This is a genomic window from Paenibacillus sp. Marseille-Q4541 (genome assembly GCF_018310695.1).
GTDB lineage: Bacteria > Bacillota > Bacilli > Paenibacillales > Paenibacillaceae > Paenibacillus.
The window spans coordinates 1-57,671 of record NZ_JAGXCY010000016.1 but is presented as its reverse complement, the minus strand read 5'-3'; the positions used below and the strand labels follow the sequence as shown (position 1 = coordinate 57,671).

At 41.8% G+C, this 57,671-nt stretch carries 51 protein-coding genes (1 of these 51 running past the window's edge); 45 read left to right on the top strand and 6 right to left on the bottom strand.

The window, feature by feature from the left end; translation table 11 throughout:
* The 17 genes from KFT32_RS16275 to KFT32_RS16195 all read left to right on the top strand — a co-directional run.
* A protein-coding gene (locus KFT32_RS16275) for a type III polyketide synthase (RefSeq protein ID WP_211748286.1) crosses the window boundary here: on the top strand, positions 1 to 941 show its 3' portion. Its footprint begins 217 nt before the window's first position; only the last 941 of its 1,158 coding nucleotides appear in the window; its start codon lies beyond the left edge, outside the window; the stop codon is at positions 939 to 941.
* A complete protein-coding gene (locus KFT32_RS16270; RefSeq protein WP_211748285.1) occupies positions 928 to 1,644 on the top strand; it encodes a methyltransferase domain-containing protein in 717 nt (238 codons plus the stop codon). Before KFT32_RS16275 ends, KFT32_RS16270 begins: the two co-directional genes overlap by 14 nt.
* Before the next feature lie 25 nt (positions 1,645 to 1,669).
* On the top strand, positions 1,670 to 2,836 hold the full coding sequence (locus KFT32_RS16265) for an NAD(P)/FAD-dependent oxidoreductase (protein ID WP_211748284.1): 1,167 nt from the start codon (positions 1,670 to 1,672) through the stop codon (positions 2,834 to 2,836).
* A gap of 318 nt (positions 2,837 to 3,154) precedes the next feature.
* Positions 3,155 to 5,392, top strand: coding sequence for a helix-turn-helix domain-containing protein (locus KFT32_RS16260; protein ID WP_211748283.1), 2,238 nt, complete (start codon positions 3,155 to 3,157; stop codon positions 5,390 to 5,392).
* Positions 5,393 to 5,617: 225 nt separating this feature from the next.
* The gene (locus KFT32_RS16255; protein WP_211748282.1) at positions 5,618 to 6,589 is read left to right on the top strand and encodes an ABC transporter permease subunit; all 972 of its coding nucleotides are present in this window, start codon (positions 5,618 to 5,620) and stop codon (positions 6,587 to 6,589) included.
* Between the two features lie 12 nt (positions 6,590 to 6,601).
* Positions 6,602 to 7,495, top strand: coding sequence for a carbohydrate ABC transporter permease (locus KFT32_RS16250; RefSeq protein ID WP_211748281.1), 894 nt, complete (start codon positions 6,602 to 6,604; stop codon positions 7,493 to 7,495).
* A gap of 91 nt (positions 7,496 to 7,586) precedes the next feature.
* Positions 7,587 to 9,215 (top strand): ABC transporter substrate-binding protein, encoded by a 1,629-nt coding sequence (locus KFT32_RS16245; RefSeq protein WP_211748280.1) that lies wholly within the window; start codon positions 7,587 to 7,589, stop codon positions 9,213 to 9,215.
* 43 nt (positions 9,216 to 9,258) lie between these two features.
* A complete protein-coding gene (locus KFT32_RS16240; protein WP_211748279.1) occupies positions 9,259 to 10,674 on the top strand; it encodes an alpha-L-fucosidase in 1,416 nt (471 codons plus the stop codon).
* Positions 10,675 to 11,325: 651 nt separating this feature from the next.
* The gene (locus KFT32_RS16235; RefSeq protein ID WP_211748278.1) at positions 11,326 to 11,658 is read left to right on the top strand and encodes a hypothetical protein; all 333 of its coding nucleotides are present in this window, start codon (positions 11,326 to 11,328) and stop codon (positions 11,656 to 11,658) included.
* Positions 11,659 to 11,732: 74 nt separating this feature from the next.
* On the top strand, positions 11,733 to 12,230 hold the full coding sequence (locus KFT32_RS16230; RefSeq protein WP_211748277.1) for an LURP-one-related family protein: 498 nt from the start codon (positions 11,733 to 11,735) through the stop codon (positions 12,228 to 12,230).
* A gap of 154 nt (positions 12,231 to 12,384) precedes the next feature.
* Positions 12,385 to 12,891, top strand: coding sequence for a tetratricopeptide repeat protein (locus KFT32_RS16225; protein ID WP_211748276.1), 507 nt, complete (start codon positions 12,385 to 12,387; stop codon positions 12,889 to 12,891).
* A gap of 23 nt (positions 12,892 to 12,914) precedes the next feature.
* Entirely contained in the window at positions 12,915 to 13,817 is a 903-nt protein-coding gene (locus tag KFT32_RS16220) for a GNAT family N-acetyltransferase (protein ID WP_211748275.1), read from the top strand.
* Positions 13,818 to 14,449: 632 nt separating this feature from the next.
* The gene (locus KFT32_RS27475) at positions 14,450 to 18,400 is read left to right on the top strand and encodes a S8 family serine peptidase (protein WP_211748274.1); all 3,951 of its coding nucleotides are present in this window, start codon (positions 14,450 to 14,452) and stop codon (positions 18,398 to 18,400) included.
* 128 nt (positions 18,401 to 18,528) lie between these two features.
* Complete coding sequence (locus KFT32_RS16210; protein WP_211748273.1) at positions 18,529 to 19,764, top strand: S-layer homology domain-containing protein; 1,236 nt, start codon at positions 18,529 to 18,531, stop codon at positions 19,762 to 19,764.
* A gap of 155 nt (positions 19,765 to 19,919) precedes the next feature.
* A complete protein-coding gene (locus KFT32_RS16205) occupies positions 19,920 to 20,957 on the top strand; it encodes a serine hydrolase domain-containing protein (RefSeq protein WP_211748272.1) in 1,038 nt (345 codons plus the stop codon).
* A 196-nt stretch (positions 20,958 to 21,153) separates the two neighbouring features.
* A complete protein-coding gene (locus tag KFT32_RS16200) occupies positions 21,154 to 21,423 on the top strand; it encodes an HPr family phosphocarrier protein (protein WP_211748271.1) in 270 nt (89 codons plus the stop codon).
* A gap of 131 nt (positions 21,424 to 21,554) precedes the next feature.
* Positions 21,555 to 22,367 (top strand): class I SAM-dependent methyltransferase, encoded by an 813-nt coding sequence (locus KFT32_RS16195; RefSeq protein WP_211748270.1) that lies wholly within the window; start codon positions 21,555 to 21,557, stop codon positions 22,365 to 22,367.
* Positions 22,368 to 22,458: 91 nt separating this feature from the next.
* On the opposite strand, the gene KFT32_RS16190 is transcribed toward KFT32_RS16195, so the two are convergent.
* Both KFT32_RS16190 and KFT32_RS16185 read right to left on the bottom strand, forming a co-directional pair.
* Positions 22,459 to 23,316, bottom strand: a complete 858-nt coding sequence (locus tag KFT32_RS16190; RefSeq protein ID WP_249435928.1) for a DMT family transporter — start codon at positions 23,314 to 23,316, stop codon at positions 22,459 to 22,461.
* A 36-nt stretch (positions 23,317 to 23,352) separates the two neighbouring features.
* On the bottom strand, positions 23,353 to 24,312 hold the full coding sequence (locus KFT32_RS16185) for a metallophosphoesterase family protein (protein ID WP_211748269.1): 960 nt from the start codon (positions 24,310 to 24,312) through the stop codon (positions 23,353 to 23,355).
* Positions 24,313 to 24,581: 269 nt separating this feature from the next.
* Between KFT32_RS16185 and KFT32_RS16180 the strand changes: the two genes are divergently transcribed.
* The 5 genes from KFT32_RS16180 (at position 24,582) to KFT32_RS16160 (ending at position 31,209) form a co-directional block, all read left to right on the top strand.
* Positions 24,582 to 25,358, top strand: a complete 777-nt coding sequence (locus KFT32_RS16180; protein WP_211748268.1) for a DeoR/GlpR family DNA-binding transcription regulator — start codon at positions 24,582 to 24,584, stop codon at positions 25,356 to 25,358.
* Between the two features lie 246 nt (positions 25,359 to 25,604).
* A complete protein-coding gene (treC, locus tag KFT32_RS16175; protein ID WP_211748267.1) occupies positions 25,605 to 27,338 on the top strand; it encodes an alpha,alpha-phosphotrehalase in 1,734 nt (577 codons plus the stop codon).
* A 13-nt stretch (positions 27,339 to 27,351) separates the two neighbouring features.
* Positions 27,352 to 29,367 (top strand): PTS system trehalose-specific EIIBC component, encoded by a 2,016-nt coding sequence (gene treP / locus KFT32_RS16170; RefSeq protein WP_211748266.1) that lies wholly within the window; start codon positions 27,352 to 27,354, stop codon positions 29,365 to 29,367.
* A gap of 72 nt (positions 29,368 to 29,439) precedes the next feature.
* Positions 29,440 to 30,168 carry a trehalose operon repressor gene (gene treR / locus KFT32_RS16165; RefSeq protein ID WP_211748265.1) on the top strand — a complete coding sequence of 243 codons (729 nt, stop codon included), beginning with the start codon at positions 29,440 to 29,442 and terminating at the stop codon, positions 30,166 to 30,168.
* A gap of 159 nt (positions 30,169 to 30,327) precedes the next feature.
* A complete protein-coding gene (locus KFT32_RS16160; RefSeq protein ID WP_249435927.1) occupies positions 30,328 to 31,209 on the top strand; it encodes a serine/threonine protein kinase in 882 nt (293 codons plus the stop codon).
* Positions 31,210 to 31,215: 6 nt separating this feature from the next.
* Here KFT32_RS16160 and KFT32_RS16155 read toward each other — a convergent pair whose 3' ends face one another.
* Positions 31,216 to 31,425 (bottom strand): hypothetical protein, encoded by a 210-nt coding sequence (locus KFT32_RS16155; RefSeq protein WP_211748264.1) that lies wholly within the window; start codon positions 31,423 to 31,425, stop codon positions 31,216 to 31,218.
* A gap of 150 nt (positions 31,426 to 31,575) precedes the next feature.
* Between KFT32_RS16155 and KFT32_RS16150 the strand changes: the two genes are divergently transcribed.
* Together KFT32_RS16150 and KFT32_RS16145 are read left to right on the top strand one after the other, a co-directional pair.
* Positions 31,576 to 32,502, top strand: coding sequence for an AEC family transporter (locus tag KFT32_RS16150; RefSeq protein ID WP_211748263.1), 927 nt, complete (start codon positions 31,576 to 31,578; stop codon positions 32,500 to 32,502).
* A 197-nt stretch (positions 32,503 to 32,699) separates the two neighbouring features.
* Positions 32,700 to 33,560, top strand: coding sequence for a chemotaxis protein (locus KFT32_RS16145; RefSeq protein WP_211748262.1), 861 nt, complete (start codon positions 32,700 to 32,702; stop codon positions 33,558 to 33,560).
* A gap of 56 nt (positions 33,561 to 33,616) precedes the next feature.
* Here the strand turns inward: KFT32_RS16145 and KFT32_RS16140 are convergent, their stop codons facing one another.
* The gene (locus KFT32_RS16140) at positions 33,617 to 34,936 is read right to left on the bottom strand and encodes an MFS transporter (RefSeq protein WP_211748261.1); all 1,320 of its coding nucleotides are present in this window, start codon (positions 34,934 to 34,936) and stop codon (positions 33,617 to 33,619) included.
* Positions 34,937 to 34,998: 62 nt separating this feature from the next.
* Positions 34,999 to 36,180: a cytochrome P450 gene (locus tag KFT32_RS16135; protein ID WP_211748260.1), complete on the bottom strand. Its 1,182-nt coding sequence runs from the start codon at positions 36,178 to 36,180 to the stop codon at positions 34,999 to 35,001.
* 372 nt (positions 36,181 to 36,552) lie between these two features.
* Between KFT32_RS16135 and KFT32_RS16130 the strand changes: the two genes are divergently transcribed.
* The 21 genes from KFT32_RS16130 (at position 36,553) to KFT32_RS16030 (ending at position 56,632) form a co-directional block, all read left to right on the top strand.
* Positions 36,553 to 36,915: a DUF3870 domain-containing protein gene (locus KFT32_RS16130; protein WP_211748259.1), complete on the top strand. Its 363-nt coding sequence runs from the start codon at positions 36,553 to 36,555 to the stop codon at positions 36,913 to 36,915.
* A 154-nt stretch (positions 36,916 to 37,069) separates the two neighbouring features.
* Positions 37,070 to 37,894 carry a M55 family metallopeptidase gene (locus KFT32_RS16125; RefSeq protein WP_211748258.1) on the top strand — a complete coding sequence of 275 codons (825 nt, stop codon included), beginning with the start codon at positions 37,070 to 37,072 and terminating at the stop codon, positions 37,892 to 37,894.
* Positions 37,895 to 37,912: 18 nt separating this feature from the next.
* Positions 37,913 to 38,845, top strand: a complete 933-nt coding sequence (locus tag KFT32_RS16120) for an ABC transporter permease (RefSeq protein ID WP_211748257.1) — start codon at positions 37,913 to 37,915, stop codon at positions 38,843 to 38,845.
* A 3-nt stretch (positions 38,846 to 38,848) separates the two neighbouring features.
* Positions 38,849 to 39,793 carry an ABC transporter permease gene (locus KFT32_RS16115; RefSeq protein WP_211748256.1) on the top strand — a complete coding sequence of 315 codons (945 nt, stop codon included), beginning with the start codon at positions 38,849 to 38,851 and terminating at the stop codon, positions 39,791 to 39,793.
* A 6-nt stretch (positions 39,794 to 39,799) separates the two neighbouring features.
* Positions 39,800 to 40,861: an ABC transporter ATP-binding protein gene (locus tag KFT32_RS16110; RefSeq protein WP_211748255.1), complete on the top strand. Its 1,062-nt coding sequence runs from the start codon at positions 39,800 to 39,802 to the stop codon at positions 40,859 to 40,861.
* Between the two features lie 47 nt (positions 40,862 to 40,908).
* Positions 40,909 to 42,531, top strand: a complete 1,623-nt coding sequence (locus KFT32_RS16105; RefSeq protein WP_211748254.1) for a peptide ABC transporter substrate-binding protein — start codon at positions 40,909 to 40,911, stop codon at positions 42,529 to 42,531.
* A 75-nt stretch (positions 42,532 to 42,606) separates the two neighbouring features.
* Entirely contained in the window at positions 42,607 to 43,533 is a 927-nt protein-coding gene (locus KFT32_RS16100; RefSeq protein WP_211748253.1) for a S66 peptidase family protein, read from the top strand.
* A 16-nt stretch (positions 43,534 to 43,549) separates the two neighbouring features.
* Complete coding sequence (locus tag KFT32_RS16095; RefSeq protein WP_349304918.1) at positions 43,550 to 44,650, top strand: dipeptide epimerase; 1,101 nt, start codon at positions 43,550 to 43,552, stop codon at positions 44,648 to 44,650.
* Complete coding sequence (locus KFT32_RS16090) at positions 44,650 to 45,606, top strand: C40 family peptidase (protein ID WP_249435926.1); 957 nt, start codon at positions 44,650 to 44,652, stop codon at positions 45,604 to 45,606. Before KFT32_RS16095 ends, KFT32_RS16090 begins: the two co-directional genes overlap by 1 nt.
* 60 nt (positions 45,607 to 45,666) lie before the next feature.
* Positions 45,667 to 46,713 carry a DUF1835 domain-containing protein gene (locus KFT32_RS16085; RefSeq protein WP_211748252.1) on the top strand — a complete coding sequence of 349 codons (1,047 nt, stop codon included), beginning with the start codon at positions 45,667 to 45,669 and terminating at the stop codon, positions 46,711 to 46,713.
* Positions 46,714 to 46,790: 77 nt separating this feature from the next.
* Complete coding sequence (locus KFT32_RS16080; protein ID WP_211748251.1) at positions 46,791 to 47,660, top strand: DUF1835 domain-containing protein; 870 nt, start codon at positions 46,791 to 46,793, stop codon at positions 47,658 to 47,660.
* Between the two features lie 58 nt (positions 47,661 to 47,718).
* A complete protein-coding gene (locus tag KFT32_RS16075) occupies positions 47,719 to 47,976 on the top strand; it encodes a YkgJ family cysteine cluster protein (protein ID WP_211748250.1) in 258 nt (85 codons plus the stop codon).
* Positions 47,977 to 48,193: 217 nt separating this feature from the next.
* Positions 48,194 to 48,577 (top strand): GntR family transcriptional regulator, encoded by a 384-nt coding sequence (locus KFT32_RS16070; RefSeq protein WP_211748249.1) that lies wholly within the window; start codon positions 48,194 to 48,196, stop codon positions 48,575 to 48,577.
* Positions 48,578 to 48,613: 36 nt separating this feature from the next.
* Positions 48,614 to 49,720, top strand: a complete 1,107-nt coding sequence (locus KFT32_RS16065) for a DUF1648 domain-containing protein (protein ID WP_211748248.1) — start codon at positions 48,614 to 48,616, stop codon at positions 49,718 to 49,720.
* Between the two features lie 292 nt (positions 49,721 to 50,012).
* Positions 50,013 to 50,993 carry an ABC transporter ATP-binding protein gene (locus KFT32_RS16060; RefSeq protein ID WP_211748247.1) on the top strand — a complete coding sequence of 327 codons (981 nt, stop codon included), beginning with the start codon at positions 50,013 to 50,015 and terminating at the stop codon, positions 50,991 to 50,993.
* The gene (locus KFT32_RS16055; RefSeq protein ID WP_211748246.1) at positions 50,990 to 51,796 is read left to right on the top strand and encodes an ABC transporter permease; all 807 of its coding nucleotides are present in this window, start codon (positions 50,990 to 50,992) and stop codon (positions 51,794 to 51,796) included. Before KFT32_RS16060 ends, KFT32_RS16055 begins: the two co-directional genes overlap by 4 nt.
* A gap of 3 nt (positions 51,797 to 51,799) precedes the next feature.
* Positions 51,800 to 52,609, top strand: a complete 810-nt coding sequence (locus KFT32_RS16050; RefSeq protein ID WP_211748245.1) for an ABC transporter permease — start codon at positions 51,800 to 51,802, stop codon at positions 52,607 to 52,609.
* 29 nt (positions 52,610 to 52,638) lie between these two features.
* Positions 52,639 to 53,916, top strand: a complete 1,278-nt coding sequence (locus KFT32_RS16045; protein WP_211748244.1) for an ATP-grasp domain-containing protein — start codon at positions 52,639 to 52,641, stop codon at positions 53,914 to 53,916.
* Between the two features lie 23 nt (positions 53,917 to 53,939).
* A complete protein-coding gene (locus KFT32_RS16040; RefSeq protein ID WP_211748243.1) occupies positions 53,940 to 55,040 on the top strand; it encodes a hypothetical protein in 1,101 nt (366 codons plus the stop codon).
* A gap of 110 nt (positions 55,041 to 55,150) precedes the next feature.
* Complete coding sequence (locus tag KFT32_RS16035) at positions 55,151 to 55,396, top strand: acyl carrier protein (protein ID WP_211748242.1); 246 nt, start codon at positions 55,151 to 55,153, stop codon at positions 55,394 to 55,396.
* Between the two features lie 63 nt (positions 55,397 to 55,459).
* The gene (locus KFT32_RS16030; protein ID WP_211748241.1) at positions 55,460 to 56,632 is read left to right on the top strand and encodes a radical SAM protein; all 1,173 of its coding nucleotides are present in this window, start codon (positions 55,460 to 55,462) and stop codon (positions 56,630 to 56,632) included.
* 7 nt (positions 56,633 to 56,639) lie between these two features.
* On the opposite strand, the gene KFT32_RS16025 is transcribed toward KFT32_RS16030, so the two are convergent.
* A complete protein-coding gene (locus KFT32_RS16025; RefSeq protein WP_211748240.1) occupies positions 56,640 to 57,635 on the bottom strand; it encodes a hypothetical protein in 996 nt (331 codons plus the stop codon).
* Between the last annotated feature and the right edge of the window lie 36 nt (positions 57,636 to 57,671).

The window sequence follows — 57,671 nt, the reverse complement described above, 5'->3', positions numbered from 1 at the left end:
GCAGGTATATGCTTTCTCAGGATCTATCTAAAGTGCCTACCACCGAAGAACGGATGAATTCATACAAAAGAGAATCGGTTCCTCTTGGACTACAAGCTGCAGAAGCAGCATTACTTGATAGCGGCACAGAGCGTAGCGAGATTACTCATCTCATCACAGTCAGTTGTACAGGCCAGTTTCTGCCAGGTCTTGACGTTATGTTAATAAAAGAGTTGGGTTTATCTGCACGTGTGAATCGTTTACCACTCATTTTTCAAGGTTGTGCGGCAGGACTCAAAGCGATTCAGATGGCAAGGGATGTCGTTCAGGGCGCACCTGGTTCCAAAGTGCTGGTTGTTTGTGTAGAACTATGTAGTCTTCATTTTCAGCCAGTGATGGATAAAGAAGCCTTATATGCGGCTTCCTTTTTTGGAGATGGAGCTTCGGGTTGTGTTATAGGAAATGCAGATAGCAAACATCAATCTTATTTCGAACTCGGCAAAGGGTATTCTGTTCTTCTTCCCGATTCAACAGAAGATATGACTTGGGAAGTTGGGAATGCGGGATTTGATCTTTATCTCTCCCCACGAATTCCGAAATTGTTAGGTGAATATCTTGCTCTTGAGCTTGAACTTCTGTTTGGGGGGAGCGAGCGACCTGAGCTATGGGCCATTCATCCGGGAGGAAAAGGGATTGTGGATTCAGTACAAAATGTGCTGGGGCTTCGTGATGATCAGACGAAATACAGTAGAGACATTTTGAAAAATGCAGGGAATCTATCTTCTGTTACGATCATGTTTGTACTCCATGCGATGCGTGAAAAATTGATGGAGCAAAAACAGGAAAAAACCAAAGGGGTTGCCATGGCGTTTGGTCCTGGACTTACTGCTGAACTGATGCAGTTTACTTATGTGCCTACCTATATTCCATCTGAATCGGAGCCTTCTCATGTCTATCTTTAGAAGCTTGTCGACAAGAGCAAAAGAAGATGAGCTTATGGATGACTTCTCCATGGGTGGAGAAGAGCTAAGCGAAGCACTTAAGCATTTGCGCAGACTGAATAAAATTTTTGGAGCACCCGGCCCAACTCGTTATGGTGTGGAAAAGTTATGGAAGGATATAGGGAGACCCAAGAAACTGAGCGTGCTTGATGTCGGAGCAGGTTCAGGGGATGTCAACCGTAAGCTTCTTGAATGGGCAGATGCTCAAGAAATTGACATGAAGATTACGCTTGTAGATCTGACAGAAGAAGCCTGCGAGGAAGCTCGGCTTTATTTTCAGGAGGAGAAGCGTGTCCAGGTGATCAGGGCTGACGTAAAGTCACTTCCGGAAAGATATGCAGATATCGTCACAGGATCGCAATTTGTGCATCATTTTGAAGGTCAGGAGCTTGTAGATATTGTGACTTATATGTTAAAAACATCCAAATTTGGGGTCGTTATTAATGATATCCACAGGCATTCTGTCCCCTATACAGCGGTGTGGCTAACGACTAGGATGATTTCACGGAATCGGTATATACGCCATGATGGTCCGCTTTCGGTGGCGAAAGGGTTTACGGATAAGGACTGGATCGACCTCAAAACAAAACTAAATCACAGTACCATGACCTATTCGTGGAAACCTTTATTCCGTTATGCAGTCGTAATTCCTAGAGATCGATAATAGAAAAGCGGAGGGAGGATATTGTATGGAAGCACAAGTGGATGTCGTTATCATGGGAGCGGGAATTGGGGGCAGCAGTGCAGCCATTCAGCTTGCTGAAAAAGGTCATCATGTTTTGCTGCTCGATCGGCAGGAATTTCCAAGGCACAAAACGTGTGGTGAATTTATGTCACCCGAAACGAAGGAGATGCTAAAATTTATTGGCGTCGATCCTTTACAGCTTGGGATCAAGCCAGCAACGATGAATCGAGCAAGAATCGTACTACAGAATGGAAAAGAAATGGAAGCACGCCTCCCCGGTCAAGCTTTGGGAATCAGCAGATACGATCTTGACCTTATGCTTCACGCAAAAGCGCAGGAATCTGGAGTGGACATTAAGACAAAGGTCATGATTACGAATATAGAGCAACTTGAGGATCAATCTTATGTCATAGAGACAAAGCAAGGTCAATCTCTCGTAACTTATCGTGCAAAAGCAGTCATTGGGGCCTATGGAATTAGGAAGCCGCGAGGAATTCACTCGGCCCAAGAAACAGAGCAAACTGCTCTGAAAAATGCGGAAGTGTTTGTTGGTATTAAATCACACTACACTGGAATTCAAGCAGAAGATGAGGTTGAATTGTATTTTTGCGATGGGGGATATGTAGGTATATCTCCGGTAGGGAATGGAGTAGTTAACATAGCCGCCTTATTGTCACTAGATTCGGTGCAGCGCAGCGGTAAATCAGTGAAGGATATTCTGAGCGGGGCAGCATTTACCAATTCTCGTTTATCACATCGATTAGCAGAGGGAGTAGCCGTCGAAGGTACACAGGTATCGATATCGCCAGTAAGATTGTCCGAAGTACCGGAACCTTGGTCATTTTTCCCTCATATAGGAGATGCGATGCTTATGATTCCCCCTCTTTGCGGAGACGGCATGTCCATCGCACTTCGTTCTTCTATGATCTGTTCAGCAGTCACAGACCAGTATCTGCATGGGAAACTGACTTATCTGGAGTGGGAGAGCCACTATACAATGAATGCAAAACGGGAATTTACTGATTTATTACACAGGGCAAAAATCGTTCAAAAAGTAGCTTTTTCGAAGGCGAATAGAGTGCTTCCTCTTATGGGCCGGATGTTTCCAATGCTTCCTTCCTATTTGGTGAAATCAACACGATTATCCGAAATGGGTGTGTCAAAGTCTTAAGATAGAGAATACAAATTTAATATATTAAGAATTTTATTAGTTTACTGTATCTCTTTATTATAAGGATGCAGTTTTTTTTATTTCTCGGGTAATCGCATATTTCAACTTATTTCGACAAAAAAGGATCGAAAGTCCACTTTCAGGAAAGCTGGCTTTCTTAAAATATATCAATAAAAGCATAGTGATACTCTGTACATATTCTGGCTTATCATACTATAATATTCCAAACAGCGCGTCGTTTCGCTCATTATTGAATGTATTTACAATGGTTCATGTTTTGAATTGCTCGAATCTTGTACTTACATTCTGGGAGGAAATATGAAGAAAAAATCATGGTTTTACCGCCAGTTACTATTGTATATGCCTGCCTTTTTCATCGTTTTTTCTTTTATTTTCTTCGTGTTCTTTCAAATGCTTAGCGATCAGAGCCGAAAAGATGCGATAAAAGCGAATGAGACATTGCTACTGCAATCGATAACCTCGATAGATTCTTCTATGAAGACGATTGAACAGATGCTACTTAGCAATATGCTAAACAATCCAGATCTTTCTGTGTTTTTTAATGATGGGAAACAGAGTGATTATTATTTAAATATAAAAGTGGTTCAATTCATGAAAAATTTCATGATATCGTATCCATTGGTAGATTCCATGTATCTTGTAAGAATGAATGATGAATTCATTCTAAGTAACTCCATGAATGCGAATTTGCTAGATTATCCTGATTATAAGTTCATTAAGCCCTATTTGACAGAAGCGGTATACGAGACCAAATGGTCAGGAGTACGTAAGTTTCAAGAGTTTGATTTTAAGGAGCCTGAACAGGTTATTTCACTTGTACTTAAAGCGCCTTATATCCGGAACGGAGAAGGGTTCGTCTTTGTCAACATCAAGACAGATTCTCTGAATACGTTGATCCAGCCGATGTATAGTGAGGATGTAAGCTATATTGATATTTTGGACGATGCAGGAAACTCCATCCTTCCTGAGGATCATGGAATTTCACATAAAAAACTCATTTCCACTGCGACCTCTCCTTTAACCGGTTGGTCCTATGAGAGTGGCTTAGTCAATGGTGGATTGGTGAACATAGCCAATCAATTATTTAATGTCTGGTTTATTGTAGGTCTTCTGATGATGGGTGCAGGAGTATGGTGGATCGTGTTTGTCTCTCGGCGTAATTATCGACCGATCGAACAAATTGTGTTGCAAATTCAGAAGTTTTCCCAGGATAAGACGAATGTTTTATTGCAGGAGAAGCGACAAGACGAGTTTTCCTTTATACAATCTGCCCTTAGCAGTATGTTGGAGCAGTCGAACTCTTATCAACAGCAGTATCGTGAAGATTTGCTATTGAGAAGAACCTATTTATTTCAACAGCTGCTCGAGAGTCAATATCCTGCGAATTTAGCTGAGTGGGAGTCGCGGAGTGAAATCATTCAATTAAATGACTTAAGTAAACCACAAACCGTATGCGTAATAGAATTGGATAAATTTAATCAGTTTGTCGGTCAGTATACACAGCAAGATCAATATTTGATCAAGTTTGCATTGAAAAGTGTAATTCAGGAAATTGCACAGAAGCATGCAACCCACGTATGGGCAGAATGGATTTCCAATTCGAAGCTAGGATTACTTATACAAATGAATGATGTACATCATTGCGAACAAGAAATCCTGAATGTTCTGGAGAATTCACGAGTATGGGTGGAAGAACATTTGAAACTGACCATCACAGCTTGCGTGGGAGGCACGGCTGAGGAATTCACCTCGATCTCTGAATCCTATAAACAAGCTTTGCACGCATTAAAGTATAAAATGATATTTGGGGAGAATAGCATCATTTTTTATACTTCGATCAGGATGGAGGAACAAGGGAAGTCGTTTGATTATTTTCAGCGGATTCAAGAGATGGCTCAATCTTTCCGGTTAGTACGACATGATTGGCAGGAGCAGTACAAGAGTATTTTAAATAACATTAATCAGGACATGTTGAATCAAGATCATATCGTAAGATTAACGGACTATATGATCTATTCCTTGGGACATGAGATGAATAAGATGGCTAAGGAGTTTCAGGAGCACTGGATACGGGTAGGTGAGCCATCTTTGCAGGATGCTTTAGCGAATTCAGAAACATTAGAGCAATTAGAGATTCAAGTCGAACAGGTGCTAGAACAAATTTTTGAACATCTATTATTGTTACAGCAGACTCGTAATCACTCGGAAATCATCCGGAGTATTCGTTCTTATATGGAAAAGGAATCTGTAAATCCGAATTTATCTCTGGATTTTCTGAGTGAGCAGTTTCATATTAATCCCAAGTCTCTTAGTAAATTGTTTAAAGAGGAGACGGGTCAAAAGTTCGTTGATTATTTAATTGAGCTGCGCATCAATCATGCAAGACATCTGCTCGAAGATACACATCATTCCATACAAGAAATTGCCGCAGCTGTTGGCTACACCAATGCCATCTCATTCGGCCGGATGTTCAAGAAAGTGGTAAGCGTGTCTCCAGGTGAGTACCGTGAACAGGTAAGTAGGAAGAACGCATAGTGTTGGAAACGCCTCTGGTGTCTATTAGACGCTGGGGGCGTTTCTAGTTAGTTATTACAGGATTTTAGTTGGTCCGAGGAAAAAAGTTTCATGTGAAATACATGTGTGAAAATCCCTATTACCGCATCCTTGCGGAAAATAATTGTACCGAGATTCTTGTTTATTGCTGCAATCCCGCCGCCTGTTTAACATGAGATTAACTCAGGGACAAAGGAGAGTGGCTTGATGGCTAGTATAAGCAGTGAACCCGTTCCAGAGCGGGAAAAACTAATGATGTATTCGAACAAACCAGGTAAGCGTGTATTGCAACGAATGAAGAGGCACTGGCAATTCTATATGCTCGTTGCTTTACCGCTTCTCTACATCATTATTTTTAAATACATTCCCATGTTTGGTGTTGTGATCGCTTTTAAAGATTACAACCTTGTAGAGGGAATCTTGGGGAGTCCGTGGGTAGGTTTTAAGTATTTTCAGCAATTGTTAGATGCGCCATACTTCTGGGATTATTTGCGGAATACATTACTGATCTCACTGTATGGACTGCTCGTCGGGTTTCCCGCACCCATTATATTGGCACTTGCCCTGAATGAAATTCGGAATGGGATATTCAAAAAATCAGTTCAGATGGTTACGTATGCACCTTATTTCATTTCGACCGTTATCATTGTATCTATTCTTATTGTGAACTTATCACCGAATGTAGGGCTTTTGAGCAATATTTACCGGGCCTTGGGACTGGAACCAATCGATTTTCTTGGAAGGTCGGAGCTATTTAAGTCCATCTATGTATGGTCTGACGTCTGGCAGAATATGGGGTATGGAGCGATTATCTACATTGCTGCATTATCGGGTGTAAATCCGGAATTGTACGAAGCGGCTAAAGTAGACGGTGCAACAAGGTTACAAAAAATTAGAAATATTGATATTCCAAGTTTGATTCCTGTCATCGTAATCATGCTGATCCTAAGCTTGGGTCAAATTATGAGCCTTGGGTTTGAAAAAATTTATTTGATGCAAAATCCGCTCAATCAAAACACATCGGAAGTCATTTCTACCTATGTATATAAAGTTGGTCTACTCGGAGCGAACTTCAGCTTCTCGACGGCTATCGGATTGTTTAATTCCGTAATTAACTTCACGCTGCTGATTATTGTAAATTTTGTAGCCAAAAAAATATCTTCCAATAGTTTGTGGTAGGAGGCGATAACCTTGGGTGGTACGAGCATAAAAGAATCGGTAACAGATCGAATATTTATAGGTTTGGTATATCTGTTTTTGGTCGTTGTCTTCCTTATTATTTTGTTTCCGCTTCTACATATTCTCAGCGCTTCATTCAGTTCACCGGCTGCGGTCACTTCCGGTAAAGTTTGGTTATGGCCTGTTGATTTTACGTTCATAGGATATAAGGCGGTATTCCAGAATTCGGACATTTGGGTTGGATTCGGTAACTCGCTCTTCTATACCGTGTTCGGTACGCTATTGAACGTTTCATTCACGATTATGATGGCATATCCTCTCGCACGAAAAACATTTTATGGTCGTAACCTCATGATGCTGATTCTTGTATTTACTATGTTTTTCGATGGTGGACTGATTCCGAATTACTTGCTCGTTAAGTCACTGGGTATTTTGGATACAAGATGGGCTATGATCCTTCCGGGAGCATTTGCGGTGTTCCAAGTCATTATTGCGAGGACGTTCTTTCAATCCCTTCCCAATGAACTTGCAGAAGCTGCGGAAATCGATGGATGTAGTGATCTGAAGTTCTTTCTTCAGATGGTAATTCCTTTATCCAAACCAATCATTGCGGTGTTATTCCTCATGTACGCTGTTGGTCACTGGAATGCCTACTTTAATGCTTTGATTTATTTGAAGGATAGTCATATGTTCCCGTTACAAATTTTCTTGCGAAATCTTCTTATTCTAAACTCTGAAAATTCGGATATGTACAAGGACGTTAACAATATTTTGATGCAACAAGGATTGAAGGATCTATTGAAATATTCGTTGATTGTTGTATCCAGTGCTCCTGTTCTTATCATCTATCCGTTTGTTCAGAAGCACTTTGTTAAAGGGGTTATGATCGGATCTTTGAAGGGGTGAGGATGTTAGCTGAAAGGGAGGTGTTTGTCAGACAAACATTATAATCATGAGGTTATACAAGAGAAGTTTTCAAATATAAGGAGGCTGTTCAATGAAAACAAATCTGCTTAAAGTAATGAGTCTGATGCTTATTCTTACTATGGTGTTATCAGCGTGTGCTTCTAAAGATAATGATAATAGTTCTGCAGATACGACTCAAGATCCGAATAAACCGGTAGAATTGACGGTGTTTTCTCCGCAAACGGTTGGGATTGAGAATTTGGATGTTAATAAATTTTCGAGGTATTTGGAAGAGAAACTTAATATTAAATTCAATTGGAGTACTTCCCCAGAAGCTGCTTTTAACGATAAAAAGCTATTGTTGTTAGCAAGTGGCGATTACCCGTCCGTCATTCTTAGTGCAGGAATGTCGAAGGCAGATCAGGTGAAGTATGGCCAACAAGGCGCGTTTATTCCGCTGAATGATTTAATTGAACAGTATGCTCCAAATATTAAAAAAGCGATGACGGATTTACCTTATCTAAAGGACGGTATGGTTGCCCCTGATGGTAACATTTATGCGCTCCCAAAAATCAATGAATGTCTGCACTGTACGTACTACCAAAGATTGTGGATTAATACAGAGTGGCTTGAAAAGTTAGATTTGGCTATGCCTACAACAACAGAAGAATTTTATCAAGTTATGAAGGCTTTTAAAGAGAAAGACCCGAATGGTAATGGGAAGAACGATGAGATCCCTTTCACGACTTCCAACAATGATTGGGGCGGCGGTGTAGAGACTTTCTTAATGAATGCTTTTATCTATAACGATGGCACGGGTTTAATGATAAAAGATGGACAGGTGATCTACGCTCCTATGCAACCAGAATGGAAGGAGGGCGTGAAGTATTTACATAAGTTGTTCCAAGAAGGTTTGATGGATAAAGCGGCATTTACACAAAATGTTGACGCGGTTAAACAACTAGCCAACAAGCCCGATGTTGTGGTAGGTAGTGTAGGTACTGCGAATATTGGAGGTATTTTTGAAGTTAATGATAATAACAACACACGTCATAAAGCTTACGACGTCGTCCCACCACTGAAAGGGCCGGATGGTGTTCAATTAGCAGGTTATACGGTAGGTGCGGGTGCTGGACAGTTTGTTATTACGAATAAAGCGACCAAGGAAGAACAAATTGCGGCCATTCGCCTGGCAGACTATCTCTTCTCTGAAGAAGGAACGGTATTAACCACATGGGGTTTTGAAGGTGAAGGATATAAAATGGCGGAGAGCGGAGAACTCGATTATAACGGTAATCCAGCCAAGTATAATGTTGTAACGAGAGAACAATCTGCAAGTGGACAAAATCCACTGGCTAATACCTGGTGGCAATTAGGAACAATGCAAATGCTCAACTCAATCCGCGAATCGTTTGTAGCACCGGCAGATCCTCTGGAAAAGGGTGCAATTGATTATCGACTTTGGCTTGCAGCGAAAAAATATGAGCCCTTTGCAAAACCAGAAATGGTTTATCCGACCGACGTTTTTATTGATCCAGCGGATGCACTAATTGTGACACAAATGTCTAAGACATTATCCGATTATGTGAAATCGAATCTGGCTCAATTCGTGACAGGCAATAAAGATATTGATAAGGATTGGGACAACTATGTAAACGGATTCAAAGGGATGCAACTGGATGCCTATTTGGCGGCTTATCAGAAAGCGCTGGATAAATAGAAACGGGATATTTCAAGCTTAAGAGTGACGGAGGGGAAATGACATGAGTGATTTGATACAATATGCTGCGCAGGTGAAACCTTCAGAAAGACAAGTGGCTGTACAGGAAATGGAGTTTTATTCTTTCATTCACTTTACGATCAATACGTACACGGATAAAGAATGGGGACATGGCGATGAAGACCCGGCTATCTTTAATCCTGTAGAGTTTGATGCGATTCAGTGGGTAGACTCGTGCCGTGAGGCAGGGATGAAGGGACTTATTCTTACTTGTAAACATCATGACGGTTTTTGCTTATGGCCGAGTCAGTATACGGAACATTCAGTTAAGAATAGCCCTTGGAAAAACGGAAAGGGAGATATCGTTGGGGAAGTAGCAGAAGCCTGCCGTAAAGGTGGGATCAAGTTCGGCGTCTATTTGTCTCCATGGGATCGTCATGAACAGACGTACGGAGATTCTCCTAAGTACAATGCATACTTTATGAATCAATTAAGAGAACTGCTAACGAATTATGGCGATATTTTCTGTGTATGGTTCGACGGTGCGTGCGGTGAAGGTCCGAATGGTAAGCGTCAGGAGCATGATTGGGATGCCTACTATTCTCTTATTCGGGAACTACAGCCGAATGCGGTTATCAATGTGTGTGGACCGGATATTCGGTGGTGTGGGAATGAAGCGGGTCATTGCAGGGAATCGGAGTGGAGTGTGGTACCAGCTTCCCTTCGCTCCAATGAGAGAATCCAAGAGAAATCTCAACAAGTAGATGATGGTGAGTTCGCTCGCAGGTACGATTCAACCGACGGTGACCTTGGAAGCAGAGAGATTATTAGCAAGGAACGTGAACTGGTCTGGTATCCAGCGGAAGTCAATACATCGATTCGCCCGGGGTGGTTCTACCACGCTTCGGAAGACGATAAAGTGAAATCTCTGGAACAATTACTCCATGTGTATTACGGCTCAGTTGGCGGAAACGCGACATTCCTGCTGAATTTACCGCCAGATCGGCGGGGGCTCATTCATGAGAATGACCGTGCTCGTCTGAAGGAGCTTGGAGATACGATTCGGAACACATTCAGTACAAATTTGGCCGAAGGAGCTACAGCTACGGCTTCTGAGACGATGAACGGGCATGAGATTAACCATATTTTTGATGGGAGTCCTGACACCTACTGGTGCCCAGAAGAGGGTACAGAACAGGTTACCATTGAAGTTGATCTGCAAGGTGAGACAGAATTTAACCATATTGTATTACAGGAACATCGATATAGTCAGCGTATTGAGAAGTTCGAACTGGAAGTTCTGCAGGATGGCAAGTGGGAGACATTATGGAGTGGAACGGTTGTCGGTTATAAGCGTATATGCAGGTTTGATAATGTTACCTCACGGTATATTCGTCTCAATATTACGGAATCGAGATGGTGTCCAACGATTTCAGCATTTGAAGTTTACCTTGGATAATGAAATTAGATGGGGAATGAATTTCATATGTCAGCATTTTGCATAATTCGATTTTAGCGGCTCCATGGATTTATGCAAAATACTTATGTAAAAGGTAACAACAGTTTGCTGTATCTCTTTATTATAGAGATACAGCTTTTTTATTTGGCTTGATTTCAAAATTAATGCTTGAAATAAAATTTCATTATTCTGTCTATAAATGCAACTACAAACAGAGATTGCGAAGGTTTTTACTGCCTAGTGATCTATTGTAACTTTTATAGAAGATTCTTCTGTTCCGCTTAGTGGTTTATCGAGAAGATAATACCAAAATGATTTATCAGTACTTTTTATTATGGGTGCTTCAAGATCTACTTTTGATCCGTCTTCGTAAGACACTTTTATGATTTCTTCTGAATCATATGTTTGCACTAAACCATATAATAATGGAATATTGAATCTTATTCATCTTCTGAGAAACAAACTACAAATCTTGCCAGCGAAAAATACAACGCCCCTTTGACTTTTGAATTACAAAAGTTTCAAAGAGGCTTTTTATGCATAATACCTGATACAATAGACGGAAGAGAGTAATAGGCTGAGTAACATATGAAAACTTGTTCTTTCTTATTATAACTTGTCGTGAAACAATGAACTGAAAAGAGGGATATAATGAACATAGAATTAAACAAGGATCTTATTGAAGATGATAGAGGCAATTTATATCGGGCCGTTCAGCAAGAGGGGAATACGCTAGTTTTAGTTAATGCATTTGTAGAAGCATCCTTCCGAGAAGTGATGAACTTCGAGGGAAGTGACAATGAACAAATTGCGGCTTATCAAGGAGAGTATATCGGTAAACCAGCTATGGATTTAGTTAGACATGATTATGTTTATGCGCTCCAGCAGCTGGATGGAAGACTCTATTCACTCCAAGATACCATGAAGAATTATGACGTTACCTTTATTAAGATGATTGAATTTTTTAGACCAAAAGGTAACTGAACAGAAGAGTTAATATGGGAATATAGTCCAGATGGATATCTTTCTTATTAAACCAATTAAGGGAGGTAGAGTGAATGGAACTTTATTTTAGGGATCATTTTTTTAATGCAGGTTTAACTGAGATTGTAGATGCATCAGGTAATGAGCTGGGACATATCGATTTGAAAAGTGCTTTCGGGTCTTCACTGGATATTTACGGTCCTTCTAGCAAGCTAATCTATTCAGGAAAATTTCCAATGTTTTCGAACAAATGGAATGTACTTGATCCGCAAGGAGAGACGATCGGGATCGTACGTTCCAGAATGAGTTTTTTTGAAAAAAAGTTTGAATACCAAGCCCGATCTAACCTATTCACGATCGTCTCTCCAGCGTTTTCGAGAGATTTTATGATTGAGGATGAGAGAGAGGAGACAGTGGCTACATTTGAGAAAATCTCGGGCTTTTTTAGCTCAGGGGCCTATCGTCTGCAAAATATCTCATCCAATATGGATAGTTATGAACTGATTGCAGTTATTATGGGGGTTCATTCGATTCGAAAAAGACAAAATCAGGCAGCCAACTCAGCACCATAAAATAAGTTATTGCTCAAAAAAGAGGCACAGGTTTGTGTCTCTTTTTTTGAGCATGTCTATCTGGGAATAAATGATTCTAAATTAAAGATTACTACGGAAGAAGTTTGTCAGCTGTTAAGATGAAATATAGCAAATGTAGAAAGCGGGAATACATATGGATTGGTTAAAAAAAGTAGTGGTATTAAGGGATGGAGGGCATAGTGAATTGGCACTGGAGGAGTTACTTAGGCTCGAAGGTCTTCATCAGGGCGGCAAAGTGCAAATCGATTCTGCGCAGTTAAATTATCAGCTTGCCTGGACTTATGATACTTTAGGACTCGAAAAAGAAGCCGTGCCATATTATGAAGCTGCACTGACAGGAACAGGTGAACTATCCAAAGAAGACAGAGCTGGCGTTTTTTTAGGTCTTGGAAGTACATATCGAACACTGGGGCAATATGAAAATTCGGAGAAAATCTTTGAAATCGCGATGCAAGAGTTTCCTGAGAAACGTGAATTTCAGGTTTTTATGGCTATGGTTCAGTACAATCTTAAGGAATATAAAAAAGCGATGAAATTGCTCTTAGAGGAAATTGCCGAACATTCAAGTAATGAAGGTGTGCAGAAATATAAACGAGCGATTGCTTTTTATTCTGATAAACTAGATGAACGCTGGGATTAAAGAACGTGAGAAGGAGTATAAAGATGATCTCGATCCATCCGTTTCTGAATCTGAAAGATATAGCTGAATTTATCGCTAGAATCAATTCGAATCCAGCCTCTCATGTCGGATATGCAGGTGACAATGCTGCGGAAATTAAAGATACGTTGCTACATGAATTTTCTGATCTGGCACTGAGTGATTCATTACATGTTCTAATGGAAGAGGAGCTTATCGTAGGCGTACTTGGTTTTGATGTCGATATAGAGCTAGGGCAAGCTGAGATATGGGGGCCGTTTATTGATGACTCTTCCGTAGATTGGCACGATGCTGCAGACATCTTATGGAGCGAAGGAACTCGAAAACTAGATGGACGAATACAAACCTACAGCGGGTTTTACAATGCAAAGAATCTGCAAGCGAGACAGTTTATGAATAGGGCACAAGCTGTGAAAAAACAGAATGAAATGATCTGGGCGGCAAAATGTGTGTCAAATGAGGCCCTTTCAAACAAAGTGATACATAGCGAAAAAAATATGGGATATATTGATGCATTTAGCTCACAGTGGACTTCCGCTTTTACGAAACTTCATGACGCTTCATTTCCGGGAACTTATTATGATGCCAAGGCCATTCTAGGCCGATTAAGTGATCAGCATAAGCTCTGGATTATCGCTTCTAATGAGATTCTGTATGGATATATTTACACTGAACAAGGAGAAGAGCACGCAGAAGCCACCGTAGAGTATATAGCAGTAAATCCAGTGTACCGAAAGAAAGGAATAGGGAAGCGACTCATTTTACATGCGCGGGAGGATCTTTTTTCCGGAGGTGTACATAAAATTACGCTCACTGTTTCTAGAAATAACGAACAAGCACACTCCCTGTATGAACAATGCGGGTTTGGGCTCCAACATGAAATGATATTTTATCAGTTAAAAACCTGAAATAGTTACAGCGTAGGATTGTCGAATATACTCCTTAATTGATAGTGGATAGAGTAAGGTGAGGTCTGGGTCATGGTGAAAGTAATCCATGGTTCAGGCCTTTTTATCTATTCAAACAGATATCTAGTTCTTAGTATCGATAGTTTTCGACCCAATAAAACCAAAGTTGTTAACGCGAGGTAAGACACTAGGACCAGCTAAAATAGGTTTAATTCTAAACCCTATAGCGCCTGATTCCTATTTTTGAATGTGGCGCACAGAATTGTGAGTTCTAATGACAAAAAAACAATAGATTATACATCTTTCAACCGTTGGATGATTAATTTGATGTGACGTTATGTGACCTAGAAAATTTAAAAAGATCATATTCCAGATCAAATCAACACGTTTTTTGTGAAAAACATAGGTGTTTGGTATGAAATCTACCATAAAAGTGTAGCGTCAGAAAATTCAACAATGTTTTTGATCTTGTTGAATTAGAATAGTTTTCGAAGAACGGACAACGTTACTTCATCGTTTACATAAGAACATTTTATCGAAAAAGGAGATATGCGATGAAAATAGGTTAAGCTAAACCCCAGCAATTTTCCCCAAATCTACTAATCTACCGAATCGAAATAAGGAGGAATACAATGCAGTCTAAGCCCTTTCGACGCAGAGTGATGTCATTATCCGTCGTATCCGCCCTGTTTTTATCCACCGTGTTTCCTGCAGTTGTCTCCGGCGCAGAAGCTAGAAAGTTCGATCCTCAGAAGTTTCAAGTTGATTCAAGGAAACTATCTATTAACTCAACCCAAACGTTTAACGTAGATAAAAAGATTGAGGCAATGAAAAATAAGAAAGGAAGTTTCAAATCCAGTGCTTCCCTACAGGAAATGGATTCACTCCCTTCATCAAGCGGTGCGAAAATCAGCTCTGATCTTGCACCTCAGAATTATGTACCAGAGTCTGATAGTACCGATATCATAAGCGTCATTGTCGAGTTAACCGAAAATCCTGTCGTGGTAGAAGAGTCAAACAAGGCACAAGGATTAAGTAAATCTACTGTTAATCAGCGAAGTGTCATTAATAACCAGCAAAAAGCATTTGCTGCCGCAGCTGCAAAGCTGAAAGCAAATCTCAAAACGAATTATACAGATGTATTTAACGGATACGCACTTGAGATCGGTGCAGATAAAGTGGATGCCCTTCTGAAGCTTCCTGGGGTGAAAGCTATTTATCCAGATGCGGAGATGCAGGCAACACCAATCAGTAGTGTAACACCAAATATGGATGAAAGTGCTCCTTTTATCGGGTCAGATACATTCTGGGACATTGGCTATGACGGGGCCGGTATCAAAGTCGGTGTTCTTGATACAGGGATCGACTATGATCATCCTAGCTTGAAAGATGCCTACAAAGGTGGATACGACTTTATCGATAATGATAATGATCCTTATGAGACACCGCCTGATCCAAAAGATCCTGAGGCAGCAACCGAGCATGGCACCCATGTATCCGGAACGATTGCGGGTCGTGGTAATCCGCTGGATCCTGATGCGGGGAAAGGCTGGGTTCGCGGCGTAGCTTACGGTTCAGATCTATATGTATATCGTGTACTGGGTCCTAGAGGATCTGGTCCAACCGCAGGCGTAATTGCGGGGATTGAAAGATCTGTACAAGATGGTATGGATATTATTAATCTTTCGCTAGGTAGTGAAATTAACAATCAGAACGATCCTACTTCCGTTGCACTTAACAACGCAGCACTAGCAGGGGTGGTCGCCGTTGTCTCCAATGGAAATAGCGGTCCAGACGGCTACACGCTTGGTTCTCCTGGGTCCGCCGAAATTCCTATTTCGGTAGGAGCTTCTACACCGCCTTTGAATGTACCAACGATCGAGGCTGATGGACTTATTAAAACTTATGGAAGTTTAATGACGTACTCCCCAGACTTGTCTTCAGTGAAAGGCGAACCGCTCGAAGTCATTGCAGCAGGACTCGGCAGAACAGAGGATTTTGCAGGGAAGGATCTAACCGGTAAAGTTGCACTAATTCAAAGAGGAACTATCTCTTTCACAGAAAAATCGCTGAATGCACAAGCTGCTGGTGCAGCAGCAGCCGTTATTTACAATAATGCGCCAGGTAATTTTGGAGGTACTTTAGGTGAACCGGGAGATTATATCCCTACACTAAGTATTTCTCTGGAAGACGGTACTGCACTCAAAACAAAAGTGGATTCAAACCCTGGTTACACCATTACGTTCGGTGTTGACTTACAGCAAGATCTGATGGGTGATTTCAGCTCAAGAGGACCCGGTCTTCCGAATTATGGAATCAAACCAGACATTTCGGCTCCAGGGGTAGGTATTCGTTCTTCCGTTCCGGCATATGGCGGAGATTATACGGATGCTTATGCGGATCTGCAAGGGACAAGTATGGCAGCACCTCATATCGCAGGAGCAGCAGCGCTATTGCTGGATAAAGATCCAACCCTGAATCCGTATGAGGTCAAAGGTTTGATGACCAACAATGCAATGAAGCTGACGGATCTAGAGGGTAAACGTTACGCTCACAATGAACAAGGAGCCGGACGAATTGATCTAACTAGCAGTTTGGAAGCAAAAGCTGTTGCACTCGTTGAAGAAGAAACAACAGCGGTAGAAACTGGTGAAGCAACACCATATGAAACAGGTTTGCTGTCCTATGGTGTTCAAGCGGGCGGACAAACAACAACGAAGATGATTCATCTGAGCGATATTGTCTCTGAAAATTCTTCTTATACCGTAACGACAGAGTGGTATGGAACTGCCCCAGGTACGCTTTCCTCAAGCCAATCTTCTGTAGAGGTGGCTGCTGGGGGAGAGACGGAGTTTACTGTTAGTCTCGCTATGAACGCTGGTGTAGCTGATGGAAATTACGACGGAGAAGTGATTTTAACAGAGACTTCTGGTCATCAGCTTAAAATCCCAGTGTATGTGTATGTCGGTGAACCTGTGGAGATTCCAGTCGTATCTGATCTTGAACTTGATCCACAGTTCTTCTCACCAAATGGGGATGGCATCATTGATACTTCGGATGCTGTGTTCTCCGTCAATGTAGCGAACGACTACTTCTCTCTTGATGTGTTTGACTATTACACGGGGAACTGGGTTGGTGCTATCGCTGAGGTTGAAGGTGGGCTAGCACCGGGCGATTATAGCTTAGCTGGTTGGAATGGTCTTGTTACGGATTACGACACAGAGTTTGCGCTCGATTCAGATGCATACATTCTTGCTCCTTATGTACAAATCGGTGATGGAAAGTTAGAAATTGTAGAGGATGCTGCGTATGAATTTGTTATAGACAAAGAAGCACCAGTGAGCTCACTGGATGACCCTGCGATCCAAGTGGATGGTGATACTGGCGTCATTACAGGACAAATTGAAGAGGATCTATTAGTTGAACTTCTAGGAAATTATTCAGGCCTTGCTGTTGAAGCCGACTATGAAGTAGATGGCAACCTGGAATATTCTCTAGGGACGATTGGTTCGGACGGAAAATTTACGATTGATGTGCCTGTGGCAGCAGGTGACAATCAGTATGATATCTACGTATATGATGTGTCCGGCAATGGCTATTTAGAGCCAGCCCATGTGGTGAATTATAAATCAGATGGTGAGCCCGGCGAGCCTAACCCTGGCGCAATATCGCTTGTTGCTGATCCATCCAAAAATCAAGTGGGCATTAATGAATCCTTTAATGTTGACATTGATTTTACAGACACCAAGGATCTCTATTCCGCGCAATTCAGTTTGACGTATGACAAGGATCTTGTTAAAGGAACCGTTACTCCAAGCGTGGCACTTGCCACTTATCAGGAAGAAGAGAACCCAGGAGTATCTCCCATTATAAATGAAAAAACAACCGATCTTGGTAACGGAAAAGCCAAAACGGACTATGTTATTTCTCTAGCAGGAATTCCATCCGGTTATACCGGTGAAGGTGCGCTCGCCTCATTTCATTTTGCTAGTAGTGAAGAAGGGGATTTTACGTTTGCCCTTTCTAATGTTCGTGTACTGAACAGCCAAGCTGAAGATATTCCACTTGCTGACCTTACGAATGGAACAGTAAAAGTAACTTCTACTCCGGCTCCGGGTGAATTCACAATTACGGGCAGCATTGATGCGAAAGCCTTTAAAGATGTGGATTACAGTGAAACTTGGTACCAAGGTGCAGACGGCGTACACAAAGTAGTCGTGGAAGCAGTAGGTACCAATGGACAAGTAGCGGGTGTCGGTGTTGTAGCAGCGAACGGTACGTACACGATTGAAGTCCCAGAAGGAACATACACGGTACGTGTGGTTGTACCAGGACACATTTCTGATTCTGGCACAGTAACCGTAGATGGCAATGAAACCTTGAACTTTGGACCGCTTACAGCGGGTGATGTGAATCAAGATGGGCATGTAAATCTCGTTGACCTTCAGCTTGCAGCTAAAGTATTCGGCGCTGTCAAAGGTTCCAGCTGGCCAAATGCCAAAACATCTGCTGCGGATATCAACCGCGATAACAGCGTTGACTTGCTAGATGTCTCCTACATCATTAGCAACTATGAAATCTAATGGATCTCTATTGTAAGCAACAACGGTTTTTATCGGGACTGGCAATAGGCTAAAACTAAGTTTTACAGGAGAGAGGATGCCATCGCATCCTCTCTCCCTACATATGAAGACGACGGGAGATGCGGATAATGAACAAAAAAAAGTGGACGTACAAATGGATAGCAATATCAGTAGCCATGGGTATAATGATCTGCACTATATCAGCGGGTCCTGTATCAGCAGCAACGGAAGTAGCAAACACGAAAGCGGCCTCGGAGACGGCCCTCCCGATCGTTCGTCTTGTTCCTTCTACATATCAGGCCAAGGTTGGGGACACGATTGAAGTTGCCATATGGTTACAAGGATTTACAGGTGACTACAGTAAAGTACAGGGTTATGAAGTGCATATGGATTTTGATGCTTCACTATTAGCACCTAGCTCTGATTCCAAAAAGTTAACACCTTCGATTTTCAAAAAAACGAGCAGTCCTATGAGTCTTGTGAATAAAATAGATCAGACCGGAAGTGTGCAGATTGCTGAAGCGATTACTTCAAAGGATGCCAAACTTTTTACGGGATATGGCAAAGTAGGAACGGTCTCATTTCGTGCTCTGAAAGCAGGTTCAGCTACTTTGAAACAATCCAAATCGATCATTATTCAGCCCGATAACCCAGGGATAAATATTAAACACCGGATCAATCAGCCAACGATTACGATCCTAGCAAATGGTACAGCAACTGATAAAGTCAATGAGAAGACACAGACCATTGGCGAACCAGCTGTTAAAAAAGTAAGCCTTCCTTCTGCTTCGCAAACGTTAGCTGGTTTTAAAGATAAAGGAGCCATTTCGAAGCTAAAATGGGCTCAGGATTCGATCGTAAAACTGGCTGCGACTGAAGTTCTCCAAGGAACAAGTGAAGGGAACTTTGAACCGCTTCGGGATATGACAAGAGCTGAATTTGCCAAATCCGCAGTAGTAGCTCTTGGCCTAGATATGAAGCAACAACCGGTACCTACCTTCTCCGATGTCAACACTTCAGACTGGTATTATGATTATGTGGAAACAGCAGGAAAATACGGACTCATTCAAGGTTTAAAAGATAAACAAGGGAATTTGAAATTTAATCCGAGTGCGTCAGTTACGAGAGCGGAACTTACCGCAATACTGGCAAGACAGCTGAAGAGCAGTGGCAAAGGGATGACCGCTGACAACAGCAATCCTTTTACAGATATCACTTCCCACTGGGCACAAAATGATATCATTTATTTGTACGGAAATAAGCTGATTCAAGGGAAGACTGCTACAAAGTTTCATCCCGGGGCCCCAGCCAGTCGCGCTGAAGTAAGCGTACTGCTAGAACGTATTCAGCAAGCATTAAAGTAACGCATCCTAATATATTCATAATAGGTAAAAAGGTAGGAACATATAAAACAAAGCCATCTCACTCGTATAGAAGAGTGAGACGGCTTTGTTTTGTATCCTGTCATTATCCATGTTACCATAATAAAGAATATACATATCATTGGAGGGGTTCCGTCTTGAGAAATCAGTCTTCCGAATTCGATCGGATATATCATTATATAGAACAAAATGTAGTAAACAAGAAATGGCCATCCGCTGTATTTGGAATCACGGACCGTGAACAGCTGCTGGATCTTCGTTCTTATGGGACGTATGAGGATGGAAGAGAAATCAATAGCAGCTCTATTTTTCCGGTATTCTCCATCACCAAGCCGATGATTGGACTTGCTATTATGCAGCTTTGGGAAAAAGGACTTCTTCATCCCGGACAGCTAGTGAGTGAGGTTCTCCCGGAGTTTGCCGAAAACGGCAAAGATAAGCTTGCTGTATGGCATCTTCTTACGCATACCGGTGGATTAGATCAACGTTACGCAATGGAGTGGGCGCAGGGGAAACACGATCCTGACGGAATGGGTCATCCTAAATTATATGCTGCACTAAAGGCGAGTCAATTGGAAACAGCTCCAGGCAAGGAAGTCAGCTATAACAATATGGCGTTTACGGTTCTGGCGGAGATGATAGAGCGACTTAGCGGTGTAACGTATGAGGAATATTTGAAACAACACATTTTTGAACCGCTCGGAATGAAAGATACCGGATTTGGTGGATCTCATCAGGATGAGTTCCGAATTGCTCCTATTGCTGGCGGGGAAGCAATGAAAGATCAAATGGATGCACTGGTCGCAGCTAAAGTTCCTTCCGGGGGCTTGTTCAGTACGGCAGATGACTTGCTTCTTTTCGCCAAAGCGATGTTGAGACAAACGGAATACAAAGAAGGACAATATCTGATTGAGCCTTCCACTTTCAAACAGATGATAACTCCGCAAACCTTGCATATCGAAGAGGTAGAATCTGATTACGGTTTTGTATGGAAGCTTCCAATCCGGCATAAAGGATTTATAGAGCGTGATATTTTTGGTCATAACGGAATGGGTGGATGTATGGTTTGGATGTATCCAAAACAAGATGTTGCTTTTGTGCTGATGACAGCCGCTTTAGGTAAACCTGTGGACAATATTCACGTTCATAATGTATTTACCGCAAGCTTACGGTAATCATTTAGGTATTTCTGATAAAAACATTCGCCAAGCAGACAGCCTTTCGTGGTTGTCTGTTTTGTATGATGTAGGACGGTATAAAATAAGTAAAAACTAAATGTAATCATTTACCAAATTATGAGTTTGAATTAGAATAGTAAGTGAAAAATGTTTAGCAGAACCTGAAAGTAGATTCGAAAAGGAAGTGGCGAATGTGAGAGTTCATGAATTTACGGTTCAATCTAATTTTGATCAGCTTGAATTAATCCAAATCTCGAACTTGGCTTCACGTTTCGTGTCTCAGATTGTCCTCTCGTTTGTAGATCAGGATAATAACGAACATATTATTGATGTGAAAAGCTTACTCGGGATGATATTTCAGCCCATTCGGAGTGGAACTCACCTTCGCTTGTCCACAAGGGGAAAAGATGAACTGGAAGCACTGGAGGCCATGCTAGATCGGTTCTGTAAAATCGCAAATTAAAAGAAAATCGTAACCTTGAGTACATGATCTGTAGATACAGATCATGTACTCAAGGTTTTTCCATATTTTTGTATTATTTTTGTGGTGAGTCCATTATGATAGGAGGAAATCCGAAGAAGGAAGGGATCAGTATGAATCATATTTCACGGGACCGGGCATCTATGCCGGAAGGGACATCCGTTATTCTTAATCAGCGGACTTTGGAAACATCAAACCGAAGATTAGCAGAGCTGTTGCAACCGGGGATGTCCGTACTTGATGTAGGTTGTGGAAGTGGTGCAATTACGAGAGGGATCGCTGAACAAGTAGGATTCGAAGGTACTGTCACCGGAATTGATGTAAGTGAGCGGCTCATTAATGAAGCAATAGAGAGCTCCAAACATTTGGATCATCTTGATTTTTATGTGGCAGATATTTACGGACTGCCTTACCAAAATACATATGATGTTGTGACTGCCGCGCGAGTTCTGCAGTGGCTATCGGAGCCAATGAAAGCTCTGGATCAAATGGTTGACGCTGCTAAGCAGGGAGGTATGGTTCTAGTACTGGACTATAATCATGAGAAAATAGAGTGGAGTCCCGAGCCGCCGGAAGCCTTTTCATTTTTTTATAAGGCTTTTCTTAAGTGGCGACAGGACAGCGGTATGTCGAATGAACTAGCTGATTCACTCATCAGCTGTTTCAAGCGGGCTGGTCTCCAAGATCTAAGAGAATCGGAACAACACGAGCACACAGTAAGAGGTGATCTTGATTTCGATAGTAGAATTACGATCTGGGCAGATGTAGCGGCTAGTCGCGGTAAGCAAATGGTGTCGGATGGATACGTTACAGAACAGGAACGAATGGATGCAGAGAATAGCTATCGGACATGGGCTGAACAAGAAGCGACAGAGATGAAGATGTATTTGCTAGCAATAGAAGGTACAAAACCCAGTGAAACATAGGGGTGATGAACTAGAGGTATAGAGTGGATTAAAAATAAAAAAACCGGGACCTTAACGGGCCACCGGCTTTTTTTTATTATTAGAATGATCGCTAACCTAATATTCCTACAAGAAGAATGCCGCAGAAGATAAGAACGGAGCAAAGTATACGTTTCATCCCTTGCTGTTCCTTAAGGAGAAGAATACCTAGAAAAGTGGCGAAAACTGTACCGATTTCCCGCAGGGGGCTGATATGTGCCATGGGTGCTTGCTCTAGCGCCAGTAAAAACAAAAAATACGATCCAGGATTCAGCAATGCGCCAAGTAGTATCGTTTTTTTGTTGTGGTACCATTCTACCTTCAAACTGCGTGAGGCAAGTACAGCTGGAGTAAGTCCAGCTACAAATCCAATATTGGTCACTTCAAGTAAAGCGAGCGGTGAAATATGTTGTAAATTCAATTTGTCAACAAAAACATAGCAGGTGGTACATAATCCTACGGATAAAGCCATCATGACAGGTCGCAAGGTAGCAACCCTTGACTGCGCTGCTGGGCGTCTTGATCCCAAACCTCCAAGAAATGCAAATCCGGCTAACATACAAATAATTCCGATCCAGCCTATAGTAGTTAGAGATTCATTCAGAAAAAGCACCCCAATGATGGGAACAAGGAGTGTACTCGTACCACGCATAATCGGATAGATTTGCGATAAATCTCCTAACTCGTAAGTTAGAGATAACAACCATGAGTAAATTGCTTGGAGAATCATTGATAGGATAAGTAATAAGTAGGAAGCCCCGCTAAGCGGGGAATTCCATAATTCAGATATAAGAACAGGTAAAAGTATGATAGATGGAATCATCATAATAGACCATAAAAAAACACTTTTATTTTTGCTTTGCTTGGTGAAGAGACTCCACGTCGCGTGCGCTATACCAGAAGCAACGACCAGCATAATAGGTAATACCAATGTTTCGTCATCCCCTTGGAAGTGTTCTGTTAGTCATCAAACATGAACGGGAGAGTGGACAGGAGAATTTGTTATCGATTCGCCATTCTCTACACGGAACCAAGTTTCAAAATCCCTTTTTCCTTCCGTTAATTTCATCACACGTGCTCCGCGCATAAATCCTTCCTTGCCATATGTATTGTATCCGCTAGCCCGACCATAGCAGAGCCGAATCCCATGTAGGGTTCCTTCAAAATCGTTCGTGTGATCATGTCCGCAAAACGTACCAATAACATCGCCCATTTCCAGTAGAGCAGTAAATAGACCGGAGTTTACAGGTGGAGCGCAGACGGGTTCTGATTTATGTCCGATGCAAGTTTGTGTATCCCATACTTGCTGATATTCAGGAATCGGGATATGAAAAAATGCAAGAGCAGGAGGTTTAACATCTACATCGGGCTGAGAAGCGTGAATACGCTGCGATTCTGCGGTCAGCCAGTTAATCTGGTCACGTTGGATCCAGTTATAACCGGGTACTTGCTGTAGTTTGGAATAGCTGCCTGAATCAAGAAAATAAAGAGCAGCCCCGGTTTTGCCTGTGCTATCCTTAAGCTCGATTGTATAGTTTCCTGAGCCGCTAATATCGTCAGGACCAGGAATTGTAACCGTGTTCGTATGTTCCATAACGACTTGCATCAGTTCCTCGCGCGTTATCCTTTGTTCCGTGTCGTGATTACCGAATACAAGTGCCCACGGAATATTTCGATCTTCCACGGCTGCAACCGCATCGCGAAGGGCTTGTTGAGGATTAGTACAAGGGGTGTTCCCTTCACTAACAGGTCCTGTATAGATGACATCTCCTGTGAACACAACAAGGTCAGGCTGCTCTGCATCCATGACGAGCTCCATTAATTTCCTTGTACGTTGATCCTCTTCTCTTCCATCCATCCAATGAAGATCAGTGAACTGTACGATGGTAAAAGTACCATCTTCTCGAAATGACATGTGTTGCTCCATGTAAATTCCTCCTCTAGCGATATCATATTTGTGGATTCTTGTGTTATTTTATGGCATTGAAGGTGATTTTATATCCAAATCCACAAAGTGTCAATTCATTTTGTATACATTTTTTAGCTGGAAACTAAGAGTATCAATGACTATTATAGAGTTGACAAGTGATTTGCAGAATAATACACTCGAAGAAAATCAACATAAAAACACATGAATACAAGTGCGTTGTGGAAAATGCCACAGATGAACATAGAAATAGGTAGGAGGATAAGCCGTTGTCTTTAACATACGAAGAACGTAGAGAGACCATATTGACTGAACTTGATAAAACAGGCAAGGTTCAGGTGATTTCACTGGCCCAAATGTACAAAGTGTCAACGGAAACCATTCGAAGAGATCTTGATCGACTAGAGAAGGAAGGGAAGCTAAGAAAAGTATATGGAGGAGCCGTACGTGTGAGATCAGAAACCGTTGAGCCTTCTTTTCTGACCAGGAGCGGGATGAACCTCAAGGAAAAACAAACGATAGGGAAGATCGCGGCCTCACTGATCAAAGATGGAGAGACGGTTATGCTGGATAACGGGACAACGACGCTCGAAATAATGAGGAATTTGAAAGGACGTTCGCAAGTCACTGTATTAACGAGTTCCGTCCCTATTCTGAATTGTGCTATGGAAGGATTTCAAGGCAAAATTATTTTCGCCGGGGGAGAGATTCATAGGGATTACCAGGCAGCAACGGGTATGATAACACATCAATTATTTCAACAATTTAAAGTGAATAAAGCTTTTATCTCGGCCGGTGGGATTTCGATTACAGATGGAATTACTGACTTTCATCTGGAAGAAGCGCTGTTATCCAGAAAGATGATGGAACGAGCAGAGGAAAGCATTCTAGTTGCAGACCATTCTAAATTTGGTGTGACTACCTTTGCCGAGATTGCCCCACTCACCCATATTTCTATGATTATTACGGATCAGAACTGTTCACGGGATTGGAAGGAGCAGATCGCAAGTCTTGATATCGAAATGATTACAGGTGAGGAAGATTAGAAGAGGACGATAACAGAAAAAAAAAGAACAAGAAGCTCAAGAAAAAGTAAATTGGTGATAAGAAGGCTCAAGCCTGGTTCTTTCATCAAGAAGGCTTTTACTTGAGCTTTTTATTGTTTAATTTTATTACAACTCGTTTAATTAGATATTGACAACATGTATATACATGTTTATGATGAAACCATATCAATCCTGTATATACAAGATTATAATAAGAATCAAATAAGGCAAGGAGGGGCTGACACAATGGATGCACGAAACTTAAATTGTTCTGAGTGGTGGAAGACCTCAGCGATCTATCAGGTATATCCAAAAAGCTTTCGTGATACTACGGGTAAGGGAACAGGCGATATTAAAGGTTTAATTGAGAAGCTCGACTATATTAAAGGTCTTGGGATTGATATGGTTTGGCTGCAGCCTGTTTATGTATCGCCCCAAAATGATAACGGTTACGATGTTGCAGATTACCGCAGCATTGATCCTGCTTTTGGGACAATGGAAGATATGGACGAATTAATTCAGCAACTGAAAGCCAGAGAGATGCATCTGATGATTGATATCGTGGTGAATCATTCCTCAACGGAACATCAGTGGTTTAAGGAAGCACGTTCATCACGTGATAACCTATACCGGGATTACTATATATGGAAAGACCCTGCTCCAGATGGAGGACCACCGAATAACTGGCAATCAAAGTTTGGCGGTTCAGCATGGCAATATGATGAAGGTACGAAGCAGTATTATCTGACCCTTTTTGATAAGACACAAGCGGACCTGAATTGGGAAAATGAAAAAGTAAGACAGGAAGTCATTGATATTTTGACATATTGGGCTGAAAAAGGTGTAAGCGGATTCAGAATGGACGTTATTAATCTGATATCCAAAGACCAAAGTTTTCCAAATGATGATGGATCTGTTGCTCCAGGAGATGGTCGCAAATTTTATACAGATGGTCCACGTGTACATGAATATATTAAGGAACTGAATGAGAAGGTATTTAGACCTTATCATCTTGTAACAGTAGGGGAAATGTCTTCGACAACACTTGAACAATGCATTCGATATTCCAATCCGAAAGAGAACGAGTTTTCGATGACGTTTAATTTTCATCATCTGAAGGTTGATTATCCGAATGGGCAGAAGTGGGAATTGAAGCCGTATGACTTTGAAGAATTAAAAAAGGTATTGTCTCATTGGCAGACCGGTATGCAGCAAGGCGGCGGTTGGAATGCTCTATTCTGGAACAATCATGATCAGCCAAGGGCTCTTACCCGATTTACGAATGATAAGGAGTACCGGAATGAGAGTGCTAAAATGTTGGCTACAACACTCCATGGTATGCAAGGTACCCCGTATATTTATCAGGGAGAAGAGATCGGTATGCCGGACCCAGTATGGAATGATATGTCGGAATTCCGAGATATTGAGTCGCTTAATATGTATCAAATTCTGATGGAAGGCGGTAAATCGCCGGAGGAAGCATCCCGCATTGTAAAGGTTAGATCACGGGATAATTCACGGACGCCGATGCTTTGGGATGATGGCATTCAAGCTGGATTTACGAGTGGAACACCTTGGATTAAGATTGATGAACGCTATAAGGAAATAAACGCGAAGCAACAAGTGGAACAACCGGATTCAATCTATCATCATTACCGCAAGCTTATTGAGCTCCGTAAAGAAATTAAGGTCATTACAGATGGGACGTTTACTCGTCTTGATCACGCTCATCCTGAAGTTTTTGCTTATGCAAGAAGGAATGAAGAAGAGACACTTATCGTGATTTCGAATTTTAGCGACAAGACCGTACCTTTTGAATTGCCAGAAGGGTTTGTCGCAAATCATCTTTCTGATAAAGATGCAACGCTCTTACTGTCAAATACGGCAGAGAAGAAGGCGCTAACCTCAAGTATTGAGTTAACACCTTATGCATCTTATATGTGGCTAATTTCAAATGTGGGAGATACTACTAACAATTAAGGGAGTGAACGCCATGTCTAAAATAGATCAAAACCAAGTGGAACGAATTATACAGGCCGTTGGTGGCAAGCAAAATATAGAAGCCGCTACTCACTGTGTAACGAGACTCCGTTTTGCACTCGCTGATGAGAGCAAAGTAGATGCTGCAGCTCTGGAAGAGAATGACCTCGTGAAGGGGCATTTCTCTTCACAGGGTCAATTCCAAGTCGTCATTGGTCCTGGCCTCGTTGATCAGGTATATGATGAAATGATGAAACTAACAGGGGGAGCCGAGGCGTCGAAAGATGACGTTAAGGCGATTGCGAGCAAGAAACAAAATCCGCTCCAGCGTGCGATAAAAATGCTCGCGGATATTTTTATCCCGATCCTTCCAGCAATCGTTATGGCAGGTTTGCTCCTCGGGGTTAACAACATTTTGACGGGACCTGGCATTTTCTATGAAGGACAGTCTTTGATAGAAGTGTATCCGCAGTGGGCTGATGTAGCGTCCATCATTAATCTCATTGCAAGTACAGCATTTGCGTTTCTACCTGTACTTATTGGATGGTCAGCGGTCAGACAATTTGGCGGAAGTCCGCTGCTAGGTATCGTACTAGGTCTCATTTTAGTAAATCCCGATCTACTCAGCGCTTATCAATATGCGGATGCATCACTTGCGGGAACGGTTCCTGTATGGAATTTATTCGGATTCGAAGTAGAGAAAATCGGATATCAAGGTCAGGTGCTGCCCGTTCTTGTCTCCGCTTACATTTTAGCTAAAATCGAAGGATTCTTGAACAAGAGGGTTCATGATTCGATTAAACTTCTTGTGGTGGCTCCTGTAGCTCTTCTCGTAACCGGTTTCTTGGCCTTTACGGTAGTCGGACCGATTACTTTTGCACTAGGTAATCTGCTTACGAATGGTCTGATTAGTATCTTTAGCTCGTTCTCTGCACTCGGTGGTTTGATCTATGGTGGTTTGTATTCCTTACTTGTTATTACTGGGATGCATCACACGTTTCTGGCCGTAGATATTCAGTTGATTGGAAGTCAAGGTGGAACCTTCTTATGGCCAATGCTAGCTTTATCTAACATTGCGCAAGGTGCTGCTGCTTTGGCTATGATGTTTATTCATAAAGAGCAAAAAGCAAAAGGACTTGCCGTAACTTCCTCAATTTCAGCTTTCCTTGGTGTCACGGAACCTGCGATCTTTGGGGTGAACGTGCGCTATCGCTATCCATTTATTTTTGGGATGATCGGTTCGGGGATTGCGGGGATCTTGCTTGCAGTCAATAATGTACTTGCTTCCTCCATTGGAGTAGGCGGTATCCCAGGATTTCTATCGATCTTTCCTAATCAATGGGGCATCTTCTTCATTGGAATGGCAATCGTGCTCATTATTCCTTTTACAGGTACACTGTTGTTTGGCAAAATGAGAATGTCTCGTCAACATGTTACGTCTATGAAAGCTTCGTCTGATGTGATAGTGAAGAATGAACAGGCAGCAACAAAAGAAGCAAATGAAGTCAGCGCAGCAGGCGATGTAAATGTAAAGCAGGATCCCGTGGTCATAAATGAACCAAAACGAAGCGAAATGACCATCGCAGCTCCGCTAAGTGGTACCGTGGTTTCCTTATCTGAAGTTCCTGATCCCGCTTTTGCACAGAAACAGATGGGTGAAGGGCTTGCGATCATTCCTTCCGAAGGGAAGGTATATGCTCCATTTGATGGGAAGGTAGAGCATGTGATCAAGAGTAAACATGCCATCATTATTAGTGATACCGAAGGGCTGCAAGTATTAATTCATGTCGGAGTGAATACGGTCTCACTGAAAGGTGAAGGGTTTACTACACATGTTGAATCCGGTATGAGCGTGAACAAGGGACAATTGTTACTTGAGTTTGATAAAGAAGCAATTGAGCAAGCAGGTTTACCTGTGATAACACCGATCATTATTCCAGATGGTCAGGACGGAACGCCAAGGGTTACAGAACTAGCAAACGGTACCGTTCGAGTATCAACACCAATCCTCAAGGTATCATTTGATTGAAATAGGTTTAAAGTCACCTAGCATGTAATCATTTCATGAAAAACGTGTTACAATACGGTTGGTGATATGAAGATGACGAATAATATTTTTGTAACTCTGTATAAAGATTTCGCGGAAAAGATTGATACAGGAACGCTTGCGCCAGGCAGCAAGTTGCCGTCAGAACATGAATTAGCGCAAAATTATCAAATTACGCGAGAAACGGTCCGTAAAGGATTAAATTTGCTGGCTCAGAATGGATATATCCATAAAGTGAAAGGAAAAGGATCTTTCGTTCTTGAACGTGATCGTTTTAATTTTCCAGTCAGCGGTCTGATCAGTTATAAGGAAATGACAGAACGGATGGGAAAGCAGAGCAATACCTTCGTGTATGTAACGGAATGTAGGGAGGCAGGAAAGCCAGTTGCGAAGCAGCTTCAGATTTCTGCTGATACTAAGGTATGGAAGGTCGTGCGAGCTAGGGAAATCGATGGAGAACGGATTATTCTGGACATTGACTACTTGCTTGCTTCCATAGTCCCTTACCTGTCAAAAGAAATCACAGAAGAATCTATATATGAATACTTAGAGCACGAACTGAACCTCAAAATCAGCTATGCTAAAAAGGTGATTTCTGTAGAACGTGCCACGAGCATGGATCACGAGTATATGGATATTGGTAATGACACGCATGTCGTTGTGGTTCGCGGCTATGTCCATCTGGAAGATACAACCCTGTTTCAATATACGGAATCTAGACACCGTCTGGATAAATTTCAATTCGTTGATTTTGCTAGAAGAGAAAGTACATTACCGCTCTAAAAAAAAGTCTGCGCGTAGCCTTTGAATAAGGTTTGCCCGCAGGCTTTTTTTATTATCTATTTGTTTACGCTTACCGCAGTAAGCCTTTACAAACGTGCTATAATGATGAACATGGAAAAAGCGCGAAGAGGAAATGGAGTTACATAGAGGAGGGGATTTTTGTTGCGTCTTATTACTTCCATTCGTTCTTTCATTTCTGCCTGGCGAGATGATCCTGCGGAGGAAGGAACACGTTTAGGTCAACGCTATGTAGTGCAAGAGGTGCTAGGCGAAGGAAGTTACGGTATTACATACAAGTGTCTAGATCAGACGGTAGCCAAAACGGTAGCTGTGAAACAAGCGAGACCCAGTAAAGGTAGCTACGCAGTGAAACTTCTCCTTCAGGAAGCTGAAATTATTAAGATGCTGCAGCATCAGGGAATTCCAGCTTTTATCGATTTTTTTCGGGAAAAAGGCAACAGCTATCTTGTCATGTCTTATATGGAAGGAGATACGCTGGAAGACCTGATCTTTGGACAGGGAGTGCAGTATCAAGAAATACAAACCGTGCAGATGACACTTCAACTGCTGGATCTTGTAGAATACGTCCACCGTCAAGGTTACGTCCATCTTGATCTGCGAATTCCGAACGTACTTTTTAATGAGGGAAGATTACTGCTGATAGATTTTGGTCTGGCGCGCCGGTTGGGGGAAGAACCTCTACCCCGATCTTCTTTATTTTCAAGGCGAACCACGGAGAGTAGAAGCAGTGCAGGAAAGAAGGCGAATGAGCATTCCGATCTGTATGATATAGGGCACTTCATGTTATTTATGCTGTATTCCACTTATGAAGCACCGGAAACGACAACAAGCCTGGATCTTCATATGAGTCAAACGGAGCGGAGCTGGCAGGAAGAACTTGGCCTGAGCGATGATTTAAAACTTATTATTGAACGACTTTTTGGAATAGAAGAACCATATCACAGTTCTGAGGAACTGAGGGAAGCGTTAAACCAGTTCGTTTCCATAAAAAAATCCCTCTGTTGTAGAGGGAGAGTGTGATCTGGTCTAGCTTGAACTGTATTTTCTACTTTTATAATAACCGTGTCCTTGTTTTCCATGCTTGGATTTGTAATCAGAAGAAGATCCTCGGTATCTAGGCGCGTGATGAGAACTGCTATAACGTTTGGAATACTTCTTAGCTGAGCTGCTGTAGTGCCTTTTTTCTTTACTACGATCGGAAGAGCGGAGCATTTTGTCAATTAGCTTTTTTATCATAAGTAGTATGCACCCTTTCATTGACACTTTTTATTCATTACCCGATTCATACGCTTTGAAATACACTGGCGTTTCATCTTTTGAATGTAATATTTCATATCGGATGTTGTGCGTTCCTATCTTAGGTATTAATGTGGAGGTTTTTCAGGCATGGGTTTATTTTTATCTATATTACTTAACAACGTAATCCCGCTTTTTCTTGTCATGACGATCGGATTTGTAGTTCAGCGCACAAGGGGCTTAGATATAAAAACGCTATCGAACATCAACTTCTACATTTTGTCCCCAGCCGTTGTTTTTAATTTGCTGTACACAACCGATATTTCGATGTCATTGTTTGGTCAGGTCATGGCATTTTTTGTGCTGTTTATGTTAATGCAATATCTCTTGTGCTGGGTTGTGATTAAGCTCCTGCGGTTAGAAGGAGGCATGCCGGCAGCGATGAGGAACAGCGTTCTGTTTGCGAACAGCGCTAACTATGGATTGCCTATTAACGAACTTGCTTTTTCAGGGAATCCGCTGACGCTAGGAGTTCAGGTGATTATTCTTATGCTTCAGTCATTTTTACCGAATACATACGGAATTTATAGTGTGAATGCGCATCAAGTGAATAGAAAAGCGATCTTGCGAACCATTGCGGGTCAACCTGTTATTTATGCTATTCCGCTGGCATTTTTACTTCGTTTTCTCGGAGTTGAGCTTCCAAATACGATTCAGATTCCGCTGAATTATCTGTATGCTGCCTTTATTGGAATGGCACTTCTTACACTTGGAGTACAACTCGGTGCTATGAAGTGGACGTTTGTGAAAAAGGGTAGTTTGACCGTAGCCATCTCGGTCTTTCTAAGATTAATTGGTGGTCCGCTGTTAGCGGCACTTACGGTTATACTTCTCGGCTTGGACGGTTTGGTTGCAAAAGCACTCATCGTTTCTTCTTGTGTACCTACTTCGCTCAGCAGTATGATTCTGGCTGTCCAGTTCGACAACGAACCAGAATTTTCTTCTCAGGCGGTCTTTTTTTCGACACTTCTGAGTACGCTGACAGTAACAGGCACGATTATGCTATTGAACATCTAAAGTTCACTTTGTAGCTTTTTGTTCCAATTAGCGAAAAAATAAGTGGGTTTTTTATAAAAATAAGGACTTATGGCAGCTTCCAAAAGAATCCGGCTTGTATATAATAAAGGGGAACGTATATACCCATTTTCATCTGCTATGCTATGAAGTCGTTGATCTTGTCTTGTAAGGCTAAAGATGGGAAGGAGTGGAGCAAGATGCAAAAGATTGGGGTTATTGTCGTCCATGGTCTCGGGCTCCAGAAAAAGGAGTACGCAGCGAAGTTTATGAAGAAACTCGACAAAACGTTTGCCAAAATCATGAAAGTGCCCTCTTCCAAACCTTATATTGATATTGAGCCTGTTTTTTGGGCAGACGTATTTGGCAAGGAGGAGGAACGAATATATCAAGATCTAGTGATTAAGAAGGGACTGCGTTATAAAGAACTAAGACGATATTTGGTGTACTATCTAGCCGATGCTGTTGCTTACCAACCTGTCGATACGAACGGTCAAAATTATGATGCGGTTCATCAAACCATTAGTAATGCACTCCATAGCTTGTCAATGCGTATAGGTAAAACTGCTCCTCTCTGCGTCGTATCACATAGTCTAGGTAGTGTGATCGCAAGTAACTTCTTCTATGACCTTCAGTTTACGGCAAGGCATTTTCCTGGAATTATTGATACGACTTCTCCACTAGAGAGAGGGGAGACGCTGACCCATTTCTATTCTCTCGGTACGACACTTCCTCTTTGGAGTTTACGGTATCGTGACTTTGGCAAGCCAATCCGCGTTCCCTCCTTAGAGGGAGAGGCGTTATATCCAGGTCTTGATGGAGAGTGGGTTAACTTTTACGACAAAGATGACATTTTAGGTTATCCGCTACGTGATATTGATCCGGCATATGAGGAAGCTGTCAAAGAGGATATTGATCTAAATGTCGGCAATCCACTGACCTCATGGAATCCGTTTTGTCATAATGGATATATGAAAGACAGAAAAGTGGTCCGTCGAATTTCTGATAACCTCGCAGCGACTTATCGGTTTATTAACGCTGAACAGACAGGTAATAAATAAAAAAAACAATGACAGGACCTTGAAAGATAGGATCCTAGTCATTGCTTTTTGTAGTTCTAAGCTTTTTCTTTTACTGGGCTTGGACCAAGGTTGATATCATGTGACGCATGATTTGGCTTGTCTCTGAACATCAGGTAGAACCAAGCAGAAGCTGTTACATAAAGGAGTCCTGTAATCGTAAATGTAATGGCATATCCTTTATAGCTGCCGAAGGTGGTCACAAGATAGGATTGAACAGGACCCATGGTTGCCCATCCGATCATGAACGCGGTTTGCATCAGAGAATTAGCAATCCCCCTTCGTTTCTCCGAAACATGATCAATGAGGATCGAGGAAGAAATGGGATTCGCTGCGTTCATTAAAGCTTGTCTAAACAGGAAACTCACGGACGCAATCATGAGCGAGTATGTAAATCCTGTTAATAGAAGGAACGGCAGGGACAGAACCTGAAATATAACGACAGCTCTAACAGGGCCCACTCTGCTTGCGAGTGAAGGTCCAATCATCATCGATACGATCGTCATGATCTGACCAAGTGAAATCAGTATACTCATAAGGCTAAGGCTGACATCAAATCTGTCTGTAAAGTAAAGGTTTAAGTAAGGAACGACAAGGCCTGAACCTGTTCCGATGAGTAGCTGAGTAACGACAAATAGGCTGATAAATTTCCAATCGGAATGGGAGGCTCTTGCATTGTTTTTTTGTTTGTTTGAAGCAGAGCTATTATTTAACTTTTTAGGAAGCAGTGCAGGCTGCTTATTATGTATAGATGATTCTTTCACAAAAAATAGGGGGAACGTCCCTAAAAAAGTAGCGATTCCACCAAAGAAAAGTACATACTGTAAACTTGCTATGTTGTTGATTCCAGCTGATTGTAATACGTCCGCGAATACCCCACCGCCTAAGCTACCAATAACTTGAGCTGCAAGTACAAGGGAAGCGTGAATACTAAACAATCGAAGTCTGTTTTCTTTGGTTACGTTGGCAGCAAGAAATGGAATAGCCAGTACTTGAAAGAAGGAAGCAAATAAACCGGACGAAGCAGCAAGAAATAAAAGACCTGATTCTTCTTCTACAAAAGAACGTCCCATAAACGTCATTCCACTAAAAAGAGCGCCGATAATGAGAATGGGTTTACGGCTCATTTTATCTCCCATAAACCCAATAGGGATAAATAGAAGCGCTGTTGCAATAGACTGAATACTGATGACTCTCCCGTTCATAGATGGATCGAACCCGAGACCTTGAATGTACAGGTTATATAGAACGGAGAACATCCCACCACCCATCTGATAAAGAATATTGGCAAGAAAAAAAAGCTGGATATTGCGCGGCCAGCTTTTAATCTCGGCTTTAATTCCGTGCCTAAGTGTCATGTAAAAAGCCTCCTGTCCTTCTCTATTAAGAACTCGGAAAGGAGGAAAGTCAAGGTTTTCGATTAATATTGAATAGGTATGGATTTGAATCCATGAACGAGTGGATCTTTAATAAATTGCGCCGTAGAATGATCCGCAGGTGTAATGACTGGAATACGTTTGAAAATAATTTCGAAGGCAATCTTCGCTTCAAGTCTAGATAAGGGAGCCCCAAGACAGAAATGCGGACCCATGCCAAATGCCATATGCTGGTTCGGTTTGCGACTCGGAATAAATGTCTCTGGCTGCTCAAACTGCTCCTCATCTCGGTTGGCTGAACCAAGCCAAAGTACAAGATGGTCACCTGCCTTGATCGTTTGCCCTGACAATACCGTATCCTCTTTACAAATTCGAGTAAGCGATTGAATAGGAGAACGGAAGCGAAGTACTTCTTCCAGAGTAGAAGGGATAAGTGCTGGTTCTGAATGGAGCTGCTGCTGAAGTCCAGGTATGTCTAGCAGACATTTCATTGTATTTCCTAGCAAGTTTGTCGTAGTTTCATTACCAGCCACCAGAAGCAGGAGACAGAATTGCAAAATTTCTGAAAAATCCAGTGAATGCTCATCTATTTTGGCTGCAAGAAGTGCACTCACCAGATCGTTGCCTGGATGTATGCGTTTAACTTCAATCACATTAATGAAGTATTTACTCATTTCTTGAGAAATCTTCGCTTTCATCTGTTTATAATCTTCGGGTTTTTCCCCGTGTTCAATATCAATACCACGAATTAATTCGTCAGACCAATATTTGAACTGATCTCGATCTTCTTTTGGGATACCCATCATTTCCGAAATAATAATGACAGGTAGTGGATAAGCAAAATCTTGTATAAAATCCATCTTTTTTTCTTCCAAGACGGAATCCAGCAATTCGTTTGTCACTTGCTCAATCATCGGAGCCATCTCTTCAACGATTTTTGGAGTAAAGGCTTTGCTGACAATGGAACGATATAATTTATGCTTAGGAGGGTCCATGCCAATGATGGACAAGGAAAGCAGCTCAGAGCTGAAAGCTTTGTAGTTCATCAGTGAGTTCTTGATATCTTCATAACGAAAAATATCCCATGTATTTCTTTGTTCATCAAACATAACGGGAGACACTTCGCGATTCTCCTTGAACCAATGAAAAGGACTCTCTGCTTCTAGCCATCCTTGCGGTAAGGTATTCCAGCCTGCCACTTTTACTTCTTCTGATGCACTTTCCATTTCAATTACCTCCTTAGTGATGGAAACTACTTCTATGGAAACTACTTCTAGGGTACTCCTTTTTACTGAGGGTTTCAAATGTGTCCGATAAGTATCAGTTATAATCTTTTATGTGACATTAAAGTGACATTAATATGTATTATCTCAAGTTCTGAATTTTTATCCATTCCTATATACAGACGAAAGAACCTTGGATTTTACATAAAATATCATTTTAAAACAATTTTACAAATTATATTTACAAATAAGTTAGTTTGTTGTTAGAATAAATTACATAATTCATCTTCGGCTAAGCTGATTAGGTCGCTGGAAACTTTCATTTCAAGCATCCCTAACGGCTCAATCACTGAAGCTGAACAGGAGGACAAGCTATTGGACTACGATCAGGATACGATATACATCGTAGGAGACGCGCAGACATCGGTGAATAATCCGATTACTCAGCAGTTCAGTGCTTTTTTTATCGGACTTGTCGTGGATACTACGAATCACAAAATCATCGATGCAGGTTGTTCTTCGACCATTCCTTTGACTTCTCGTTTTGTAAGAACGTTATTTATCGGACAGAGTATGCTAGATCTGGAAATCGTGGTGGAACAGGTTCGTACCCGGTACTATGGCTCCTCACAGAAAGCAATCATTGTCGCTTTTAAAGATGCGCTGAAGAAGTACAACATGGCCCTTCAGGCTAGAGGATTACACAAGCACCAACCAACTTCTACACCAATTGAATAAGCTGCTTTGTTTATTATCATGTACAGCTATATCTTGTAGGGGTACATGCAACATGAATGAAATCCAGCAAATCATAACCATGACGGACTGTAACGAAAGTTGACATATGTCAGGTTGTGGTTTGCTGTTTTTATATTAAGGGGGGATTCACCGTATGAAATTATACATTTCAATTGATATGGAAGGTGTTACTGGACTTATTGATGATACTTTTGTTGATTCCTCCAAGCGAAATTATAACCGGGGTCAGCGCATCATGACGGCAGAAGCCAATCATGTCATTGAGACTGCGTTTGGCGAAGGAGTGAGAGAAGTCATTGTGAATGACAGTCATTCCAAAATGAATAACCTTATTATAGAAGAACTCTATCCTCAAACACAGTTGATCACAGGAGATGTGAAACCATTCTCTATGGTACAAGGGCTGGATTCATCATTTGGGGGTGCTGCATTTCTTGGTTATCATTCGAGAGCTGCAAGACCCGGTGTGCTCAGTCATTCGATGATATTTGGCATTCGCAATATGTACATAAATGAGATCGCAGTTGGAGAACTCGGTTTTAACGCTTTTGTTGCCGGCCATTATGGGGTTCCGATCTTGCTTGTGGCAGGGGACGATGAGACTGCGGCAGAAGCAGAAGAGCTTATTCCCAACGTCACGACGGCTATTGTTAAAAAACAAATTTCGAGAACTTCTGCCTTGTGCCTCACTCCAGCAAAAAGTGGTGAGCTACTAAGGGAGAAGACGATCGAAGCACTGGAGAATAGAAATCGAGTTCATCCTCTGATTCCCCCAGAGCGGCCACTCCTTACCCTTGAGTTTGCTAATTATGGACAAGCTGAATGGGCACACCTTATGCCGAGAACGAGAATGGAAAAATACGCGCCTATTGTTTCCTATCAGGCGGACGATATTTTGGAAGCTTATCAAGCCATGCTTGTGATGACAGAGCTCGCAATGAGAACGGCATTCTGCTGATAAAAAGGGGTAGCGTTCATGGCACAATATATGTTTCGTAAGTTCATCTCGATGCTGATTACTTTATGGCTCATTATTACCATTACCTTTCTACTGATGCATTCGGTACCGGGTTCTCCATTTGAGCGAGACGGAAAAGAAGCGAATGCAAATGTAATCCAGAATATGATGTCTTTCTACCATTTGGATGACCCTCTCTATATTCAGTACTTTCAGTATTTAAAATCGCTTATCCTATTTGATCTAGGACCTTCAATCTCTCATTATCCTGATAGTGTAAATAGTATGATTGAACGTGGTTTCCCTGTATCCTTCCAGCTCGGAATTGCTGCAATCGGAATTTCTATTTTGATAGGAATTGGGCTCGGTACAATCGCAGCCCTTCACAAGAACGGAATGATAGATTACATCGCGATGGTCCTTGCAGTTACTTTGGTAGCAGTTCCTAGTTTTGTACTTGCCCCGCTGCTCATTAAATATGTGGCGGTAGAGTGGAAGCTTTTACCCGTAGCTACCTGGGGGACGTGGAAGCACATGGTTCTGCCAGCTCTCGCCCTTGCTGCAGGTCCCATCGCCACCATTGCCCGTTTAACTCGCGCCAATCTAATTGAAGTACTGACACAGGACTACATTGATACAGCCCGTTCTAAAGGACTTCCCCCCTTTGTCATTGTTACTAAACATGCACTGCGCAATGCGATATTGCCTGTCATTACTCTGCTGGGGGTATTGCTGGCAAACGTACTTACGGGTAGTTTTGTCATCGAAAAAATTTTCGCCATTCCAGGGATGGGCAAATATTTTGTGGACGGGATTAATAATCGGGACTATTCAGTCATTATGGGGACGACGGTTTTCTACAGTGCTCTTCTGATTTTTATGATGTTTATCGTAGATATTCTGTATGGACTGGTAGATCCGAGAATTAAACTTCACAGAAAGGGGACTTAGAGGATGCAAATACGACAAGTTCCTAAACCGGCTCAGCCACCGGATCACTTGTTTGTCCCCTTAACACGAAGTAGCAGTGATGCAGAAGCCATTGTTAGACCTAAGCTGTCTATATGGAGGCAGAGCTGGATACGTCTATATAGTAACAAACTCGCTTTACTCGGGTTCATCATTATTATTTTTCTTTGTCTTTTTGCTACATTAGGCACGCTGGTTACAGAACATGGTTATGCCGATCAGGATTTGCTCAGTGCAAACCAGAAGCCCTCCTCACTGCACTGGTTTGGAACAGATGATCTGGGACGTGATGTATTTGCCCGCACTATCTTTGGGGCTCAGATCTCACTTAGTGTCGGTTTAATTGCTGCATTTATCGACTTTGCCATTGGTGTTCTGTATGGCGGTATAGCAGGTTACTTTGGCGGTCGTATAGACAATGTAATGATGCGATTTGTAGATATTCTTTATGGTATCCCTTATTTACTTATTGTAATTCTGCTCATGGTTGTGATGGGTCCGGGACTACTGACGATTATTATCGCACTTACGGCAACCGGGTGGATCGGGATGGCACGGATCGTAAGAGGGCAGGTACTGCAACTGAAATCTTCTGAATATGTACTAGCAGCCAAAGCCTTGGGTGCAGGCTCCATGAACATTATCCGTCGTCATTTATTACCGAATGCACTAGGCGTCATTATCGTTCAAGTTACGTTTTCTGTTCCTTCCGCTATATTTGCTGAAGCCTTTCTTAGCTTTCTTGGACTTGGGATTGCTGCCCCGCTTGCGAGCTGGGGAACGATGGCTAATGATGGAATGTCAACGATTTTATCTGGATATTGGTGGCGGCTCTTTTTTCCTGCCTTCTTCATTTCGCTGACTATGCTTGCCTTTAATTTACTGGGGGATGGGCTGAATCAAATCTTCGATCCAAAGCAGAGGAGGTAAGAGCAGATGAGTGCGAGATACACAGGTGAACCTTTGTTAGAAGTTAGTGATCTTCACGTTTCCTTTTCCACTTATGGAGGACATGTTCAGGCAGTACGCGGGGCTAGTTTTACACTGAACCAAGGGGAGACACTTGCCATTGTTGGAGAATCAGGCAGCGGAAAAAGCGTAACGGCCAGAAGCATCATGAAACTGCTTCCCAAAGACACAGCTAAAATAACAAGTGGAAGTATCAAATACAAGAATCAGGAATTGATTCATCACAGCGAGAAGCAGATGAGGAAAATTCGCGGTTCCGAGCTGACGATGATTTTTCAAGATGCGATGACGGCACTGAACCCAACGATTAACATTGGAGAACAGTTGATGGAGGGAATACGCCATCACCAGAAGTTATCACGCTCAGATGCTAGGAAAAAAGCGATCCAGATGTTAAAGCTAATCGGTATGAAAGACCCAGAAGTTCGTCTCAAGCAGCATTTACACGAATTCAGCGGCGGAATGCGCCAGCGTGTGATGATTGCGATTGCAGCCATTGGTAATCCTTCCATTCTTATTGCAGATGAGCCGACTACCGCACTGGATGTAACGATACAAGCTCAGATCCTTGATTTATTCAAAATGCTTCAACAAGAAATAGGTGTCTCCATCATCATCATTACGCATGATCTGGGCGTAGTAGCTAATCTTGCGAAACGAGTCTGTGTCATGTATGCAGGGAAAATAGTGGAGTCTGGTACGGTCAGAGACATTTTCTATGATCCTAAACATCCCTATACTGAAGGTCTTCTTGCTTCTATGCCCCGAATTGATGGGGATAAAGGAAGCCCGCTGACATCCATACCGGGAACTCCACCCGATCTCTTTGCACCGCCGGAAGGCTGCGCTTTTGCTGTTCGATGTCCCCATGCGATGGAAGTGTGCAGATCCTATGAACCTCCAAATGTTCAAGTAGGTGGTTTCGACAGCCATTATGCTGCCTGCTGGCTTAACGATGAAAGGGCGAAATCAGTACTCCGGCAAAAAGAGAATTCGCACCGTAAAGAGCTCGAACCGGTTGTTATGTAACATGCCGGAAACTTGTATGTTATGAATCTAGAGGGGGAGAGAAGAGGATGAAGAAAAAGTGGTCATTTGTTCTACTGAATTGTGTACTCGTCATGAGTTTACTCCTTACTGCATGTGGTGGTGAAGAGGGCGGCGAGGCAGCTGGGGGAGCAGAAGGTGGTCAGAAAATTCTACTTGTGAATAACCGAAAAGAACCTACTTCTCTGGATCCGCCAATCGGTTTCGACCAAGTTTCCTACGATGTGCTGAACAATTTCATGGAAGGTCTTACCCGGCTAAAAGACGATCATACACCTGGGCCGGGTGTGGCTAGTGAATGGACTGTATCTGAGGATGAAAAAGAATACACCTTTAAGCTCCGCGATGACGCGAAATGGTCGAATGGAGATCCTGTTAAAGCTTCTGATTTCGAATTCGCATTCAAACGTATGCTGGATCCTAATGTGGGGGCAGCTTCCGCTCCTCTTGCTTATGTTTTTGAAGGGGCAGAAACATTTAACTCAGGGGAAGCAACCGCAGATGATGTCAAAGTAACGGCGACAGATGATCATACACTGCAAATCATACTTGCAAAACCAGCTCCTTGGTTACTAGGTATGCTCGCGAACCCTGCTTTCTTTCCTGTACATCAAGCAACGGTAGAAGGTAACCCGGAGTGGGCCGCAGATGCTTCCACAATTCTAAGTAACGGACCTTTTAAGCTGACGGAATGGAAACATGATGCCGAAATTAAAATGGTGAAAAATGATCAGTATTGGGATGCCGCTAAAGTGAAACTGGATGGGGTTACTTTTAAGATGGTTGACGATTCTACGACTGCTTATCAGTTGTACCAAAGCGGGGAACTTCACATCAGCGGTACGCTGCCTCCAGATCTGATCGAATCTCTCATTACAGACAATAAAGCGAAGGTGGAAGATTCAGCGGGGACGTATTTCTATCGTTACAATACAAATATGGAGCCTTTCAGTAATGCTAAGATTCGTCAAGCGTTCACGATGGCAGTGGACAGACAGCAGATTGTGGATCTGGTCGTAAAACAAAAACAGAAACCGGCTACCGGTTTTGTATCTTACGGTTTGCAAGACCCAGATGGCAGTGACTTCCGCGATGCCGGAGGAGAACTGGTCAAAACGGATATCGAAGAAGCAAAACGCCTGCTTGCTGAAGGGATGAAAGAGGAAGGGTACACGACAATTCCCGCTGTAACACTTACCTATAGTACAAACGATCTTCACCAAAAAATTGCCGAAACGATTCAAGCCATGTTGAAATCAAACTTAGGTGTAGACATTGCCCTTGAGAGTAAGGAAGGAAAAGTGCTGACAGACGAACAAAAAAAATTACAGCTTCAATTATCGAGATCATCTTGGCTTCCTGATTTTGCCGATCCAATTAACTTCCTCGACATCTTTGTATCAGACAGTCCGAACAACCGGACAGGCTGGAGTAATCCAAATTTTGATAAATTGATTAACGATGCTTATAACGAGTCAGATCAGGTGAAACGAACGGGGTATTTGCACGAAGCGGAAAGCATACTTATGGAAGAGATGCCTATTATGCCTCTCTATTTTTATAACTCGGTTTATATGCAAGCAGAAGGTTTAACGGGGGTACTCAGACACGCATACGGCTATATCGACTATAAGCTGGCTGAACTAAAATAAAGTAGCTTCTCCCAGTGATCTTGAAAGCAGGTCACTGGGGTTTCTTTTCTATAGAGGATAGGGGGATGAATGATCATGAATGTAGTCCTTCCAAAGAAACTGTACTCAGGAGATCTTATCGGAATTACGGCACCCGCGAGTTTTGGAGATCCGGTAGAGATGGAAAGAGCTGCAGGGTATCTAATTCAACTTGGGCTCAGAGTGGAACTTGGTCACAGTTTGTACCGCCAGCATGGCTATTTAGCAGGTACAGATGAAGAAAGAGCCAGGGAACTGAATGACATGTTTCGGAATCCAGAGATTAAAGCCATTATTTGTGCACGGGGAGGATACGGTACAGCACGGATTGTAGATTTGCTTGATTATGAGACTATTAAAGCTAACCCTAAAATCTTTTGGGGATTCAGCGATATTACTTTTTTGCATCAAGCGATTTATAAGCAGACAGGGCTTGTTACTTTTCATGGTCCGATGCTTACCTCTTTATGCGCTGAATCGCTCCATCCGTTCACACTGTCTGGTTTTCATCAGTTGTTCCATCCAACGCCCGTTCAGTACACAGAAGATATTTCTGAACTTACCACCCTTGTGGAGGGAACGGCAAGCGGTGTCGTTGTTGGTGGAAATCTATCTCTCATCGTCTCGAGCTTAGGTACACCCCATGAAATAGATACGAAAGACCGGCTTCTGCTCATGGAAGATATTGATGAAGAGCCGTACCGAATTGACCGTATGCTGAACCAATTACTTCAGGCTGGAAAACTAAAGGATGCCGCTGGAATCATTGTTGGAGATTTTCATGAGTGTGAGCCGCAGCGGAAAATATCTTTCTCTCTTGAAGAAGTTATTATTCATTATTTGAAAAAAGCAGGGAAACCTGCCCTTGCCGGCTTTTGTATTGGTCATTGTTCTCCTAATATTGCAATCCCGCTAGGTCTTGAAGCTGAACTTTCCACCGCAGATAAGACGCTCATTTGGAGAGGTCCTGCTGTAACTGAATAAAGGAGGTAAGTCACCCGTGTATATTCAAAATATTGAAGTCATGCGCAAATATACTCCGCTATCTAAACCATTTAAAACGGCCTTGAGAACGGTGACACAAAGCGAATCCGTACTTGTTCGTATAACCGAAGCAGGAGGGAAAGTAGGATGGGGCGAAGCACCTTCTACTGTTGTCATTACAGGAGACAGTTTAGATAGTATTGAGTCAGCCATTGTCCATATGATCAAGCCAGTACTTATCGGAAAAAGCCTTCTTTCCTACGAGCGGCTCATGCAGTCTCTACATGCTGTCATCGTTGGTTCCAGCAGTGCAAAAGCAGCTGTGGATATGGCAATTTATGATTTGGTTGCTCAGCTGTCTGGCCTGCCACTTTATCAATTTTTGGGCGGATATCGCAGCGAAATTGAGACGGATTATACGGTGAGCGTCGGATCGTCCTCTGAAATGGCAGATGAGGCAGTAAAGTGTGTAGATGCAGGATTTAACGTGCTTAAAATCAAGGTGGGAAAAGGCTCTGTAGATGAAGATATTATTCGGATTCAGCAGATACGAGAACGTATAGGCTATGAGATAAAGATCAGATTAGATGCAAATCAAGGTTGGCAAGTGAAGGATGCCATACGTTCAATACGTAAAATGGAAGAGTTGGACCTCGGGATTGAACTGGTTGAACAGCCCGTTCGCGCAGGTGATCTCGCAGGATTGAAAGCCGTAACAGATGCTGTTGACACGCTGATTATGGCAGATGAAAGTGTATTCACCCCCTTACAGGCACTTGAAGTACTTCAGTCAAGAGCAGCAGATCTCATTAACATTAAGTTAATGAAAGCGGGAGGCATCTATAAGGCGCAGCTAATTAACCAAATTGCAGAAGAGTATGGCGTAGAGTGTATGGTAGGTAGCATGATTGAATCACGTATTGCGGTAAGTGCCGCTGCACATTTTGCTGCTAGCAAAAAAAATATTACAAGGTTTGATTTTGATGCGCCTCTACTCATGCAGTCAGATGATGTTATTGGAGGGGTCATCTATGAGGGACGGAAGATGAGTTTCGCCCAAACAACGGGCCTCGGCATAGAAGATGTCATCATGAGAGAGGGAATGGAGGTGAGCTGATGAACGGATCGAGACATGAATCACACCCCTCTGTTTCCATGCTGAAAAAAACAGTAGCAGTTTCCGTTGCTACCATCTGGACTAAGCCCGAGTCACCACGTGAGCTAGACCAGATTATTTTGATAGAGCTGCCCGAGATTGGCAAATGGGCAAAAGAGATGTCTGCTGAGGAAAGACTTGATTTATGTACCGCGAATCGAACACAGACGCAGGTGCTTTTCGGGCAGGAACTATGGGTGGTTCGGGAAATTGACGGCTGGTCGGAAGTACGAATTCCTGATCAGCCAACAAGTAAAAATAGTCTAGGATATCCAGGATGGGTACCCACTTCTCAGTTATCGGAATGGATACCGGTAAACGTAGATAGGATTGTTCAGGTAACAGCACGTAAGACATTACTGACGCGTGACAAAGCAGAGACGGATTCCCCTCTTGAGTTAAGTTATATGACACTTCTCCCCTATGTGAGGGAAGTAGGTGAGGACATTATTGTAGAGACACCCCACGGGGACGGGGCATTACCTTCAAGGGATGTGATGATCGCCCAGACAAGTCAAATGAGTGTTCCTGTAGGTGGGCAAGAAAAAGGGGAACGGATCAAACAAGAGGCTTTAAAGTTCGTCCAGCTACCTTATTTATGGGGTGGCTTATCTGCATATGGATACGACTGTTCCGGCTTTGCCTATAGTATGCATGCATCCCAAGGTATCAGAATTCCGAGGGATGCCTCGGACCAAGCCAAAGCAGGAATAAATATTACAAGAGAAAACTTACGCTCCGGAGATTTGCTTTTTTTCGCTTATGAAGAAGGAAAAGGTCGTGTCCATCACGTAGGTATATATATAGGTGAGGACAGGATGATTCATTCTCCTGATTCCAACAGTTGTATTGAAATAGTGGAACTTAGTTCTTATAAGCTTCAAAAAGAACATTCGGTTTCCAAGAGATTCACTTGAGTCATATGACGGTAAGGAGGAGCTAGGATTAAAGATCATTTCTCGAATGAAGTACAGTTGATGAAACCGCATAAACTTGAAGAATTCGTTCAGTTTGTACTGCAGGAATGTGAAGTGCAGAAGCAAGATGACAGTGTGTCAGATAGCATGCTTTCAACGAAGATCACCAGTGAGTGGAATGATGCACTTCTGAAATCTCGTATTGAATCTTTTACGGAGGAAGGCGCTCCTGAGCATATTCATATTGTATCTAGCGCTTCTGCTGCAGGCCTGCTAAAAGTTTCTTTGTCGAAGGCGGAAGTCCCCCGAAATTATGTTGTGTATTACATTGAGGATTTTTTCTCAATTGGTCCACTAAAGGATTTGATGGAATCCGAAGGCAAAATGAGACGGATGCTCTGGTTAGCGAATCGTCTTGGACATGATTACTATTTATTTCATCGCCATAATGATGTATCTGCGCTGCAACCCGTTTTGGCGGGAATTCCTGCTGATAAAGTCATTACGATCTGGACGGGAAACAATGCTCACGAGCAAATCTTTCTACGGCTCATGTTGTTTGTGCTGCGAGACGTAAAGGCAACAGTAAGGGTTATCAATGCAGTAGAATCTTATCATTCCCTTCAAAATGGAGCTCTTGGAGAAGAATCTTTAACAGAAATGCAAGTAGATTGGCCACTGATGTCATTCGGACAGATGGACTCTGACAAGGTAGTTCTGCTTATTTTACAGTGCAAACCATCTCCACTGTCCGTTGAGGAGAGAAGTAGCTATGCAGAAGAGTGGATTCAGATATCTACACGTGAAGAAAATCTTCGGGTTTGGCTGCAAGGAGAATTACATTATCTGCCGGTAGATGATTATGATGAAAGGATCATGACTGTAGTAAAAGAAATATATAGGGACCGAGATTCTATAGATGATGAACATAAGAAATTGGACTATATAAAAGCAGGATATACCCTAGATATACTGATGAATCGTTATCCTGAGCTGATGAGTGATCTATTTTTTGACTACCGGATCAAAGAGTTGATTGGCGCGAGAAAACTTGATTTCATCGGTCCTCCTACTGCACTGTATCGTTATTACATAAAGCCGTTGTAGGAAACCTTATACGTATAGAGCTCTTCCTAATCGGAATACAATCGTTATATCATCGGAGAAAAAGAGGTGGGTAGCCCTTGACCAATCAGCATGTGCATTTCATGTTTGGAATGTCAGAGCAAGGAATTCTAAAGGCGGCTCTCCATAAGGCGGAGATACGACATGTTCATCAAGTGATTTCATTTAATGATTGGTTTGCATATGGCCCCTTGGAACAGCTTCATCAAGCAGGGGGAGAGAATAAGCGGTTAACTTGGTTATCGGAACGGCTGTCAAATTATGAGCGGTTGTATACTTATAATCCTGATCATCAAACAGGTAGAATTGTTGAGACGATTGAGTCTCTTCCAGATCATACGAACATAAGCATATGGCACGGTGACCATGCACATGATCAGATCGGGGTCAGATTTGTATTATCTCTGATTAAGGATCGAGAGATGAACATTTCATTAGTGAATCCGACTCAGGGTACACCGATAAAGGATGAATTAAATGATCTTGCTGTTCCCAGTTCGTATCCGGTAAGTTTGTCTCAGCTGAAGGTAACTGATTATATCCCTTTTTTACATAAGTTAAATGAGCTAAGGATACTTACTCAAGAAGAAAGATCGGATTTCGTGAAAGAATGGGAGCGTATTTCTACCGATCGTACACTATTTCGCATATGGGAGAACGGTCTCTTCCGTTTATGTACAGATGATGTGCTCGATCAAGACCTTCAACAGGTCATGACAGAACAATCACCGCTCTATCCAGACCAGTATGTTCCAGCATCCAAAGTAGTGAGTGAAGTTCTGCTGAAGAGACCTTCTTATTATCTTCGCAAAGATTTTTTAGAGTATCGCCTTCGATGGCTGATTGAGAATAAACAAATCCTCTTTAAGGGGGCTCCCGGACAACTTCATCGGTATAGTGTAAAAAACAGTACTGATGAAGTGATATAACTCGGTCAGCAGCATATACTTGTACAAATCCATGCTCAGTGGACGAGGAGGATGTGAAATGGAGTGTAGAACGGGTTGTGGTGCTTGTTGTATCGTTATATCCATCTCCTCACCTATTCCGGGCATGCCTGACGGAAAGCCGGCAGGAGTGAAGTGTGTGCAGCTGACGGAAGATCACCGTTGTAAGTTATATGGACTTCCTGTCAGGCCTAAAGTATGCGGCAATCTACAGCCAGAACGAGATATGTGCGGAGATAGCAATGAATATGCGTTCCGAATATTAAAAGAATGGGAACGCTCAACCTCCCCTCATTGAAGTATAAACTTTAGGTACACCCTATCGATCAGAAGAAAAAACCAAGATGAGTACATACTCATCTTGGTTTTTTCTGTTCAGTCAAGAGAGAAGTTGGATTAGCAGAGCGTTTTCTTATGTAGCAAGAACTAATACTTGTTTATTTACATACACATAATGTATCTGTTATACTACAAATATAACAGACAAACATAAAGTGTGGAGGTGTTAACAAAGTATGATTATTGAACTTGATATGCAATCCGAATTACCTATTTATACTCAGCTGACGAATCAGATTATCGAGGGCATTGCAAGTGGGGCCCTTGCGCCAGGAGAGGCGTTACCATCAGTACGTAGCCTTGCTTCGGACATTGGTATCAATTTGCATACAGTGAATAAAGCGTATCAACTTCTAAAACAGGAGGACTATATTCACATTCATCGTCAGAAGGGTGTAGTCGTTAATCCGAATGGGATGCCGGCTGCAGATCAGGAATTTACTAACAAACAATGTTCACAGATCAGGCCGCTAATTGCGGAAGGCATTTTGAGAGGTGTTACGCTTCAAGAAATGAAAGATATGATGGAGCAAATTTATGATGAAATCAAACCCATGTAACTTGCTAGTTAACCAAAAATAAAAGGAGAGATGTTTATGTCGTGGATCCATTTTGTAATGCTACTCACTTTATTTTTGCCGATGGCTGTCCTTACTTCTCTGGTTCCTTTCTTTACGAGACAGACGGAGAGTTTTGGGGTTACCGTAAGTGAGGAGGTATTCCACAGCGCTGCGCTGAAAAAGATGCGTAAATTATACGCTACTATTAATTTTTTAATTCAGACCGTTGTTCTCATCATCGCAATGATGATGACAATAAAAAGTTCGGATTCGGCGAATGAGTCGGCCATTTGGATTACTGCATATGTGGTTATTACGGTTGTATTCCAGTTCCTCACTCTATTTTATTTCCACAAAAAAATGAAAAAGTACAAAGCAGAGCATCTTGCGGACATGAAAATTCCTCAGGTGAAGCTAACCATTGATATGAACTTTCGTAAACAAAGGCTTGTTCTCTCTAAAAAGTGGTATTTGATTCACCTCGTGATTATTTTAGGGACTTTTCTCTTTACTCTGTTCAACTATGACCTGTTCCCTGAACATATTGTGATGCAATATGATTTGCAAGGCAATCCAACGACAATTAAGGATAAGACGATCGGTACCGTGTTTATGCCTGTCGTTATGCAGATCATGATGACCTTGCTCTTTCTGTTTATTAATACGATCATTTATCGCAGCAAACAACAGGTGGACACGGAGCATACAGAGGTGTCGCTGGAGAAAAACCGGATTTTTCGGATGCGTAATTCTATGTTTAACTTGTTTACATCGCTTATGCTCATCTTGCTATTCAGCTTCATGCAGTTCCAGATGTTATATCCCGTGGACCCAGGAATACTAGCCGTAGTCGTTATATCGGTAGTTGTCTTAATCTTAGTCGGCGTAGGTATTCTGTATGTCACGACAGGTCAAGGCGGTAGCAGGGTGAAATCTCCTGTAGCACATTCTTCTAGACCACCGCGTGATGATGATGACAATTGGAAGCTTGGGATGTTTTATTTTAATCCTGCTGATCCTTCCTTGTTTGTAGAAAAAAGAATGGGATACGGCTGGACCATTAATCATGCAAGACCACTTGCTTGGATTATATTTGGCGGTGTGATTGGCTCCATCATCCTTGTTAGTATCTTGTTAACATAAAACCGAGACATATGTATCCTCAATTGTTTACTCCATTTCAAATTCCAAGAATCCGTACAAACGAAAAAGTTTGTGCGGATTTTTTATGTATGCAACTCTTTTCCTCATTAGAATTTGCTTATTTTGTTATCTATCTAACATGTAACTACTAACATATCTTAATATTTTCCCCCTCAATCATCAGATCGTTCTCTAGACAGAGGATAATACATTTACTTACAATTAATGAATATTATGGTCGTATTTTGGTTTTCATGAAGATGATTTTATTTCTGGAGGGAGGGAATGGAACATGAGTAATGCCATAGAAGTCCGTCATTTGCAAAAAGAATTTGAATATTACAAAAAAGAAATTGGAATGAGGAAATCTCTCCAAAACTTGTTTTTTCGGCAGAAACTTGTGAAAAAAGCCGTTAATGATGTGTCATTTTCCATTGAGGAAGGTGAAATGGTTGGATTTCTCGGACCTAATGGAGCAGGCAAGACGACTACACTCAAAATGTTATCAGGTATTTTGTATCCAACCTCAGGAACCGTAAATATTTTTGGATATACCCCCTGGGAACGCAAAAAGCAATTCAAACAAATATTTTCCATAGTTATGGGTCAGAAAAGCCAGTTATGGCCTGATTTGCCGGCTGGAGAATCTATATTTCTGAATAAATGTATTTATCAGGTGCCTGATGAAAGTTATCAAAGAACACTCGAAGAACTGTCGGAGTTGCTTGATGTGAAAGAACTTCTAGGTGTGCAGGTGCGTAGACTTTCCTTGGGAGAGCGAATGAAGATGGAACTCATCGCTTCTTTGATTCACAGACCGAAGCTGATGTTTCTCGATGAGCCAACAATTGGGCTAGATATGATGTCGCAAAGATCAGTCCGTAATTTTCTGAAATATTATAACGAGCAATACCACGCTACTGTCATATTAACGAGCCATTATATGAAGGATATTGAGGATCTCTGCTCAAGGGTCATCTTGATTAACGCAGGCTCAATTTTATACGATGGGGAACTGAAAAAAGTAAATACATATAAAGATGAACGAAAGTTAATTACGTTGTATTTTTCGGAACCAATTTCAACGGAACTACTAAGAGCATTTGGTGAGGTCAAGGAGACGGATGGCTCCTATTCTGTCATCGAGGTGGGCAAAGAAGAAGTGAGAATCTGCTTGCAGTACTTGTTGGACAAGTTCCCTGTTGTGGATTTTACGGTAGAAGATCCGAAGATTGAAGATGGCATTGTCGGACTTTATAGTGGTAGCGCATGATTAGGAATAAATATGTGGTCTCCTTTCGAATTGGTTTCCAAAGCTCACTGGAGTATCGGTTTAATTTTTTTCTATCTCTGCTAAGTGCGTTCTTCCCGATGATTGTACAATATTATATTTGGACAGCGGTATATGCTAGTTCTGGTGAGAATGTCGTATTCGGGTATTCTTATCAAGAAATTATCATGTATACCATTCTAGCCGCGGTGGTATCTAAGCTTGTCATTACCAATATTGAATACTCTATTGCCGAAGATATTAAAAGCGGAGGATTGAACAAATATATCATCCAACCGATCTATTATTTTGGTTATCGAATCAGCTCATATATTGGACAGCGCCTAATTTACTTTATCATCTCCATTTTGCTCATTGTTAGTTTAACCTTCGCACTGAATAATTTCTATCAACTTCAAATGATGGATGAACGTATGATTCTCTTTTTCTTTACTCTCTTCTTAGCGATTATCCTTAGTTTTCTAATTTCGTATGCGGTTTGTGCAGTTGCCTTCTGGTTATCTGAAATTTCGTATTTCTTCGTAGTTACGAGTCTTCTGATTAATATTATGAGCGGTGGAATGTTCCCACTCGAGATTTTCGGAGAACGTGTGCAGCTTATATTTCGATTTATGCCTTTCTATTATCTCATTTACTTTCCTGTCAATTTATTGAATGGCAGAATATCTGGATTAGACATGTGGCAGGGAATGATTGGGCAAGGAGTGTGGGTTGTTCTTATGCTGCTGATTTGCCATCTTGTTTGGAAACTCGGAATGAAAAGATATCTAGGATTAGGAGGCTAATTGTTGAACCTTGTATTCGAAGTAAGACGGCATATGTATATTCTCGCGTTGTTCATAAAAAACTCGGTCATTTCACAGATGGAATACCGCATTAATTTTATTACCGGAATATTCGTAGAGACAGCTTTTCTCATGGCTAAACTTCTGTATGTTGTCGTCGTCTATAAAACGAATGTTCATATTGATGGTATGACACCAGATACGATCTTAATGTTTATGGGGACACATATTTTGCTAACAGGAATTTTCATGGGATTGTTCTATAACAACTTTCAACGATTAACCGAATATGTCCGAAGTGGGATGCTTGATCTATTGATGGTTAAGCCTATATCGCTCCAATTTCTCATCTCAGTAAGGTATATCGAGGTGGGAATGCCGATTCCGAACATCATTGCTGGAGCAGTTATGGTTGCAGCCGGTTGGAGTGCTTCGGAAATCCCGTTCACTTTTTTGAATGTAACGTTATTTATCGGTTTTTTAATTGCAGGTTTGATCATGACCTACTGTATTATGATCATTCCTTCGCTATTGTCATTCTGGTTTGTGAATACAACAGCTGCCAGTGAGATCTCATATTCCGTATGGGATGCAAACAACATGCCTTACATGATCTATAACAAATGGATACAGCGAATAGGTATCTTTATTATTCCTGTGTTTATCATTACGAATTTCGCCCCTTTACTTGTACTCCATAAACTAACGGCAGTTGAAATCATGTGGGGTATTCTTTCACCCATTTTATTTTTCATACTGATTCGTCTTCTTTGGAAGCGTGCGCTAAAGATCTATACCAGTTCAAATTTATGATGTGAATGAGAATAGGAGGGGGCAGGAACATGAATGATCACCATATTTACTTTGAACCTTTTCGCAAGACGAGACCAGAGCGCGTCTTATGGCAGGCGAACTTCAATGAAGATCAACACTGGAATGAGGTGAGCCTATTCCCCTCGTTTGTGAATCCGCACCAGCAGACGTTAATTGAACAGCAAGAACAGCAAATGTTATGGATTGCAGAACCACAAGACATTGTCTGGCTGCAGCATCCTCCTGAACCGAGTTTTTTAAAGTATGTGCAGAGCTGCCTTGGCAGGCTTCCACAAATTTGTGTGACAACAGATGCTAGGAAGGTAGCAGAATGTACAGCTAGTTGGTTACCAGAAACGTTTACTTTTATGCCCTTTATTTTAACCCTAGAAAATATTGAACTTGCCAAAAAGTATGAATGGGACTTGATCGATTCGGATGCGGATGTAGTGAAACACATAAATAGTAAATATGTTACTAGAAGGCTTGCTGAAGAAAACAAGTTTTGCGTGACGCAAGGTTGGTTTTGTAGTAATCCGCAAGAGCTAGAGAGAGCGTACAGTGAAATTCATGCATCCGGATATTCGAAAGCGGTATTGAAACAAGCATATGGTTCCTCCGGTAAGGGACTAACGATAATTGAGAATGAACTCAAATTCAATCAATTGTTGGCCTACATCCGTAAACGGAGAACTTCCTTTGAGTTGCTCTTGGAATCCTGGCATCCAACCAAGCAATCGTTAAACGCTCAGCTATGGATTGGTCCTTATTCCGCAGATTTGCTTGCGATTACAGAACAGAAAATTAATGAATACGGAGTATATATTGGCACGAACTATACCCCTTCTTATGATTCTGCTGTTGTGGAACATTACAAGATCGAAATTCTACGACTTGGGGCTGTACTGAGGGAACTTGGTTATCAGGGAATTGCGGGAGTTGACTCCATTCTTGATGCGAAGAACGATCTCTATCCCGTTATTGAAATTAACGGCCGTTTTACGCAGGTTACCTACATGCTGCCGCTGATTGAGTCGCTACTGCCACTTTATAAATATGTGGAAAGTCGTTATATCCGTTTTGAGACAAAGGGTTCACTCCAATTTGACGAGTTGAAATCCAGACTCGAGACCGACCTTCAGCCTGATGAGGAACATCAATTCACCATCTATACTTTTGCTTCTTGTCATCAACCAGATCATCATCTATATCGTATCTTTGTTCTTTTCTACGGAAATCAAGCTACCAAATTAAACGATATGCTGCATAAGTTTGAGCAGTTTACTCTGTTGCAAACATCCTCTTAAATCCTACAAGGAGGGATTGATACTTGTCAGAGACGATAACAATTCTTAGCGCAGGAAATTCATTAGGTGTGTATATACCAGCAAAGCTACTGCAGATTCAATTTCGGGATCAAGGGCTACCAGCAGATATTTTTATGTTGGAACATTTGTACGATCAAGAGACAAGGGAGAAAATTCCGAGTTACCGAAAGGCTTTTCATGACAACTTCAAAGTTGCCAAGATGGGATATAAATTAGCTAAAGATACTCGGAGCAGCCTAGGCGAGGATAGCGTAAATGTACTTCTACAACAATGGAAGCAGAACGGTAGAAGAACATTTCTCGCATTAACTGGATTTTGGATTCCCGTGTTGGAGCGATACCGAGATATGATGCCTTTCGCTGAATTGGACATTCGACTCATTCGTCTTGACGCAAGCGACACGCCGTCCTTTAGTGTCTACGGGGAGAGATGTAACCAGTTTGACAACATATGGTTGTATCCAGCTGGTGAGAACAAGATTAAGCAAACGATTGTCGTTAGCGAGGAAGAACCTGTCCCTTTTCAGAGAAGGGATAAACGACTTTTGATACACGGCGGTGGTTGGGGAATTGGTACATATAAGAGCAAAATTGCCGAACTTACGATGAACCATATCCCACTGAATATCATTGCCTACTATGACGAGGATATCTCATTTGAGACACTTGATCGTATTTCTCATCATTATTATATGATGGATCCAACATGGAACCCGTGGCAACGTAATAACGATAATGAATTTGATTTTCCTCCGTTTGCACAAATTCGTGGTAAGGGTGACACCTTAAGGTTTGAGAATGAAGGCAAATATTCAAAGGTATTTGATTTGATAAGGAATAGTATTGGGATTATTAGCAAGGCAGGGGGAGCAACTTTACTCGATTCATTGTCTTCTGCTACTCCATTAATTTTTCTTGAACCTTTCGGAGATCATGAACGAGCAAACGCAGAATTATGGGAAGAACTCGGTCTTGGAATAAACTACGATACTTGGAAAGAACAAAATTATGCTATGCATGTACTTGAAGATCTTCACCGTAACTTATGTAATACGAAGCATCATGTAGTTAATTTAATAGATGATATTACATGGGGGAGGTGATGCATGCGAAGTACAGGTAGCGTGTAGTGAAATACATGTGGACATGCAGGGTGCAGATTCATAGACGAGCGTTTTCTTATTGCATGCATAAATAAAAGGAGGAATAAACAATGATTCAAACCGTTATGACTATTTTATGTGAGATTAAGGGATCACCGGAACTGATGTCAACGTTAACTCCTCAAGCAAATATAATTGAAGATATTGGTTTGGATTCTTTGCAAATGATCAATTTTGTTCTGGCAATTGAAGATGCCTTTGATATGGAAATTGCTTTTGAGACATTTGACTATGAACATATGTGTTCTATAGAGACTTTTGTTTCTTTCCTGGAGAGGGAGAAGGCGGCTGTCTAAAGAAAGCGCTAAGACACGATGGAACGTGCTTCACTTATATTCATTATGGAGAGGGGAACCAAAATGCAACCGAAAACACTAACAAAGTTCGACCGAAACACTTTTGAAAATGTGAAGCGTACAATCCAAAACATGTCAAAGGCAAGTAGAGCTCAAAAGCAGGACCCCACGTTTGCATTGGATCTTCCTGACGATATTGGTATTAAACTAAACAATGGTTGTAATTTACGATGTAAGCACTGCTTTGAATGGGCAAATGATGGGTTTCATCACGATATGGCCAAAGAAACAAAAAATCAGGAAATCGAGTTTTCTATGCTCGAAAGCATTCTTGAACAAACTCGTGAGCGAAAATCAAGATTGTTTTTATGGGGTGGAGAACCGTTATTTTACAGTAAGTTTAAAGAGTTAGCGGATTTACTGTACCGGGATCCTCGGAATACAACCATTTGCACGAATGCACTCCTTATCGAGAAAAATCTCGATTCTATTCTGAAAATATCAGAAGACATGACACTTCTCATCAGCTTGGATGGTTTTGAAGAAGAAAATGATGCGATTCGGGGAAAAGGAACATTTAAGAAAGTAGTGCACATGATTAACATGCTGCTTGAATTGCAACGGACAGGTGAATACAAAGGAAGAATTTCGATCAGTCTCACCATCAGTGATTCCATGGTTACTAAACTATACGACTTTATGGCTTATTTTGAAGATTTGGGCGTAGATACTGTATATTTCGTATTTCCGTGGTACATCCCAGAAGATATTGCCACTAAGATGGACGATTACTACGAAGAACATTTCCACTGGCTCGAAGCAATACAGCAGCAACAGCGTTATAGCTGGCACTCATTTTCATTCCGAGTATCGCCACAGAATATAGAACCATTAAAAGCAGAGATGCAGCGGATCAACGAGCGAGTATGGAAGAATAGAATTCGTTTCCAACCTGCCCTTGAACAAGATGAAGTAGAAGCGTTTGTTCTTGGTTCTGAAAAACCTGCGATGGAACGGGGACAATGTCTATCCATTGCCAATCGGCTTGATGTGATGCCCGATGGGAAAGTGAATCCGTGTAAGTTTTTCCCTGAGTTTACCTTAGGTGATCTAAATGAAGCAGAGCTCACGGAAGTATTTCATAGTGAGAATTTTCAGAAACATCGGGAAACACTTGGAGAGGGATTAACGCCCATCTGTTCAAGATGCGTTCTGTTGTATAACTATGGGCGTTAACCAATGTTCACTTAGATCGTGATGAACTAGAGGTCAAAGTAGGAATAGATAAGATCGGAGCAAAGTTGTCACTTGTTAATGTTTGAAAGCATTCCATTTCTAGATGCTTTAGCTCTGTACATAATGGTGACAGCTTGCTCCGGTTAATCTTGCCGCTTATGGCGGCCTTCGTAAAAGCATCTTTCATTCTTTTGGCTATTTGACCGCATCGATCTAAACTCGCTACGAGTTCTTCGGAGACACCGGTGTATTCTAAGAAACGGCTAAACAGATACCGAGAACCGGATACTAGTGATAAAGCATGCTCAAGCCTTTCATAGAATGCGTGTGGATCATTAGGTTCTTGTTCAATTAAGTATTGAATGTGATCGTAAAACTGAAAGTCATCAACCAAATTTTGACGCCACACCGTAAATTTATTGGTGATAGATTCTATGATTGTCTGTTCATCTATGCCAGAAAGACGAACGAAGGTTAATAGGTGAGTCCACTCCGGGTCGCCCTTGAAAATCGCATTCTTAATGATGCTACTATCTACGTAATCGCAATACTCAGGAAAGTTATCTTGCAGCAGGTATAAGGTTTTGTCTTCATTCATTTGATAATCTTTAATCAATACAGAATGCAGGGAACCTTTGACGAGATAATCTCGGCCATAGACCCAGTGAGGAAGATAATCAAGATTACCCCAAATATAAATAAATTGATTATTTATCAGTCTTTCTTTCAGTAATAAATCTAATTCGTCTTCCGAGAGTATAGGTATAATTAATTCTTCCATATGCACATTCAAAAGTTCTAAATCCTCTCGAGTGATGGAATATCCATCATATGACCAGCGACTCTGATCCTGAACGAACAGATGATCATAAAATAAATTGGTACTTTCATATGCATTATAGAACAGCAGCTCTACAGGCAGTTTTTTTTCATGTAAGAGGAGAAGGAGCTGGATTTTTCGACATTCGTAAAAGTAGGAGATATAAGAGAGAAGATCTGACATTTAAATCACCTCTTTTTTACATAATTGGTATAAATT

Bases quoted from the DNA above. Each gene is read 5' to 3' on its own strand.
- KFT32_RS16270 (WP_211748285.1), top strand. From the start codon at position 928: ATGTCTATCTTTAGAAGCTTGTCGACAAGAGCAAAAGAAGATGAGCTT.
- KFT32_RS16265 (WP_211748284.1), top strand. From the start codon at position 1,670: ATGGAAGCACAAGTGGATGTCGTTATCATGGGAGCGGGAATTGGGGGC.
- KFT32_RS16260 (WP_211748283.1), top strand. From the start codon at position 3,155: ATGAAGAAAAAATCATGGTTTTACCGCCAGTTACTATTGTATATGCCT.
- KFT32_RS16255 (WP_211748282.1), top strand. From the start codon at position 5,618: ATGGCTAGTATAAGCAGTGAACCCGTTCCAGAGCGGGAAAAACTAATG.
- KFT32_RS16245 (WP_211748280.1), top strand. From the start codon at position 7,587: ATGAAAACAAATCTGCTTAAAGTAATGAGTCTGATGCTTATTCTTACT.
- KFT32_RS16240 (WP_211748279.1), top strand. From the start codon at position 9,259: ATGAGTGATTTGATACAATATGCTGCGCAGGTGAAACCTTCAGAAAGA.
- KFT32_RS16235 (WP_211748278.1), top strand. From the start codon at position 11,326: ATGAACATAGAATTAAACAAGGATCTTATTGAAGATGATAGAGGCAAT.
- KFT32_RS16230 (WP_211748277.1), top strand. From the start codon at position 11,733: ATGGAACTTTATTTTAGGGATCATTTTTTTAATGCAGGTTTAACTGAG.
- KFT32_RS16225 (WP_211748276.1), top strand. From the start codon at position 12,385: ATGGATTGGTTAAAAAAAGTAGTGGTATTAAGGGATGGAGGGCATAGT.
- KFT32_RS16220 (WP_211748275.1), top strand. From the start codon at position 12,915: ATGATCTCGATCCATCCGTTTCTGAATCTGAAAGATATAGCTGAATTT.
- KFT32_RS27475 (WP_211748274.1), top strand. From the start codon at position 14,450: ATGCAGTCTAAGCCCTTTCGACGCAGAGTGATGTCATTATCCGTCGTA.
- KFT32_RS16210 (WP_211748273.1), top strand. From the start codon at position 18,529: ATGAACAAAAAAAAGTGGACGTACAAATGGATAGCAATATCAGTAGCC.
- KFT32_RS16195 (WP_211748270.1), top strand. From the start codon at position 21,555: ATGAATCATATTTCACGGGACCGGGCATCTATGCCGGAAGGGACATCC.
- KFT32_RS16185 (WP_211748269.1), bottom strand. From the start codon at position 24,312: ATGGAGCAACACATGTCATTTCGAGAAGATGGTACTTTTACCATCGTA.
- treC (WP_211748267.1), top strand. From the start codon at position 25,605: ATGGATGCACGAAACTTAAATTGTTCTGAGTGGTGGAAGACCTCAGCG.
- treP (WP_211748266.1), top strand. From the start codon at position 27,352: ATGTCTAAAATAGATCAAAACCAAGTGGAACGAATTATACAGGCCGTT.
- treR (WP_211748265.1), top strand. From the start codon at position 29,440: ATGACGAATAATATTTTTGTAACTCTGTATAAAGATTTCGCGGAAAAG.
- KFT32_RS16155 (WP_211748264.1), bottom strand. From the start codon at position 31,425: ATGATAAAAAAGCTAATTGACAAAATGCTCCGCTCTTCCGATCGTAGT.
- KFT32_RS16150 (WP_211748263.1), top strand. From the start codon at position 31,576: ATGGGTTTATTTTTATCTATATTACTTAACAACGTAATCCCGCTTTTT.
- KFT32_RS16145 (WP_211748262.1), top strand. From the start codon at position 32,700: ATGCAAAAGATTGGGGTTATTGTCGTCCATGGTCTCGGGCTCCAGAAA.
- KFT32_RS16140 (WP_211748261.1), bottom strand. From the start codon at position 34,936: ATGACACTTAGGCACGGAATTAAAGCCGAGATTAAAAGCTGGCCGCGC.
- KFT32_RS16135 (WP_211748260.1), bottom strand. From the start codon at position 36,180: ATGGAAAGTGCATCAGAAGAAGTAAAAGTGGCAGGCTGGAATACCTTA.
- KFT32_RS16125 (WP_211748258.1), top strand. From the start codon at position 37,070: ATGAAATTATACATTTCAATTGATATGGAAGGTGTTACTGGACTTATT.
- KFT32_RS16120 (WP_211748257.1), top strand. From the start codon at position 37,913: ATGGCACAATATATGTTTCGTAAGTTCATCTCGATGCTGATTACTTTA.
- KFT32_RS16115 (WP_211748256.1), top strand. From the start codon at position 38,849: ATGCAAATACGACAAGTTCCTAAACCGGCTCAGCCACCGGATCACTTG.
- KFT32_RS16110 (WP_211748255.1), top strand. From the start codon at position 39,800: ATGAGTGCGAGATACACAGGTGAACCTTTGTTAGAAGTTAGTGATCTT.
- KFT32_RS16105 (WP_211748254.1), top strand. From the start codon at position 40,909: ATGAAGAAAAAGTGGTCATTTGTTCTACTGAATTGTGTACTCGTCATG.
- KFT32_RS16100 (WP_211748253.1), top strand. From the start codon at position 42,607: ATGAATGTAGTCCTTCCAAAGAAACTGTACTCAGGAGATCTTATCGGA.
- KFT32_RS16090 (WP_249435926.1), top strand. From the start codon at position 44,650: ATGAACGGATCGAGACATGAATCACACCCCTCTGTTTCCATGCTGAAA.
- KFT32_RS16085 (WP_211748252.1), top strand. From the start codon at position 45,667: ATGAAACCGCATAAACTTGAAGAATTCGTTCAGTTTGTACTGCAGGAA.
- KFT32_RS16075 (WP_211748250.1), top strand. From the start codon at position 47,719: ATGGAGTGTAGAACGGGTTGTGGTGCTTGTTGTATCGTTATATCCATC.
- KFT32_RS16070 (WP_211748249.1), top strand. From the start codon at position 48,194: ATGATTATTGAACTTGATATGCAATCCGAATTACCTATTTATACTCAG.
- KFT32_RS16065 (WP_211748248.1), top strand. From the start codon at position 48,614: ATGTCGTGGATCCATTTTGTAATGCTACTCACTTTATTTTTGCCGATG.
- KFT32_RS16060 (WP_211748247.1), top strand. From the start codon at position 50,013: ATGAGTAATGCCATAGAAGTCCGTCATTTGCAAAAAGAATTTGAATAT.
- KFT32_RS16055 (WP_211748246.1), top strand. From the start codon at position 50,990: ATGATTAGGAATAAATATGTGGTCTCCTTTCGAATTGGTTTCCAAAGC.
- KFT32_RS16045 (WP_211748244.1), top strand. From the start codon at position 52,639: ATGAATGATCACCATATTTACTTTGAACCTTTTCGCAAGACGAGACCA.
- KFT32_RS16035 (WP_211748242.1), top strand. From the start codon at position 55,151: ATGATTCAAACCGTTATGACTATTTTATGTGAGATTAAGGGATCACCG.
- KFT32_RS16030 (WP_211748241.1), top strand. From the start codon at position 55,460: ATGCAACCGAAAACACTAACAAAGTTCGACCGAAACACTTTTGAAAAT.
- KFT32_RS16025 (WP_211748240.1), bottom strand. From the start codon at position 57,635: ATGTCAGATCTTCTCTCTTATATCTCCTACTTTTACGAATGTCGAAAA.